The 57,671-nt window shown below is 31.7% G+C and carries 54 protein-coding genes (2 of these 54 cut by a window edge); 31 read left to right on the top strand and 23 right to left on the bottom strand.

Translation table 11 applies throughout. The features are described from left to right. Window positions 1–125, bottom strand: the 5' portion of a protein-coding gene (locus ACUUYC_RS18970; RefSeq protein ID WP_474268329.1) for a hypothetical protein. The gene continues 118 nt to the left of window position 1, outside the view; 125 of the gene's 243 nt are visible here — the first part of the coding sequence; its start codon is at window positions 123–125; the stop codon falls past the left edge of the window. A 156-nt stretch (window positions 126–281) separates the two neighbouring features. Between ACUUYC_RS18970 and ACUUYC_RS18965 the strand changes: the two genes are divergently transcribed. From ACUUYC_RS18965 to ACUUYC_RS18955, 3 genes are all read left to right on the top strand, one after another. Beyond that, window positions 282–665, top strand: coding sequence for a BlaI/MecI/CopY family transcriptional regulator (locus tag ACUUYC_RS18965; protein WP_474268327.1), 384 nt, complete (start codon window positions 282–284; stop codon window positions 663–665). Next, entirely contained in the window at window positions 658–1,989 is a 1,332-nt protein-coding gene (locus ACUUYC_RS18960; protein ID WP_474268325.1) for a peptidoglycan DD-metalloendopeptidase family protein, read from the top strand. Before ACUUYC_RS18965 ends, ACUUYC_RS18960 begins: the two co-directional genes overlap by 8 nt. Window positions 1,990–2,087: 98 nt before the next feature. Then, entirely contained in the window at window positions 2,088–3,026 is a 939-nt protein-coding gene (locus tag ACUUYC_RS18955) for a peptidoglycan DD-metalloendopeptidase family protein (protein ID WP_474268323.1), read from the top strand. Between the two features lie 26 nt (window positions 3,027–3,052). Here the strand turns inward: ACUUYC_RS18955 and ACUUYC_RS18950 are convergent, their stop codons facing one another. Then, window positions 3,053–4,210 (bottom strand): endonuclease/exonuclease/phosphatase family protein, encoded by a 1,158-nt coding sequence (locus tag ACUUYC_RS18950; RefSeq protein ID WP_474268321.1) that lies wholly within the window; start codon window positions 4,208–4,210, stop codon window positions 3,053–3,055. A gap of 179 nt (window positions 4,211–4,389) precedes the next feature. On the opposite strand from ACUUYC_RS18950, the gene ACUUYC_RS18945 reads away from it, so the two are divergent. Then, window positions 4,390–5,256, top strand: a complete 867-nt coding sequence (locus ACUUYC_RS18945; protein ID WP_474268319.1) for a LytR/AlgR family response regulator transcription factor — start codon at window positions 4,390–4,392, stop codon at window positions 5,254–5,256. 221 nt (window positions 5,257–5,477) lie between these two features. Next, window positions 5,478–6,587, top strand: coding sequence for an acyltransferase family protein (locus ACUUYC_RS18940; RefSeq protein WP_474268317.1), 1,110 nt, complete (start codon window positions 5,478–5,480; stop codon window positions 6,585–6,587). A 68-nt stretch (window positions 6,588–6,655) separates the two neighbouring features. On the opposite strand, the gene ACUUYC_RS18935 is transcribed toward ACUUYC_RS18940, so the two are convergent. The 4 genes from ACUUYC_RS18935 to ACUUYC_RS18920 all read right to left on the bottom strand — a co-directional run bounded on the left by ACUUYC_RS18935 (window position 6,656) and on the right by ACUUYC_RS18920 (window position 11,110). Next, window positions 6,656–7,318, bottom strand: a complete 663-nt coding sequence (locus ACUUYC_RS18935; RefSeq protein WP_474268315.1) for a DUF4386 domain-containing protein — start codon at window positions 7,316–7,318, stop codon at window positions 6,656–6,658. Between the two features lie 70 nt (window positions 7,319–7,388). Beyond that, complete coding sequence (locus tag ACUUYC_RS18930) at window positions 7,389–9,464, bottom strand: DUF2306 domain-containing protein (RefSeq protein WP_474268314.1); 2,076 nt, start codon at window positions 9,462–9,464, stop codon at window positions 7,389–7,391. A 146-nt stretch (window positions 9,465–9,610) separates the two neighbouring features. Continuing rightward, the gene (locus ACUUYC_RS18925; RefSeq protein ID WP_474268312.1) at window positions 9,611–10,351 is read right to left on the bottom strand and encodes a LytTR family transcriptional regulator DNA-binding domain-containing protein; all 741 of its coding nucleotides are present in this window, start codon (window positions 10,349–10,351) and stop codon (window positions 9,611–9,613) included. Between the two features lie 123 nt (window positions 10,352–10,474). Further along, a complete protein-coding gene (locus tag ACUUYC_RS18920) occupies window positions 10,475–11,110 on the bottom strand; it encodes a peroxiredoxin-like family protein (RefSeq protein ID WP_474268310.1) in 636 nt (211 codons plus the stop codon). 239 nt (window positions 11,111–11,349) lie between these two features. Between ACUUYC_RS18920 and ACUUYC_RS18915 the strand changes: the two genes are divergently transcribed. Beyond that, a complete protein-coding gene (locus tag ACUUYC_RS18915) occupies window positions 11,350–13,854 on the top strand; it encodes a T9SS type A sorting domain-containing protein (protein WP_474268309.1) in 2,505 nt (834 codons plus the stop codon). A 26-nt stretch (window positions 13,855–13,880) separates the two neighbouring features. Beyond that, window positions 13,881–14,261 carry a hypothetical protein gene (locus ACUUYC_RS18910; RefSeq protein WP_474268306.1) on the top strand — a complete coding sequence of 127 codons (381 nt, stop codon included), beginning with the start codon at window positions 13,881–13,883 and terminating at the stop codon, window positions 14,259–14,261. A gap of 71 nt (window positions 14,262–14,332) precedes the next feature. Here the strand turns inward: ACUUYC_RS18910 and ACUUYC_RS18905 are convergent, their stop codons facing one another. Then, window positions 14,333–15,649, bottom strand: coding sequence for an alpha/beta fold hydrolase (locus ACUUYC_RS18905; RefSeq protein ID WP_474268304.1), 1,317 nt, complete (start codon window positions 15,647–15,649; stop codon window positions 14,333–14,335). Window positions 15,650–15,729: 80 nt separating this feature from the next. Then, entirely contained in the window at window positions 15,730–17,706 is a 1,977-nt protein-coding gene (locus tag ACUUYC_RS18900; RefSeq protein WP_474268520.1) for an alpha-ketoacid dehydrogenase subunit alpha/beta, read from the bottom strand. A 346-nt stretch (window positions 17,707–18,052) separates the two neighbouring features. On the opposite strand from ACUUYC_RS18900, the gene ACUUYC_RS18895 reads away from it, so the two are divergent. The 8 genes from ACUUYC_RS18895 (at window position 18,053) to ACUUYC_RS18860 (ending at window position 24,210) form a co-directional block, all read left to right on the top strand. Continuing rightward, window positions 18,053–19,003, top strand: a complete 951-nt coding sequence (locus ACUUYC_RS18895) for an isopenicillin N synthase family dioxygenase (RefSeq protein WP_474268302.1) — start codon at window positions 18,053–18,055, stop codon at window positions 19,001–19,003. A 181-nt stretch (window positions 19,004–19,184) separates the two neighbouring features. Then, window positions 19,185–19,535: a translation initiation factor gene (locus tag ACUUYC_RS18890; protein WP_474268300.1), complete on the top strand. Its 351-nt coding sequence runs from the start codon at window positions 19,185–19,187 to the stop codon at window positions 19,533–19,535. Continuing rightward, window positions 19,536–20,465, top strand: a complete 930-nt coding sequence (locus ACUUYC_RS18885; RefSeq protein ID WP_474268297.1) for a DUF1835 domain-containing protein — start codon at window positions 19,536–19,538, stop codon at window positions 20,463–20,465. Beyond that, complete coding sequence (locus tag ACUUYC_RS18880) at window positions 20,458–21,327, top strand: nucleoside phosphorylase (RefSeq protein ID WP_474268295.1); 870 nt, start codon at window positions 20,458–20,460, stop codon at window positions 21,325–21,327. Before ACUUYC_RS18885 ends, ACUUYC_RS18880 begins: the two co-directional genes overlap by 8 nt. Window positions 21,328–21,341: 14 nt before the next feature. Next, the gene (locus ACUUYC_RS18875) at window positions 21,342–22,196 is read left to right on the top strand and encodes a substrate-binding domain-containing protein (protein WP_474268294.1); all 855 of its coding nucleotides are present in this window, start codon (window positions 21,342–21,344) and stop codon (window positions 22,194–22,196) included. A gap of 341 nt (window positions 22,197–22,537) precedes the next feature. Beyond that, window positions 22,538–22,696, top strand: coding sequence for a hypothetical protein (locus ACUUYC_RS18870; RefSeq protein WP_298420947.1), 159 nt, complete (start codon window positions 22,538–22,540; stop codon window positions 22,694–22,696). A 288-nt stretch (window positions 22,697–22,984) separates the two neighbouring features. Next, a complete protein-coding gene (locus tag ACUUYC_RS18865; RefSeq protein ID WP_474268293.1) occupies window positions 22,985–23,542 on the top strand; it encodes a hypothetical protein in 558 nt (185 codons plus the stop codon). A gap of 257 nt (window positions 23,543–23,799) precedes the next feature. Beyond that, window positions 23,800–24,210 (top strand): hypothetical protein, encoded by a 411-nt coding sequence (locus ACUUYC_RS18860; RefSeq protein ID WP_474268291.1) that lies wholly within the window; start codon window positions 23,800–23,802, stop codon window positions 24,208–24,210. A 94-nt stretch (window positions 24,211–24,304) separates the two neighbouring features. On the opposite strand, the gene ACUUYC_RS18855 is transcribed toward ACUUYC_RS18860, so the two are convergent. After that, a complete protein-coding gene (locus ACUUYC_RS18855; protein ID WP_474268289.1) occupies window positions 24,305–24,970 on the bottom strand; it encodes a uracil-DNA glycosylase in 666 nt (221 codons plus the stop codon). A 124-nt stretch (window positions 24,971–25,094) separates the two neighbouring features. Here ACUUYC_RS18855 and ACUUYC_RS18850 point away from each other — a divergent pair, with 124 nt between their 5' ends. The 6 genes from ACUUYC_RS18850 (at window position 25,095) to ACUUYC_RS18825 (ending at window position 31,162) form a co-directional block, all read left to right on the top strand. Then, window positions 25,095–27,266, top strand: coding sequence for an endonuclease MutS2 (locus tag ACUUYC_RS18850; RefSeq protein WP_474268287.1), 2,172 nt, complete (start codon window positions 25,095–25,097; stop codon window positions 27,264–27,266). Window positions 27,267–27,423: 157 nt separating this feature from the next. Then, a complete protein-coding gene (locus tag ACUUYC_RS18845) occupies window positions 27,424–27,840 on the top strand; it encodes a thiol-disulfide oxidoreductase DCC family protein (RefSeq protein WP_474268285.1) in 417 nt (138 codons plus the stop codon). A 163-nt stretch (window positions 27,841–28,003) separates the two neighbouring features. Then, on the top strand, window positions 28,004–28,867 hold the full coding sequence (locus tag ACUUYC_RS18840) for a GIN domain-containing protein (protein WP_474268283.1): 864 nt from the start codon (window positions 28,004–28,006) through the stop codon (window positions 28,865–28,867). 108 nt (window positions 28,868–28,975) lie between these two features. Then, the gene (locus ACUUYC_RS18835) at window positions 28,976–29,755 is read left to right on the top strand and encodes a hypothetical protein (RefSeq protein ID WP_474268281.1); all 780 of its coding nucleotides are present in this window, start codon (window positions 28,976–28,978) and stop codon (window positions 29,753–29,755) included. Between the two features lie 82 nt (window positions 29,756–29,837). Beyond that, window positions 29,838–30,284: a hypothetical protein gene (locus ACUUYC_RS18830; RefSeq protein ID WP_474268279.1), complete on the top strand. Its 447-nt coding sequence runs from the start codon at window positions 29,838–29,840 to the stop codon at window positions 30,282–30,284. Between the two features lie 5 nt (window positions 30,285–30,289). Beyond that, window positions 30,290–31,162, top strand: a complete 873-nt coding sequence (locus ACUUYC_RS18825) for a hypothetical protein (protein ID WP_474268277.1) — start codon at window positions 30,290–30,292, stop codon at window positions 31,160–31,162. Window positions 31,163–31,235: 73 nt separating this feature from the next. Here ACUUYC_RS18825 and ACUUYC_RS18820 read toward each other — a convergent pair whose 3' ends face one another. After that, window positions 31,236–31,397 (bottom strand): hypothetical protein, encoded by a 162-nt coding sequence (locus tag ACUUYC_RS18820; protein ID WP_474268275.1) that lies wholly within the window; start codon window positions 31,395–31,397, stop codon window positions 31,236–31,238. A gap of 269 nt (window positions 31,398–31,666) precedes the next feature. Between ACUUYC_RS18820 and ACUUYC_RS18815 the strand changes: the two genes are divergently transcribed. Continuing rightward, complete coding sequence (locus ACUUYC_RS18815) at window positions 31,667–32,545, top strand: hypothetical protein (protein WP_474268273.1); 879 nt, start codon at window positions 31,667–31,669, stop codon at window positions 32,543–32,545. A gap of 70 nt (window positions 32,546–32,615) precedes the next feature. Here ACUUYC_RS18815 and ACUUYC_RS18810 read toward each other — a convergent pair whose 3' ends face one another. The 7 genes from ACUUYC_RS18810 to ACUUYC_RS18780 form a co-directional block, all read right to left on the bottom strand. Then, window positions 32,616–35,240, bottom strand: a complete 2,625-nt coding sequence (locus tag ACUUYC_RS18810) for a DNA gyrase/topoisomerase IV subunit A (protein WP_474268272.1) — start codon at window positions 35,238–35,240, stop codon at window positions 32,616–32,618. Next, complete coding sequence (locus tag ACUUYC_RS18805) at window positions 35,240–35,716, bottom strand: hypothetical protein (RefSeq protein ID WP_474268270.1); 477 nt, start codon at window positions 35,714–35,716, stop codon at window positions 35,240–35,242. Before ACUUYC_RS18805 ends, ACUUYC_RS18810 begins: the two co-directional genes overlap by 1 nt. Before the next feature lie 8 nt (window positions 35,717–35,724). Further along, window positions 35,725–37,581, bottom strand: a complete 1,857-nt coding sequence (locus tag ACUUYC_RS18800; protein WP_474268268.1) for a DNA topoisomerase IV subunit B — start codon at window positions 37,579–37,581, stop codon at window positions 35,725–35,727. A gap of 142 nt (window positions 37,582–37,723) precedes the next feature. Beyond that, window positions 37,724–38,524 (bottom strand): hypothetical protein, encoded by an 801-nt coding sequence (locus ACUUYC_RS18795; protein ID WP_474268266.1) that lies wholly within the window; start codon window positions 38,522–38,524, stop codon window positions 37,724–37,726. 149 nt (window positions 38,525–38,673) lie between these two features. Further along, window positions 38,674–39,576, bottom strand: coding sequence for a DMT family transporter (locus ACUUYC_RS18790; RefSeq protein WP_474268265.1), 903 nt, complete (start codon window positions 39,574–39,576; stop codon window positions 38,674–38,676). 152 nt (window positions 39,577–39,728) lie between these two features. Beyond that, a complete protein-coding gene (gene ychF, locus ACUUYC_RS18785; RefSeq protein WP_474268263.1) occupies window positions 39,729–40,820 on the bottom strand; it encodes a redox-regulated ATPase YchF in 1,092 nt (363 codons plus the stop codon). A gap of 125 nt (window positions 40,821–40,945) precedes the next feature. Next, window positions 40,946–41,611 (bottom strand): helix-turn-helix domain-containing protein, encoded by a 666-nt coding sequence (locus ACUUYC_RS18780; RefSeq protein WP_474268260.1) that lies wholly within the window; start codon window positions 41,609–41,611, stop codon window positions 40,946–40,948. Window positions 41,612–41,893: 282 nt separating this feature from the next. On the opposite strand from ACUUYC_RS18780, the gene ACUUYC_RS18775 reads away from it, so the two are divergent. Continuing rightward, a complete protein-coding gene (locus tag ACUUYC_RS18775) occupies window positions 41,894–44,419 on the top strand; it encodes a M14 family metallopeptidase (RefSeq protein WP_474268258.1) in 2,526 nt (841 codons plus the stop codon). Here the strand turns inward: ACUUYC_RS18775 and ACUUYC_RS18770 are convergent. Both ACUUYC_RS18770 and ACUUYC_RS18765 read right to left on the bottom strand, forming a co-directional pair. Continuing rightward, a complete protein-coding gene (locus ACUUYC_RS18770; protein WP_474268256.1) occupies window positions 44,384–45,271 on the bottom strand; it encodes an alpha/beta fold hydrolase in 888 nt (295 codons plus the stop codon). The genes ACUUYC_RS18775 and ACUUYC_RS18770 overlap by 36 nt on opposite strands. A 2-nt stretch (window positions 45,272–45,273) precedes the next feature. Continuing rightward, entirely contained in the window at window positions 45,274–45,609 is a 336-nt protein-coding gene (locus tag ACUUYC_RS18765; RefSeq protein WP_474268254.1) for a tRNA-binding protein, read from the bottom strand. A gap of 44 nt (window positions 45,610–45,653) precedes the next feature. On the opposite strand from ACUUYC_RS18765, the gene ACUUYC_RS18760 reads away from it, so the two are divergent. Continuing rightward, window positions 45,654–46,211: a thioredoxin family protein gene (locus tag ACUUYC_RS18760; RefSeq protein ID WP_474268253.1), complete on the top strand. Its 558-nt coding sequence runs from the start codon at window positions 45,654–45,656 to the stop codon at window positions 46,209–46,211. 61 nt (window positions 46,212–46,272) lie between these two features. Here the strand turns inward: ACUUYC_RS18760 and ACUUYC_RS18755 are convergent, their stop codons facing one another. Continuing rightward, window positions 46,273–46,809, bottom strand: a complete 537-nt coding sequence (locus tag ACUUYC_RS18755) for a YfiT family bacillithiol transferase (RefSeq protein ID WP_474268251.1) — start codon at window positions 46,807–46,809, stop codon at window positions 46,273–46,275. Between the two features lie 55 nt (window positions 46,810–46,864). Next, window positions 46,865–47,797 carry a peptidylprolyl isomerase gene (locus tag ACUUYC_RS18750; protein WP_474268250.1) on the bottom strand — a complete coding sequence of 311 codons (933 nt, stop codon included), beginning with the start codon at window positions 47,795–47,797 and terminating at the stop codon, window positions 46,865–46,867. 458 nt (window positions 47,798–48,255) lie between these two features. Between ACUUYC_RS18750 and ACUUYC_RS18745 the strand changes: the two genes are divergently transcribed. The 3 genes from ACUUYC_RS18745 to ACUUYC_RS18735 all read left to right on the top strand — a co-directional run bounded on the left by ACUUYC_RS18745 (window position 48,256) and on the right by ACUUYC_RS18735 (window position 51,217). Next, window positions 48,256–48,423 carry a hypothetical protein gene (locus tag ACUUYC_RS18745; RefSeq protein ID WP_474268248.1) on the top strand — a complete coding sequence of 56 codons (168 nt, stop codon included), beginning with the start codon at window positions 48,256–48,258 and terminating at the stop codon, window positions 48,421–48,423. Between the two features lie 95 nt (window positions 48,424–48,518). Continuing rightward, a complete protein-coding gene (locus tag ACUUYC_RS18740) occupies window positions 48,519–50,522 on the top strand; it encodes an ATP-binding protein (RefSeq protein ID WP_474268246.1) in 2,004 nt (667 codons plus the stop codon). A gap of 20 nt (window positions 50,523–50,542) precedes the next feature. After that, a complete protein-coding gene (locus ACUUYC_RS18735; RefSeq protein ID WP_474268245.1) occupies window positions 50,543–51,217 on the top strand; it encodes a response regulator in 675 nt (224 codons plus the stop codon). Window positions 51,218–51,296: 79 nt separating this feature from the next. On the opposite strand, the gene ACUUYC_RS18730 is transcribed toward ACUUYC_RS18735, so the two are convergent. Next, complete coding sequence (locus ACUUYC_RS18730) at window positions 51,297–53,504, bottom strand: RecQ family ATP-dependent DNA helicase (protein ID WP_474268243.1); 2,208 nt, start codon at window positions 53,502–53,504, stop codon at window positions 51,297–51,299. A gap of 86 nt (window positions 53,505–53,590) precedes the next feature. Here ACUUYC_RS18730 and ACUUYC_RS18725 point away from each other — a divergent pair, with 86 nt between their 5' ends. From ACUUYC_RS18725 to lptB, 4 genes are all read left to right on the top strand, one after another. Beyond that, entirely contained in the window at window positions 53,591–54,559 is a 969-nt protein-coding gene (locus ACUUYC_RS18725; protein WP_474268241.1) for a KpsF/GutQ family sugar-phosphate isomerase, read from the top strand. Then, on the top strand, window positions 54,559–55,377 hold the full coding sequence (gene tatC / locus ACUUYC_RS18720; RefSeq protein ID WP_474268239.1) for a twin-arginine translocase subunit TatC: 819 nt from the start codon (window positions 54,559–54,561) through the stop codon (window positions 55,375–55,377). The genes ACUUYC_RS18725 and tatC overlap by 1 nt, the downstream gene beginning before the upstream one ends. Continuing rightward, window positions 55,370–55,717, top strand: a complete 348-nt coding sequence (locus ACUUYC_RS18715; RefSeq protein WP_474268237.1) for a carboxymuconolactone decarboxylase family protein — start codon at window positions 55,370–55,372, stop codon at window positions 55,715–55,717. Before tatC ends, ACUUYC_RS18715 begins: the two co-directional genes overlap by 8 nt. A 138-nt stretch (window positions 55,718–55,855) precedes the next feature. Continuing rightward, on the top strand, window positions 55,856–56,596 hold the full coding sequence (gene lptB / locus ACUUYC_RS18710; protein WP_474268235.1) for an LPS export ABC transporter ATP-binding protein: 741 nt from the start codon (window positions 55,856–55,858) through the stop codon (window positions 56,594–56,596). An 86-nt stretch (window positions 56,597–56,682) separates the two neighbouring features. On the opposite strand, the gene ACUUYC_RS18705 is transcribed toward lptB, so the two are convergent. Continuing rightward, window positions 56,683–57,671: the end of a right-handed parallel beta-helix repeat-containing protein gene (locus tag ACUUYC_RS18705; RefSeq protein WP_474268233.1), read on the bottom strand. Its footprint extends 1,333 nt past the window's final position; only the last 989 of its 2,322 coding nucleotides appear in the window; its start codon lies beyond the right edge, outside the window; the stop codon is at window positions 56,683–56,685.

The raw sequence follows: 57,671 nt of genomic DNA, 5'->3' as shown, positions 1-57,671 counted from the left end.
GTACAAATAGGAGATGCAATACCTCTTTCATCTGCTTTTACACTAACTCCCATACTTTTTTCAAGTTGATCTAAGTCTAAAGCTTCAATTTCTGCATTTACTGTTTCAAAATTTAATTCTTTCATGATTTTGTTTTTACGATTAATAACTGTCTTAAAATTAGATAATTACAGATCTATAAAACATACCCAATTCTAGGTATTTTTATACATTATGACTATAATTATAGTTTTACGACTATTTTTATAGTCATAATTAAAATATTCTTCTATATTTGCAGCATGAATGAGTTAACTAAAGCTGAAGAACAAATTATGCAATACGTCTGGAAACTCGATAAAGCGTTTCTAAAAGATATTGTAGAGCAGTTTCCTGAACCAAAACCTGCATATACTACTATTTCAACAGTTGTACGTGTGTTGGTGAAGAAAGAATTTTTGAATTTTGAAACCTATGGAAAGATTCGTCAATATTCAGCTTCCATTTCAAAAGAGCGCTATTTTGCACAACATATGAAGCAAGTTATTGGTAACTTTTTTAATGGTTCCAACAGTAAGTTTGCTTCTTTCTTTGCAAAAAGTGACACCTTAAACTTGACCGAATTGGAGCAAATGAAAGCTATGCTTGAAGATAAAATTGAAACTTTAAAATCGAACAATGAATAGTTTTCTTTTATATCTTTTTCAAGTTAGCTTGATATTTGGAAGCTTCTATTTGCTATTTAAGTGTTTGTTTAGTCGATTTACATTCCATACAGTCAACAGAGGTTTATTATTAGTAATTATTCCATTGTCAATGTTATTGCCATTTAGCGGTTTGTTGTTTCCAGAAGTACAACAGTTGACGTTCGATCTTCCTTTGATTGAAGATTTTACAGTATTTACTAGTTCTGAATATTTTACATCTGCATCAAATGTTTCTAACAATCAACCTATTGATTTTAACTTTTGGATATTGAGTATATATACAATTGGAGTTGTGTGTTGTTTAACTCGATTTGTGCTAACAACCTATTCACTATTCAAACTAAAAAGCAATGCTCAGAAAATTGAATCAAATGGTGTAACACTTTGTATTACTGATGTTTCTGAAGTATTTTCATATTTTAATTGGGTTTTTATTCCAAAATCAGAAGCAACTTCTTTTGATGAATTAATCATCACACATGAAAAGGCACATATTCAAAAATTACATTCGTTAGATGTACTTTTAGCAGAATTGTTTATTGCATTTTGCTGGTTTCATCCACTCGCCTATTTGTATAGAAAATCATTAAAATCGATTCACGAATTCCAGGCAGATGCTTTTGTGTTACATCAATCTGTAAAGAAATCAACGTATTTAGAACTACTCTTGATGAGTTTAGAACCAAAAAACTCAAACCCAGTTTATAATTATTTTTCGCATCCATCACTCAAAAAACGAATAGAAATGATCACAAAATCACAATCAAAAAATAAGTTTAAGCTTACCTATGTATTGCTAATTCCTGCTATAGCCTTAGTCTTTATGGCATTTAGAAGCGCAGATACTTCATTAATTCCGAATGAATTTTTACCATTGGAAATTGATGTTAATGTACATTCAACTCCTTCTCTATTTCCCGTTCAGAATGGAAATAGTAAAGCTATATCTTCAAAATTTGGAGTTGTTAGAAAACATCCAAAATTAAAAAGTAAAGAAGCGCATGGCGGAATTGATATTAGAGCAACACGCGGAACTCCAGTTATTGCAACAGCTGACGGAGTAATCATGAAAGCTAAAAAAGAAGGAAATTGGGGAAATTTAATCGTTATTTCTCATGGAAATGGTTTTGAAACTTGGTATGCACATTTAAAAGGTTTTAACACTAAACAACTCACAAAAGTGAATAAAGGCGACATTATTGGATATGTAGGAAGCACAGGATTATCTACGGCTCCACATTTACATTATGAAGTTCGTCAACATGGAAAACGTTTAGATCCAATGAATTACATCTCAGAATAATTCTTTAAAAATCATATTACAATTAATTGCCTAGGAATGCGTTATACATGCAGATCCCTAAAAATCTATTTCGTAAAACTAAATTGAATACTACCACAATGAAATCATTTTATTTGATCATTTTTACGCTCTGCTTTAGCATTTGCGTACACAGTCAAACACAAGATAGTTTAACTGTTTCTAAAGCATCAAAAGTTACTTTTGAAACCTCTTTCCCTGTTGTTTCACTTACATTAATGGCATTAGAACAGTCAAAAATTACAAGCGACAGCATTCCGCAAAAAGATTGGATTGCTGAAAATTGGAACACAAAAGTGTTTAATCCTTATAAAAGAATTAAAAAGCAATATCCATTACACATTACGTTTGAAGATAGTACATATGCTTCTCCAATTCCACGAAAAAAAGTAGTGACTTCACGTTATGGTTGGAGAAATCGTAGAGCGCATAACGGAATTGATATTGATTTGATTACTGGCGATAGAGTTAAATCGATGTTTGCTGGTGTTGTACGTTATGTAAATAGACATTCTGGACATGGAAAAACTGTTGTTGTCCGTCATTTTAATGGTTTAGAAACGGTTTATGCACATTTGTCCAAGCAATTGGTAAAAGTCAACGATACCGTACGGAAAGGACAAATAATTGGCGCTGGTGGAACTACAGGAAACGCTCGTGGAAGTCATTTGCATTTAGAAGTATTGTTTCAAGGAACTCCAATTCATCCAGAATATTTGTTCGATTTTTCTAATGAAGATAATATCGTTAGAGCAAAAGATATTTGGGTAAATAGTAAGTGGACAACAGCATACAGACACAATTCTAAACGAAAATCTAGAGTAGATGTTTGTACTACAGAAGATGAAGCTTTGCAAAGTAAAGCAGACGAAAAGAAGGTGTACACAGTAAGACGTGGCGATACATTATCGAGAATTTCCAATAAATACAATGTATCTATTGCTACGCTATGCAAAGAGAATTCTATTCGTAGAACAAGCACACTTAAAATTGGTCAAAAGTTGGTTGTTACGCAGTAGTTTATACTGAAATTTGTAAACTAATTTTAAAGTTTTGCTAGTTTACTCTTTAAAAAACTAGCACTACTATCTGTTTCTATTTCTAGCCAAACTGGTAAGTGGTCACTAACTTGATTGACTTTCCAATATCTATTAAAATACTTTTTAAACGCCTCATCATCATCTAATGTATCTGGATTTCCTTTATGTTCTAGCATTAATGTATGGTATTTAGCTATTTCTTCAGGTGTATTTATATATACATAATCAAACAAGTTAAAAACGTCGCCGTTTTCTTTATCGTTGCTATCTTTTACTAGTTTGAAATATTTGCTTACTCTAAGAAAAATACGATCATAAATTTGACTTAGACTGGTATTTGTGAATTTTCCGATAAGACCATCGCATTCAGTAAACCCCTGATCAGTAAACAGTTCTACAATATCATCATCATTTTTATATAGGTTTGTGTCACCTAAAATAATCATATTTCTATTTTCATCAGTTGTTGCATCTTCTACTCTATCTTTTATGATTTCCATTAAAAGCCTTACTTCTTCTTTTCGAATTTCTTCATCCGTTGGCTTACCAGGATCATTACTATCATCGCCAGGATGTAGATGTACGCTTATAATTGAAAACTTTTTCCAACCACTTTCAAAACCAGTAAATGATGGCGTTCTTTTAAGTTGTTTGATGATAGGTTGATTGGATATTAATTCAGGTGGAATTACAATTTCTCCAGATAATCCAGAATGTGTAACGCGTCTTGAATCGTATATAAAGCCAAATCGTTCATCGTTACCCGAACTTCCTTCAGTTACATCACTCAGTGTATATTTCCAATCACTTCCGAGTAATCGCATCACCGTTTTGAAATGTGAAAGATCACCGTTAATTTCTTGTAGTGAAATAATATCAAATGCGCTTATAATTTCAGCGATATAGTATAATGATTCGGATGTTCTGTCGTGTAGCCTTCCAAAATTTTTAATATTCCAAGAAGCCAATAGTAAATTTTGATCAACTTTTTTATTTGGTATTTTTTCTTTGATTCCTGTTTTGAGTCTTTCAATATTCTGAATAACTCTTTTCTTATCTTCATTATCCATCAAGCGACTATAATTATCATCTTGATCAAGCATGATCAATGCATATCGATCATTATTCAATTCGCTATCAGGTCTTAAGTCATTATACCACATAATAATATTGTTTATTTACCTAATTTACAGATATTTAATTAAAAAACCATGAGATGTGTAAATTATTTTATTAGGTAGAGTATTACAATAGTTAGTTAAAAATCCTATAGTAAATACTGTTTTTAGTATGTGATGTTTTTAATATATAGCTTAAATTGCAATACTTTAAACCGAAACTTTTGCTTCCAAAAATTATACAATACCTTAAGGAACCGTATCCTTTTTTATATAGAAATCATAAACGATTGCTTGCACTTCTGTTTACTATAGGAATATTAAGTTTTCTGTTTTCGTATAGTTTTGATCCGTTTGTTGTAAATGTTGATGAACACAAAATAGATTATTTGTGGATACTATTGATTCATGCTTTTTTCCCGTTATCAATAGCATATGTGTATTTTATGGTCTTAAATTATGCTGTAAAAGATGATTCTCGTTGGACATTGGGAAAGGAATTATTTTTCTTGTGTTTGATTCTTATTATTACCGGAATCGGAAATTTTCTAATTCGAGATTTAATTTACGATAATCCAAATAATTGGTCAGTTCAGTATTTTGTAGAAGAAATTCGAAACTCCATATTAGTTGGTGGTTTATTATTAGTTATTGTGCTTCCATTGAATTTAGAACGCTTGATATATAAACACAGTAAATCACTCGAAAATTTACAGCTCAAAACGTCAACTACAGAAATAACTAAGCAACTTATTCAGATTTCTTCTGGAAATGAAAAGCATCAATTAGATATTCGACAATTTCTATTTGCAAAAGTAGAAAGCAATTATACTGAAATTTATATTTATGATGGTTCTGAGGTTAAAAAAGGCCTGTTTCGTATTACGCTAAAAGAGTTAGAAAACCATCTTCAAGAATTTCCTCATATTTATAAAACACATCGCTCCTACTTAATCAATCTCAATAAAATAACTGCTTGCGTTGGAAATGCACAAGGATATCAATTGTCTTTAAAAAATTACTCTAAAACCGTGCCTGTATCTCGTTCTAAGTTAAACGAGTTTAATGAATACTTTTCTAAAATAGCATAAAATAATAATCTCAATGTGATTGTTTTTACTTCAACTTGTCATTCCGTATTTATTACGGAATCCATTTTACTTATTTGAATAGATTCCTGTCTGCACAGGAATGACATCAACTTGAGCTTGTCGAAGTATGTATTTCGTCACATTTCCTTGTAAACAGTCACTTTCAAGAGCATTGCTTTAAATTACTTTATACGTTTGTCATATCAAAAAAACGAACAATTATGACAACAAAAACACGCAGGTACGATTTAGATTGGTTACGAGTCATCGCTATAATAGCTGTATATCTTCATCACATTGGAATGCCTTTTAATGGTGATAATTTTGATATTATGAACGCTGAATCGAGTAAAGTATTAGATGATATTATGGTTTTCTTTGAGCAATTTCGATTGCAATTATTATTCTTAATTTCTGGAACAGGAACCATTTTTGCTTTTTCAAAAAGAACTTGGTTACAGTTTGTAAAAGAACGCTCTATTCGTTTGCTAATTCCTTTATTTTTTGGTGTGCTCGTTATTGTTCCGCCACAAATATATTTTGGAAATATAGATTCTTTTACTTCATATGCTGATGTGTATACAAATGGACATTTTGACTTCAATCATCTTTGGTTTATATATAATCTATTTTGGATGTCAATGATGTTAATTCCGTTCATTTTATTCTTAAAATCATCAAAATCGAATCGATTAATAGCTTTATTAGAAAGAATTACTTCAAAAAAGTTAGGATTGTTTTTAGGGGTTATTCCACTAATATTAATCTTAATTATATCCAAAAAATATTTTCCAAGCGACAGTAAAAGTCTTTTCAATCTATCTTCTACGTTATATTTTGGATTTTTCTTAGTGTTTGGAATGTTGTTCGCTTCCGCAGAAAACACTTGGGATCATTTGAAACAATATCGAAAACTGAATGCTATTTTATTTCTAGCGAGTTCCATTATTTTCTACACGTATTACTTGATGCCACACGATTGGCTTTTACCATATTTTACTACAAATACACTTTGGGATATTTGGTATGTAGTCTGTTGTTTAGTCGGTTGGACATTTGTGATTTCGCTATTAGGTTATGCACAAATTTGGTTGAATACAAAGAGTACACTTGTGCAAAAACTCAATGAAGCTATTTATCCGTTTTACATATTGCATCAAACGGTGATTGTGGTTTTTGGGTATTATATCATTCAACTCAATGTGAATATTCCAGTAAAAATCATTCTATTACTTACTACTTCTTTTCCAACAATTATATTGATATACAAGCTGTTAATTTATCCGTTTACAGTTACACGAGTATTATTTGGAATGAAGAAACGAAAGTAAAATACGTTTATAAAAAAAGCTCAATAAAATTTATTGAGCTTTTTAGTTTATATAATTTTTGAAGTTATTTATTCTTCAGATAATTTAAACCCTTTGACTAATAACCAAATCGGAAGAATTAATTGCACTAATGCCATTGGAAGCATCATATTCATACTAATACCATGTCCAAAAATAGTACTTCCCATCTCTATAAACATCAATAGTGCTGCTAGTATTCCAACTATTGAAATTACTTTTGGAATTAACTTAGAAACATACATTGTATAGTATAATATAAAAACTGGGAAACACGATACTAACAATGCTAAATAATGTGTCCATGCGTGTCTTTCATAAAGCAGCGTTCCCATAAGTTTAAATGATTCCGTATCTACACTTCCGTTTTCTACAAATGCTATACTCACGTCTAAAAGAGACAATACGCTGACATTATCCACAAACAACGCCATAAAATATAGTATGCAGAAAGCTAAATATGTAAAGGCTAAACGAATACTGTATTTTTTAAAAATTGGTAATAATAGTACAGCAATTACAACAGTTAATGTTCCACTAATAATACCTAACAAGGTGGAAATTATAATCTCATTTGAGCTTGTAGCAGTAGCTGTTAAAAAATCATCTGCAAAAAGTGGGCTTTGCAAAAATTGGTACATGGTAACGCCAATGGCGAAAATTAGCAAGAATAATACACCGATTATTCTTGCCGTTTTTTGGTTTGAATTCATTTTATTGTTTTTTGATTGATGAACAGTGTGACGCGTTAACATCCAAAACGTTACAATAAAATGAGTTATATTATTTCTTTTTCAGTTTTGAGATTTCTTTTTTCGCAACTTCATTCCATTCGTTCAATGCTAAGGCTTTTTCAAATAGTTGCAGCGCTTCCTTTTTTCTATTTAAATTCAATAAACAATCGCCATAATAATTATAGGTTCGATGTGTATAATAGCCTTCAGGATACAATTCTAAATTTAATTTGTAAAATTGTATTGCTTCTTCATACTTGCCTTTCTCTGCAAGTAATTGCCCGTATTCATTAATTAAACGTTCCGAAATTGCATATTCAGAATCTTTGGTATGTTCTGTTTTTATAAATGCTAGGACATCATTTGTTGTTTTACCAGCAGCATACGTTTCTATAGATTTCCCATCGAGCATTAAATTTCTTAAAATCCATAAATAGCGCCAATATGGAGTTGATGATCTATCTGTAAAACCTAATAATGTTGCTAAATCTATTGTAGTTTTATGTACGATTACAACATCTCGCTTCGGAATTACAGTAATATATTGTCCAAAAGCACCTCTGGCCGAGTATGCGCCTTCAAAATCTGGATTGTCATAAAACCGATCATACAACCACCACATATATCCATACGATGAATGCACAGGATTTGAAGCATCTCTGTTGTATCGTTTTGCAATTGTATCTTTTGGAGTTACCGTTGTAATTGTCTTTTTTAGCCAACCTTTATCAATCAGTTGTTTTCCGTTCCAGTTTCCTTCTTGCAACATTAACTGTCCAATTTTTGCCATATCTCTGGTAGAAAGATGCATATGATAGGCCGAATAACGAGAGTTATCTTCATTTGTCGTTCTAAATTGATTTTTAATATTCCAATCTTGAAAACCTAATGGAATTGCAAGTTGTGTTTCTAATTCTTCATAAACTGTATTTCCAGTTTTCTCTTCAAAAATGTGCCCAGCAACATTGTAATCCCAATTATTATATAAAAAATAGGCACCAGGAGCTACACTTCCTCTTTCCTTTACATTAGCTGTATCATAACCACCATTTGCAGGCAAATGAAACACGCCAGATCGTGCAGTAATGATATGATCAACAGTTGGCGTCTTTTCAATTGGTAATAATCCATCGTCTTCGTCAATTCCGATGTCTCCAATAGTTTGATTTAGGTCAATAGTTCCGTTAATTACATATTTACCGTATAACATGGAAAGTATACTTTTTCGAACAGATGCATTGTAACTAATCTCAGAAATATCTCCATATTCATAGACAATTTTGCCATGTTCTAATACAACGAAACTTGTTGTATTTGATTCTTCTTTAAGATACGTTTCTATTTCACTCAATTTTTCTTTAGTAAAGCTAGAATTTGCTAAAGATGTTGTTTTTTCAAAGGCAACTCCTTCATGCGAAGCACTTTTGTACAACCATGTTTGTGGACTCATATAAGAAACTAGAAAGGTTGTTCCTGCTAAAATCATAATTCCTATTATAACTTTTTTAATTCTATATTTTTTATAAATGATTTTAAGAGCTTCTCTTTTATGAATAATTAAATATGCTACAAGAACATTAGGCATCCAGCTTAGCCAGACAGCGATTCCATATGCAATTTTAAAACTCATAAAGGCCATTAACATTGGTAACCAAAGTCGTAACGTAACAGCTGCAAAAGTACCTGCATAACTATACATCATATACTCTTTATGTTTCGCTACATTTCCTTTTCTAATAGCGCTATAACCCATATATGTGAATAGAATCCAAATTAATGCGCCAAGTGTAAATCCTATTTGAGTTAGAATTCCTCCAAACACAAAAAAACCAATATAGAAGGCAAAAGGGCCACTTATAAAAATGGAAATCACATAAATTTTACCGATTGTCCGATGTAATTTCAGGTATTTTTCTCTTAATTTTTTACTGAATTGCATCCAACCGATCAACAATGCGATTCCGCCAAAAATAATATGTATATAAAAAGAACTCATATACATGTAACTATCCGTAGGTTTTGAATTTAATAACCCAATTGGTCCGTCTGCCAAAAAGTATTTTACAGGTTGAAAGCTAAATAACAAACAACAGCTTACAAAAATAAGCCAAGCTAATTTTTTCATTTTGATTAATTTTTAAGATTGATGAATTCCAAAAATAATCTCAAAAGAGTATTCTTATATATGATTTACTAGTGAAGGTATAAAGCCTGAGTTTTTAGGTGAAAACGTAGTATTTTGGTATAAAACACCGCTTTTTGGGTACAAAATTAAAGAGCTAAAACGCGCTCTTTGTAGTTTTTTGATACGGGAAGTTCCATTTGTGTAAGTGAAATCGTAGTCGAATCTTTCCAAGATTTAAAATGTTCTGGATTGATTAAATGTGAACGATGCGTTTGAATTAAAAACTCAAAACTGGTTTGAATATTTTTCAACGAACTACGAATTAATTTAGATGTAAGTTCACCGTTTTCGAGGTAGAAAATCTCCACATAATTTTGCGAATTTGATACAGCAATTAACTCTGACTTCTTAATTTTTAAAATGTCTAATTTATTATCTCCTTTAATGGTAAGAGCATCACTTGTTGTTGGAATTAATTTTATAGAATACTTCCGAACTAAAATTAATATAGGTGTTAGAATTAAAGATGCTATTAATATGATTTCTGTGAAAAATCTAAAAAAACCATAAACTCCTTTTATAATTGAACTTTTATAATAAAAATAGGTACCCAAAGTATATAAAACATAAAAAAAGACAAGAATTAGTATTTCTAGTCCTATACTCCATTTTGATATTTTTTGATATATAATCTTTTGAAGAATACTAATCAATCCATAACATAAAAATGCTGTCAAACTAAAGCCTATACTTACTTTAATCCATACTTGTAAATCCATTCTCCCATGTTCAAATGGGCGTATAAAAAAAGCAAATAAGAAAATCCAAACACTCATAAATACGCCTATGAGTAAATGATGTTTTATAGATGGATTTAGCTTTTTCATGCAACAAAAATAACAATGTTCTCAAAATAGACATTCATTTTTTTAATTTGTTACACTTATTAAACAACTATAAAATACAAAAGACCGTAAAAACGGTCTTTTGTTAGCTAATTATAATAATTTTTAAAGCACATTAAGAATCTCTTCTGGATCAGCTCTAAGTTTATAGTCTTCTTCTAAAAAGTGATACGAAATCGTTCCATCTTGTTCCACCACATAAGTTGCAGCTATTGGTAACTCTTGATTTTCATTCCCTTGATTCGTATCTAAATCAATTCCGAATTTTTTATATAATTCTTGTAATGCTATTGGCAACTGATATACTAAATTCAAGCTACGTGCAACAATCATATCAATATCAGATAACACTTCAAAAGTTAATTCGTTTTTTCCCTTTGTTGTTAATGAATTATCTGGCGTTTCAGGCCCAATAACTACAAGTTTTGCTCCTTTTGCTTCAAACTGTGGAACGGCTTGTTGCAATGCCCGTAATTGAATATTACAATATGGACACCAATTTCCACGATAAAACGCAATAATTACTTTATGCTCTTTTAAAATATCATGGATGTTTACTTCATTACCTAAAGCATTTCCCAAGATAACTTCAGGAAGTTTATCTCCTGTTTTAAAAGCGTTTTTAATCATTTCTGTTGCAACCAAATCATCAATAGCCTTTTTCATGGTTTCTTGTGCAATCCCTGGATGACGCTTTACGCTTGCGTCTGCAAATTCTTTTAATCGTGCTGTTAAACTCATAATCTATTTTATGTAGGTTTTAGACAGAAATAGTTCAGAAACATTACAAAAAAATAGAAATATTTTAAAATCAGCATGCTAGTAAATCTATAAGCATCAAAACTATGGTATAGAATTCTCTATAAAAGTCACAATAAATTACAGATTCAATTAAATTTCAAGAAATAAAGTAGGGTTTTTTGAAAATAAGCTGTTTAACTCCTAAGAAATTGCTAAAACTAAAAAACTAAAACATTCACATGAAAAGAAAACTATGTTTAACGCTAACGGGTATCTTAGCATTAGGATTTTCTTCGCTAGTACAAGGACAAAATTGGCGAACTTCTACACTTGATGAAAACAGTAACTATTTTGAAATTGTTGAAGCAGAAAATCAAGCACTAGCTCCTATTAGAAATAATACAGACAGAGAAAGTAGAAAAAAAGTAAAACAATTTGAACGTTGGGCAGCTTTTTGGAGAGATCGTATATTACCAAATGGTAAGTTTATGTCTGCTTCACACAATGTTGATGTTTGGCAAAGAGAACAACAACGACAAGGTGATCGTCCTGAAACAGTAGCTGATGTAGCTTGGTCACTTTTAGGACCAATAACGCCACCAGTTTCAAATATTGGATTTTACCCAGGAATGGGACGTATTAATGCAGTCGCTTTCGCAGGAAATGATACGAATACAATGTATATTGGAGCGCCAGCCGGAGGAATTTGGAAAACTACAAATGGTGGAGCCAACTGGACAGCACAAGGAGATGAATTTCCAAATATGGGAATCTCTGATATTGTAATCAACCCAACAAACACAAACATTTTATATGCTGCAACTGGAGATGCTGATGGTGTACAAAATAGATCTGTTGGAGTTTTAAAAACTACTGATGGTGGAACTAACTGGGCAATTACTGGTTTATCTTTTACATTAGGACAAAATGATATCATTTCAAAATTATTAATCGACCCAAATAATGTAAATACTGTTTTTGCTACTACGCGAAACAATATAAAACGTACTACTGATGGAGGAACAACTTGGGCAGATGTATATACTGAAAACGGAGCACTATTTAATGATATAGGTTATAAAGAAGGAAGTAATACTATCTTATATGCAACTTCTAGAAGCGGACGCTTTTATATTTCTATTAATAATGGAACTACTTGGGCAGAAGCTTCAAGACCAGCTTTTAGCAGATTAGATTTTGCTACAACTACTGCAAATACTGATTTAATTTTATCAATCGATACTGGCGGAAGAATTCGTAGATCTACAGATCAAGGAAGTACTTGGACACAAATTGGAAATATTGGAGGATTTAGCTCTCAAGGTGGATATAACGTAACCTTAGCAATTTCGCCATTAAATGAAAACTTAGTTTTAGCTGGTGGAGTTGACGGATGGCGTTCTACTGATGGTGGCGCTACTTGGGAAAAATATTTAGATGGATATTGGACAGCAGGAAATCCTTATTTCTATGTGCATTCAGATCATCATGATATGAAATTCGTTCCTGGAACTAACACGGCTATCTCAGTAAATGATGGAGGAATCTTTATGGGGAATGCTCAGTTTGATGCTCCTTGGGCAGATGTATCTTCAGGAATTGCTATTACACAATACTATAATATTTCTGGAACACCACAAAATGCAAACTTATTAATTGCGGGAGCGCAAGACAACGATATAGGACAATACGATGGAGCTAATTGGATAGGAAGAAATCCAGGTAGTGACGGAGTTGAAGGTTTATGGGATTATTCTAATAGTGATATCGCGTGGACATGTAGTCAGGCAGGAAGAATGTTTAGAACTACAAACGGATTTACTTCTTCACAATTTATTGCTACACCAAATGGAGCTCCTTTTGTATGGGAATTAGAAATTCATCCAACTGTTCCAACAACAATTTATGGAGGTTTTGGAGATATTTATAGATCAACAAATCAAGGTAATAGCTGGACAAACCTAAACTCTGGAGTTGGTTCAATAGAGTTTATGTCAATTTCACCTTCAAATCCAAATGTAATTTATGTATCTGGACAAGGTGGAACTGTGAAAAGAACGGACAATGGAGGCGCTAATTGGGTAACACTTAATTTACCACAAGGAGGAAATGTAAAAAGTATAGAAGTACATCCTACAAACCCTGGAGAAGTATATATTGCATATTCTGGGTATCAGGCAGGAAAAGTATATAGATCTACAAATAGTGGATTCTCTTGGACTAATATTACTGGCTCATTACCAAATATCCCGACACATAAAATCTTATATAAAACAGGAACTATGGATGGAGAACTATTCTTAGCTACAGACTTAGGTGTGTACTACAGAACTGATTCTCAGGGAGACTGGGTTAAACTTGGACAAGGATTACCAAATGTAATAGTAAATGACATTGAAATCCATTACGGAACTAATATGTTACGTGCTGCAACTTTTGGTAGAGGCGTTTGGGAAGTTGCCGTTGATGAAGCTTCTTTATCAGTTGGAGAAAATCAATTGCCACAAAACTCAGTACAAGTATATCCAAATCCTACAGTAGATAAAAACTTTACTATTTCATTGAATAATCTATCTGGAAATAAAAACATTATAATTTATAATCTAATAGGTTCAGTTGTAACAGAAATCAACACTACTGCTAACGAAGAGAAAGTAAATTTAAATGGTTTCGCTAAAGGTTTATACTTAGTAAAAATCATTAATGAAGGAAAAAGTATTACAAAGAAAATTGTTGTTAATTAATGAAGCGGTTTTTAATATTATGCGTATTGACACTCAATATAATGGCGTGTGATGAAGGGATAAAGCTAATTTCTTCTAAAAAGCAAACCATTGTACAAGGCATACATACAGCTAAACCGTACACTAACTATCTTTTTGAGATAACACTGTTAAACGCTGTCGACCTTCGTGTCGATAGCGTTTTTATTTATGATAATGCGAAACGTTATAAAGTAAATCATTTGCTTACTAAAAGTAAAAATGATAAGAATTACAAGCTTAGTGCTTCCTTAAATGATGAAAACTATACAGTTACAGAAGATAACGCAATTACTGATGAAAAAGCGGTTATATACTATAAAGCAAACGAAAAGAATGCTGAATTAACGATTACAACATTTAAAGAAGAAACTGTGACACGGAGATGATTTACTACTAGTTATACTACTTTGTGAAACCCTGGCGTTAAGGGCGATGTCAGGGGTTTTTGTTTCTATTTTCAATATCGCTTTGGCTTTTTAAATTTTTTTTGTAAAAAATCAAAGACAGTAGTATTGAACAGTTTTGAGTTCGCTTCAGGAAGCCAATGCGTTTCACCTGGTAATATGGCAAGGTTTGCTTTAGGAATGGCCTGAAATATTTTTACTGTGTGTATGTCCTGTATCAAATCATGATCACCAGCCATAATCAATGTTGGTGAAGTAATACTTTTGAGGTCATCAAATTCTAACTGTGGGTAATTTACAAGTTGTTTCAAGAGTTTATAATCAAAAGTATTTTTAATTTCCGTATCCATTTCAAGTTTTTCTATTCTTTTTAAATGAACTTTCAATCGTTCAGGCAATAAACCATTTGGATGAATATTTGCTGCCATAGCTACTAGTTTATCAACTTTTTCAGGATACTTCATTGCTACAATTAATCCTATAATTCCCCCATCACTCCAACCAATAATAGATACAGCATCTAACTTTAATTTATCTAAAAAGTCGTTTACATCTTTTGCTTGATTTACATATGTTAGCTCATCATCATTGTCTGTTGAACGACCTCTACCTCTACTATCAAGCGCTATTACTTTATAATGTTTAGAAAAGAAATCTATTTGACTCTGAAATGCACTTATAGACTGTCCTGCTCCATGCAGTAACAACAGCGGTTTTCCTTCTCCATAAATTTCATAATAAAGACTTACTCCATTTATATTAATAAAATCACCTTTGTCATCATTTTGTCCATAAATACCTTTTCCTTCAACAACAAGACAATAGTTACCATTACTTGGATTTTCGTTTGTTATAGTTGCTGTAAAGTTCTTATTAAGTAGATAAGCTTTATTTTCCCATATTGGTTCTTTATTTTTATAACCTTCTTCAAAATCAGGGTTTTTAAGTGGTAGCTGTTCCCAACTTTCATCTTCATTTTGAACTTCTAATTTAAAATTGTCAAAGAAAAATTTCCCATTATTCATGCACATGAAACCGAATGCAAAAATTTTCGCATTCGGTTTCACCTTACCTTCTATCATAAATATTTTCCAATCTTCACTAATGAGTTGCTTGTGAGTAGTTTTATATTGCAACATTCCATCTTCCTTGGAAGTATCGGTTAAATTCATAAATAAATATGCCTTTTCATTTCCGTTGAAAACTTCCTTTCTTATGCTAGCAGATAATTTATAAGTTTTATTTTCATGAGCTGAAACATCCGCAACTTGAGTAATATAAGTGAAGTATTCAGATTTTAATTCTTGAGCATTTACACAAGAAGAAACAAAGCAGAATAATATGATGAGTTTGGTAAAAATATGTTGCATTTTATTATTTTTAATTTGATTGATCAATCAGAATTTCGATAAATTAAAGCGAGTCTAAAAAACCTAAAAAAGTACCCTGTCTAATACGCCAACACTTCTTTCAATACATCTTCAAACTCGTTTTTAGCTAAATATTGCTGTTCTAAGCCTTGATCAAACGGAATTGGTGTTTCCATACTTGCCAAACGCTTTACAGGTGCATCAAGGTATTCAAAACAGTTTTCCATAATCATTGCCGAAATATCACTTGAAATACTTCCAAACAATGAATCTTCTTGTAAAATAATCGCTTTTCCAGTTTTCTTTACTGAATTGTAAATAGCTTCTGTGTCTAACGGTTGTAATGAACGCAAATCGATCAAATCAGCCGAAATATCAGGATTATTACCTAATGTGTCCAATGCCCAATGTACAGCAGCTCCATAGGCAATAATAGTAATGTCAGTTCCTTCTTTTAATAAGGAAGCTTTTCCTAAAGGCAATGTGTAATAATCTGTTGGTACATCTTGACGTACACTTCTATACAATGCTTTGTGTTCAAAGAATAGTACAGGATTTGGATCATTTATCGCAGCAGCTAACAAACCTTTTGCATCTTTTGGAAATGCAGGATATATCACTTTTAAACCTGGTGTTTTCGTAAACCAAGCTTCATTGGTTTGTGAATGGAAAGGTCCTGCGCCAACACCTGCTCCACAAGGCATTCGTACTACAACATCAGCATTTTGATTCCAGCGATAATGTGATTTTGCTAATAAATTTACAATCGGATTGAATCCACTTGAAACAAAATCAGCAAATTGCATTTCCATTACAGATTTCATTCCATTTACAGAAATACCATATGCCATTGAAACAATAGCAGATTCACAAATTGGTGTATTGCGCACACGCTCTCTTCCAAATTGATCTACAAACTTATCCGTAATTTTAAAAACACCTCCATATTCTGCAATATCTTGTCCCATGATAATTAAATCATCATGGCGCTCCATAGATTGTTTTAACCCTTGCGAAATTGCATCTACAAGTCGAATGTTTTCAGATGATTCATTTTCCGCAACTTCCTCAAATACTGCATCTTGAAATACATCACTTAATTCTTTACTTTTAGTTGAAGATATTTTCTCTTCATCAAAAGCTAGCTTTAAATTTTCATTGATTTCTGCTGTAATTTCGGTTCTAAATGCTTCATCTTGTTCAGCAGTTAAAATACCTTCTGAAGTTAAAAAGTTACGATAATTATCAATTGGATCTTTCGCTGCCCATTCTTCCATTAATTCCTTCGGAACATATTTTGTACCACTCGCCTCTTCATGTCCACGCATTCTAAAGGTTTTAAACTCTAGCAAAATTGGTCTTGGGTTTTGTCTGATGCTTTCTGCTAATTCAGATAGCTTTGTATACACTTCTAAAATATTATTTCCATCAATAATATGCGATTCCATTCCGTAACCTTTCGCTCTATCAGCTAAATGCTCGCAATTATACTGCTCAGAAGTTGGCGTAGAAAGTCCGTAACCGTTATTTTCTATACAGAATAATACTGGTAAACTCCATACAGAAGCTACATTTAACGCTTCATGGAAATCTCCTTCACTAGTTCCTCCTTCTCCAGTAAAAACTGCACATGCGTGTTTATTATCCTTTAATTTATTTGCTAATGCGATTCCACTTGCAACACCCATTTGCGGACCTAAATGTGAAATCATACCAACAATATTAAATTCTTGTGTACCAAAGTGAAAACTACGATCACGTCCTTTTGTAAACCCATTTGCTTTTCCTTGCCATTGTGAAAACAAGCGAAACAAAGGAATTTCACGTGTTGTAAAAACACCCAAATTACGGTGCATTGGCAATATATACTCGTCTTTGGTAAGTGATGAAGTAACACCAACAGCAATCGCCTCTTGGCCAATTCCGCCAAACCATTTAGAGATTTTCCCTTGACGAAGAAGAATTAACATCTTCTCTTCTATCATTCGTGGTTTGAGCATTTTTTTATATAGTGAAATCAACGTATTGTTGGTCAAACTTCCTTTATTGTATAACATGAATTTGTGTCTGGTTGGCTTTTTATGATCGCCATTAATTAGATATTCAAAAATCACCAAAAAAAACGGTTCATCAAAATACATTTTAAGAATTTTTGAAATTGTTAATAACTCTCTTTTTTGGACAGTATATTTTTAGCTACATTTGTAACAACAAGTGCTTAAACGCTATAAAGTTATTAACAATTGGTTTTATTGGAATCTCTATACAAGATCAATAGACCATATGTTTTGTAAAAATTAAACCTGAATTGCATGAAACGAGCATACTTAAAACGTTATCATCTTAGGAAATAATTAATAGCAAATAGCATGTGACCATTAAAAAAATAACATATACAAACACATGAAAAATATTCCAAGTGTAAATCTTCAAGATTTTTTATCTGATGATCCTACTAGAAAACAAAAATTTATTGACGAAATAGGAAAAGCCTATGAAGACATTGGCTTTGTTGCTTTAAAAGGACATTTTTTAAGTGACAAATTGGTGGATGATTTGTATGGAGAAATCAAAAATTTCTTCTCATTACCAGTAGAAACAAAAAGCAGTTACGAAATTGAAGGTATTGGCGGACAACGTGGATATGTATCATTTGGAAAAGAAAGTGCCAAAGGTCGTAAAGTTGGAGACTTAAAAGAATTCTGGCATTTTGGACAATATGTTGAAGACAATGATGCTTTAAAAGAAGAATATCCAGATAATGTAACGGTTAAAGAATTACCCGAATTTAATAAAGTTGGTAAAGAAACATATCAAATGCTTGAAAAAACAGGTATTTATGTATTAAGAGCTTTAGCGCTATATTTAGGTTTAGATGAGTTTTACTTTGATAATTTCATCAAAAATGGAAACAGTATTTTACGCCCAATTCACTATCCACCAATTACTAGCGAACCAAAAGATGCCGTTCGTGCAGCAGCACATGGAGATATCAACCTGATTACCTTATTAATGGGATCTCATGGAAAAGGATTGCAAGTACAACGTCATGATGGTGAATGGTTAGACGCAATTGCTGAGCCAGACGAATTGGTTATTAATGTTGGAGATATGTTATCGCGTCATAGTAATAACAAATTAAAATCTACAATTCACAGAGTTGTAAATCCACCAAGAGAACTTTGGGGAAGTTCACGCTACTCTATTCCTTTCTTTATGCATCCAATTAGTGAAATGCCGTTAGATTGCTTAGATAATTGTATTGATGAAAACAATCCTAAGAAGTTTGATGATATTACTGCCGGACAATTTTTAAATGAACGATTGATCGAATTAGGATTGGTCAAGAAATAAGAAAAAAAGGAATCATAAGTAAACATTCCAAAAATATACACAACACTAATGGCTATTGCTGTTAGTGTTCTTTTTTTGAAAAAGATTACTTTTAATTGAGAAAGCATGCACTTTGACACTTCTCATCGCATAAAATGTGTATCTTTAATTTAAAGGAATTAATTACAAGTATTAGCATACAATGGCAAAGAAAAAACTAAGTAGTTTAGAAGATTTAGGAGGATTTGTATTCTCTACAAATGATGATTTTGAACTTGAAAATAATAGTGTAGACGAAACACTTTCCAAAAAAGAACAAAACTTAGAAGCGCACTTTAGTAACAAAGGTCGTGGTGGAAAAATTGTAACTGTTGTGAAAGGTTTTGTAGGATTGGAAGAAGATTTAAAAGCACTTGCCAAACTTCTCAAAGTAAAATGTGGTGTTGGTGGAAGCACTAAAGACAATGAAATCATTATTCAAGGGAATTATAGAGATAAGATTATTCAAATTCTAGAAAAAGAAGGATACAATGTAAAACGTGTTGGTGGATAAATGGCTCAGAAAAATTTACATATAATAAATGGTGATAGTTTAGTATCACGATTGCACGATATTGGAATTAAAGAAGATCAATTAGTTTGGCGTGAAATGCTATGTGAAGGAAATACAGTGTTTGATTTGGCTTCAGATGATTTCAAAACGGCACGTGTCTCCTATTTAGCACAGTTTGACGCTACTGAAAGCACATATACAGAATCATTTCTTAAACCTTTACTAGAAACCAATTACGCAGCATATACTTCTATTACATTATGGTTTGAATATGATTTATTTTGTCATATAAATATGATTGCTGCATTAAGCTATTTAAAAACAAAAAAACTTAACATACCAATACATTTAGTATGCAGCGGCTGGATTGAAAACGAAACTCTTTTAAAAGGATTAGGAGAACTAACTGACAAACAGCTACTAGAACACTATAATAATAAAATTGAACTCACAAAAGATGATATCATATTTGCTAACGAATTATGGCGAATATATAATACGGACAATCATATTGTATTTAAAAACTACGTCAAAGAATCATCTTCCTTTCCATACATATCAAACTGTATATCAGCACATTTAAAGCGTTTTCCAGATGTAACAAATGGATTAAACATTTTAGAAACAAACATTCTGAAAATAATTCAAAAAGAAAATATAAAAAGCACACATCATCTCACAGGATATGTCTTGCAATATCAAGGATATTATGGCTTTGGTGATTTACAAATAAAAAATATAATTCATAAATTAGCATCCTTTTTTGATGTAGGAAAAAAGGAATTAGTCCTTAATAGACAAGGACATTTAGCGCTTGATCATATCAAAAGTTTTTACGATCAAGTAACAGATGATACCATTTTTGGTAATTGCAAAAAGTATGAATATTGCTATCATCCTACACAACAAATACTAACAAAGCATGAGTAAAATAGCCGAATCGGAATTGATTCTAAATCCAGATGGAAGTATATATCATTTAAATATTCTTCCCGAAGATATAGCTTCAACCATTATAACTGTTGGTGATCCCGACAGAGTTTCTTCAGTAAGTAAATACTTTGATACGATTGAAGTTGAAAAAGGAAAACGTGAATTTGTCACACATACCGGAACCTACAAAGGAAAACGAATTACAGTAATTTCTACAGGAATTGGAACTGATAATATTGATATAGTTTTCAATGAGTTGGATGCGCTAGTGAACGTAGATTTCAACACACGACAAGTAAAAGATGCACATCAACAACTAGACATTATTCGTATTGGAACTTCAGGTTCTATTCAAGAAAATATTCCTGTTGATGCCTTTTTAATCAGTGATTATGCTGTAGGATTTGATAGTTTATTACATTTCTATGAAAGTGAACATGTGCAAAATACTGCGATTGCAGAAGCATTTGTAAAACACGCGGATTGGTTTGCAAAAAAATCAATGCCATATGTAGTGAAAGCAAATAAAGAATTAGTCGACCAACTAGCGTCTGAAAAAACTGTGCTAGGTTTTACGGCGACAAATGTTGGGTTTTATGGTCCACAAAGTCGTAAAATACGCTTAAATGTTCAAGATGATGATTTAAATGATAAATTGGCTTCTTTCAATTACGAAGGAAAACAACTTACAAATTTAGAAATGGAAACTGCTGGAATATACGGTTTGGCAAGTTTACTTGGTCATAGAGCAATTTCTATGAACGCAATCATTGCAAACAGACCTTTAGGTCAATTTAGTAAAACACCTAAAGAAACCGTAGATAAATTGATTCAATATACGTTGGGTAAATTAGTATAATACAAGAGCCTCAAATGAAGAAAATAAATATTGGTGGAGTTCCTGAGCACTTCAATCTTGCTTGGTATCTAACACTTAAAGAACGTGCATACGAGAAAGAAGGAATCAATCTTCGCTGGAAAGATTATCCTGGCGGAACTGGTGCTATGTGTAAGGCACTTCGAAATGAAAAAATTGATATTGCTGTGATCCTTACGGAAGGAATCATTAAAGATATCATTGCAGGAAATCCTTCAAAAATTGTACAAACGTTTGTGCAATCACCTTTAATTTGGGGAATTCATGTAGCTGCAGATTCTAACTATGAAACAATTGATGACTTAGAAGGCACTAAAGCAGCTATCAGTCGTTATGGATCTGGTTCACACTTAATGGCATATATAAATGCGGAAAACAATAGTTGGGATACTGAAAAATTAGGTTTTGAAATTATAAATAATTTAGAAGGCGCAATTAATGGTTTAAATAAAGGAAAAGGCGACTATTTTATGTGGGAACATTTTACGACTAAACCTTTGGTAGATCAAGGGATTTTTAGACGTGTTGCTGATTGTCCAACACCTTGGCCGTGTTTTGTAATTGCAGTTCGAAATGAATTATTAGAAGAAGATGAAGAAACTGTTAAAACAATATTACGTATCATCAATGAAATGACAACCGATTTCAAACAAATTCCAAATATTGATGAAACAATAGCTTCTCGATACGAACAACAGTTGAACGATGTTCAAAAATGGTTATCGTTGACCGAATGGAGTCAAGAACTAATCGATGAAGAAACCATTAATAAAGTACAAGATAAGCTACTTAGCTTAGATATTATACCTGAAAAATGGGATTATAAAGATCTAACTCACAAGATATTATAAATTAAAAGCGAGCAATTTTGTTCGCTTTTTTCATGGTATAATATTAATAAATTACACTTCACATTGTAACAGTCTACGTACAAATACCTGTTTTCTTAGGGGCTTTTTCCCCTTTTTAAAAGGGGGAAAGTGTCGACGAATGGTTCTTTTACCTCTGCGAATCGACAAAAAAGAGCGTTTTTGTGTAACTTAACGATAATTTAAACGGGTAAACGATTAAATGTCTCGATTAATGGTCGACGCTATACATTTGTTTTCAGAAAGTAATAAGGGCAAAACATTACTTTCAGGCTTAAACAAACCAAATTTATCAGATTATTAACATTACAACTACTATCATTATGAAAAAATCATTATTATTAATCGCAGCAGCAGGGTTATTATTAGCATCTTGTGGATCTAACTGTATGGGAAAAGGTGTTAACTTTGCAGATACAGATGACGCTAAAGAAAACTACATCATGACAGCTGAAGACGCTTCTTGTGTAGAAGTTTACTAAGAAAAACTATCCAAATATATATACTTTTAGGTTGTAGCATTTAATGTTGCAACCTTTTTTGTTTCATACTATTTCTACAACTAATTTGTAATTAGAAATGCTTTTATAAGCTAGACAATCCTGCAATAAAAGTCAAATTACCGAATACTTACACTACACATACTCTAATTTAATACTCAATCTCACTCAAATACAACATTCACTCACACAAAAAGCTAGCTCACTAGTTTTGCTTTTTCCAGAAAATCATTAAAAGTTACTTTCGTTTCATGTAAGTCGAGAATAATCATGAAAACAAATAAAAAATGGTTTTTTATTAATTTAATAATAATTTGCATCTATTCATGTAGTGTAAAAAAACCAACTTATTACTCACAAAACACTACAAGGAAAAGCATTGTTATCGTAAATGATTCAATATTAAGATACAACGAGTTTAGAGGTTGTTTTGGAAACTCAAACACAATCAGTTACACACAAAAAGATAGTTTACTAAAAACAGCTAAGAAAACAGACATATCCAAAAAAGGTCTTTTTAGCCTTGCTACTGATTTATATGATTCAGAAGTAAAAATAAATTTAGATAGTATAGTTCTGCTAAAAACGGGAGAAGTTTTTTACGAAGCAAAATACCTAGAATCAAATAATAAACGAGAAAAGCTAAAGTTTTATATAATCTTAGATGGAAAGAAGAAAAAGATTACTAAATACAATGCAAATCGGGTTTTACAAAAAATTGATTATAAAAAGTATACAGTTATTGGTATGGATAAAGATATAGCTAACAAAAAATACGGAATTGATAAAAAATATATAACAATTGAATATGTACTAAAGCAATTCTAATAAAATTTGAAACATCATTTCGTGTAAACTTCTACAACAAATCAACTTCAAGAGATCCTTAGAAATCTAAAAAATAGTATTCAATAACTTAAATATTAGCTATTTAACACTATATTTACTTTAATTTGGATACTCAATCTCATTCAAATACAACGTTCACTCAGTCAAAAAGTTAGTTTACTAACTTTAGATTGCTCTAAAAACTATAAAAACAGTATATTAGAGGCGGAATAACCGAACCATGTAAACCACAAAATATGAAAAAATTACTCATAGTGTTACTAGTACTTTGCTCCTGCTCTACAAATGAAGAAACTGACACTTCAATTGATAGAGATTTTAATTTCCAAATAGGGAAAAGAATTACCATTGAAGGAGAAGCTGCTAATACAAAATTAGGAGCGCTTGTAATTATTAAAGATGATATTTCTGTATGGATAGATGGATTAGACAGTTGGCCACCAGAATATTATACAGATGAAAATGATGGAGAAATTGTAAGAGTTACAGGTACAATTATTGAAAGATATGATTTACCAGTATATATAGGCAAGTCAAGTGAACCTCAAAAGGGAGGAATGCCTGTATCTGCAGGAACTGATACAAATGAATCTAGTCATCGATATTTGATTCAAAATGCTACTTGGGAACTCGCTTCAGATGATTAACTATTAGAAATTAGTTATTAGCTCTAGTTTTAACTTATGATAAGAAGTGAGCGTTGAATAAAAGTTTGTATATAAATTTCATTTGAAATTAATATTACCAACGAATACCTTCAATACGCTTGCTTACTAAATAATCATTGCAACGACTAAAATGCTTATTATCAAACCAAAAACCTCTATTTGCGCTTAATGGTGATGGATGACCTGAGGTCAAGACATTATGCTTAGTTTTATCAACCTTTGCTCCTTTCTTCTTCGCATATCCGCCCCAAAGCAAAAAGACCACATTTTCTTTTTTATCAGAAATCGCTTTAATAACTGCATCTGTAAATGTTTCCCAACCTTTCTTTTGGTGACTTCCAGCTTCATGTGCTCTAACGGTCAGTGTAGCATTTAACAATAGAACTCCTTGTTTTGCCCAGCGTTCTAAGTTTCCGCTAATTGGTGGCGCAATTCCAATATCACGTTTAATCTCTTTAAATATATTTTGCAATGATGGAGGATGCGAAACGTTATCATTTACAGAAAAACACAAACCATTTGCCTGTCCAGCTCCATGATAAGGATCTTGACCAATAATCACAACTTTCAATCGATGAAACGGACAATGATCAAACGCAGCTAGAATGTCATTCCCTTTCGGAAAACATTGATTCTGTGCATATTCAGATTTTACAAAATTGATTAAATCCTTAAAATAAGGCTTTTCAAATTCATCATTCAAATGAAATTTCCAGCTTTCTTCAATTTTTATATTCATCAAATTTTATATTAAGAAGTACATATTACTATAGTCAATTTCAAAATAAACATATAAATAAGTACCTTTGCATTCGGCTAAAAATCTGTGCTGTTATGCAGGTTAAAATTAGCTCAAATTTACAATGATTAAAATACATTCCAAAACATTAGACGATTTAGAGTTTGAAACGGTTTTACAACAGGTTTCAGAACATGCAGTGACCACATACGGGAAACAAAAAATTAGTAACACACAACCTTTTCATGATAAAGAATTGCTGCTTATCAATCTGGCGTATGTAAATGAATATTTAGCGTCTTTTGAAAACGAAAACGTGATCCCAAACCATGGTTTTGACGGAATATCATTAGAAATCAAATTACTAGCGATTGAAAACAGTTTCCTGGAAATAACTGGTTTTCGTAAAATATCGGCAATTTCAAATGCCTCAAACTTACTAATTAAATTTTTCAAAAAATTTCAAGAATACTATCCAACGTTACAATCACGTGCAGAACAAATTGAATTCACAAAAGAGTTAATTACTGCAATTGATAATGTAATCAATCGTTTTGGAGAAGTAAAAGATTCAGCTTCACCGGCATTGTCTAGTATTCGGAGTGGAATTTTAAGCATTCGCGGGAAAATTAATCAGAGTTTTACTTCTGCATTGAGTAGATACAATCAAGCAGATTATTTAGATGAAATACGTGAAACAGTTGTTGACAATCGTAGAGTTTTAGCGGTAAAGGCCATGTACCGACGTAAAGTCAAAGGTGCAATCATGGGAAATTCTAAAACTGGAAGTATTGTATATATAGAACCTGAAATTACGTTACAGTATTCACGTGAGTTAACAAATTTAGAATACGAAGAAAAAGAAGAAGTTACACGTATTCTAAAAGAATTGACAAACTTTGTGCGTCCATTTGCACCACTTTTAGAAAACTATCAAGACTTTTTAAGTGATTTAGATGTAAGTTATGCAAAAGCAAAATATGCTGCTTCTATGAACGCTATTTTGCCTGAAATTAGTGAAAAACGTGAACTATTACTAAGAGATGCGTATCATCCACTACTCTATTTAACGAATAAAGAACGAAACGAGAAAACATATCCACAAACAATAGAACTTGCAAGTGATAACAGAATCATAGTTATTTCTGGACCAAATGCTGGTGGAAAAAGTATCACATTAAAAACCATTGGTTTACTACAGTTAATGTTACAAAGCGGAATGTTAGTTCCTGTACATGAACGTAGTAAAATGTGTTTGTTTGAACGAATTCTAACAGATATTGGTGACGGACAATCAATTGAAAATCATTTAAGTACGTATAGTTATCGTTTAAAACAGATGAATTATTTCTTGAAGAAGTGTAATAATAAAACACTCTTTTTGATTGATGAATTTGGTACAGGAAGTGATCCAGAATTAGGTGGCGCGTTGGCGGAAACATTCTTAGAAGTTTTCTACGAACGTGAAGCATTTGGAATCATTACAACACATTATTCAAATTTAAAATTATTAGCAAACGAATTGCCGCATGCTACCAATGCAAATATGATGTTTGACAATAAAACGTTGCAACCAGTATATCGATTAGCGTTAGGACAAGCTGGAAGTTCATTTACGTTTGAAGTTGCACAAAAAAATGGTATTCCATATAGTTTGATCAACAAAGCAAAGAAGAAAATTGAACGTGGAAAAGTGCGTTTTGATGCTACTATTGCAAAACTTCAGAAAGAACGAAGCGCAATGGAAAAAACGTCTAAACTTCTGAAGGAAGAAGAAATAAAAGCGCGTGAAGAAAACGATCGTTTAGAATTGTTGAATACAAAAACGAAATCAAAATTAGAGAGTTACCAGCAATTGTATGATCATGATAAACGTATGATTCATTTGGGAAACAAAATCAATGAGATTGCTGATCGTTATTTTGATAACAAAAAGAAACGTCCGTTGATATCTGAGTTTTTGCGTATTGTTGAAACAGAAAATTCAAAACGTAAAAAGCAAACTCCTAAAGAAAAGAAAGAACATAAAGTCAAACAAAAAGAAGCAAAAAAAGAAGTCATTCAAAAAGTAGCTGTCATTCGTGAAGAAAAGAAAGTTGAGAAAAAGAGAGCAGCCAAAAAAGAAGCTTCAAAGCCAAAACCAATCTTAAAAGTTGGTGATCGTGTTCGTATGTTAGATGGAAAAGCCGTTGGAACAATTGATAATTTAGAAAAAGGAAAAGCTACTGTGAATTATGGATTGTTTACCACTACGATCTCTGTAGATCAATTGGAATTGGTGCAAGCTAAAAAGTAGTATTCAGTTGTCAGCTCGAGCGCAGTCGAGAACCTTTTGTTATTGGTATGTTAGCTTTTGGGACTTGCAGAAAATTACTTTTTTATTTAAAATTTACCATTTTACATTTATCATTTCATTATCGTATCTTTGTACAACTGTCTTAATGCAGTAAAAAATGATTGATTCCTTACCAAAAGATAAAAAAATAGTACTGTTTGATGGCGTTTGTAATTTATGTAATAGCTTTATAAACAAGATTATTGCGCGTGATAAAAACAACGTGTTTCTTTTTGCTTCGTTACAGTCTGAAGCTGGAATTGCAATTCAAAAACACTTACAACTTGACACAACAAAACTAGATTCTGTAATTCTCTACGAACCTGGAAAAGCCTATTATCATAAATCTACAGCGGCATTGCGAATTATGAAAGAATTTGGCGGCGCTTGGTCATTAATGCAAGTTTTCATGATCTTACCAAAATTTATCCGTGATTTCGGATACAATATTGTTGCTAAATACCGCTACAAATGGTTTGGTCAAAAAGATAGCTGCATGATTCCAACTCCTGAATTGAAGGCGAAGTTTTTGTGATTATTTTCAAGTTACAATCGAGCTTCTACTCTACTTTAAAACTATATTTCTACTCATTTCATCCAAAAAAAATGCACTTGGTACACTTTTCGCTAAAAAGTAAGCAACGACTTGCATGTAGCAAACTCGAAATACTATTTTTACATTATTAAACCGAAAGAACATGAAATATTATATAAGTATTACACTATTTTTAGTAGCAACACTTACTACATTCGCACAGAAGAAAGAAAAGATAAAAGGAAATCGTGAAGTAACAACCGTTATTTATGAGCTTGATCCGTTTACAACTTTAGAAGTAAACGAAGGACTTGAAATTACCTTGCTTAGTGGAACTATATCACAAGTTGAAATAATTGCAGACGAAAATCTTCATGAAGTATTCAATATTGATGTTGTAGATGGAACGCTTAGTATTTCTACAACGAAACAAATTAGAAAGCGTAAAAAGCTAGAGATTTTTGTGACAGTTTCTGAAAACCTAAAACGAATTCATGTAGAAAATGATGCAGAATTAAAATCGTTAACGACATTAAATATTACTAAAGCAGAAATCAACGTGATGGGAAATGCAGAATTAGATTTAAAGATAAAATCTGATTCGTTAGCTATTAATAGTTATGGAAAATCAGAAGGTCGTTATGAGATTAACACAAACGAATTGATTCTTACTGCTTTTGAAGATTCAAGAGTAAAAGCAACTGTAAATGCTACTAAAGTTACGTCGCAAGTAGAGTTTGCTAATGCTAAGCTAGAAGGACAAACTGATAGTTTATTTTTGGAAGTGAAAGAAAAAGGAGAATTTATCGCGCCATTATTCAAGGCAAAAGAAATCAGTGTAACTACTACCGAACAAGCTAAAGTTGTTTTGAATGCTACAGAAAAGATTCAAATTGATGCGCATGACAACTCAGAAATTGACCTGTTAGGAAGTCCAACTTCAATTATTATGTATAAATTTGAAGAAGAAGCTGTTTTACGTAAAGTTGACGAAAACAGACAAGGATTTTTAAAGCGAATTTTCTAAATAACATCAACTTGCGTCAAACGTATTGAAGCCATATACTTTTTTTGTATTTTTGGATTCCTGTCTACACAGGAATGACAATAAGTTTACATTTCAACTCATAATTTGATGGGCACATTTTTTATCGTTTTTCTAATTTTCGGAATTTTAATTGTTGGAGGTTTTATTGTGTTGATTGCTTTTGTGATTAAAAAAACAACAGAGCCGAAAACTACCGAATTTATTGCGAATGAAAAGAAAGAGATGCATGCTAGTGTGTTGAAAAAACAAAAAGAATTAAGCCCACATAAAGGGAAATTGTATTCGCAAGTAACGGATGCTATGGTGTTTAACTATAAAAAAGCAGTTACTTATTATAAGCTTTCTGGAACTATTTTTAATGAAAATCGAAAACCCATTGTTGCTTTTGAACGTATTGAACGTGGTGGACACACAAAAGGACATATGTATGCAATGACCAAAAAAGCAGTACTCTATTTCGATTTTACAGGGTTGGAAGCTATGTTTTATTACAATGATGAATTTTTAGGGCGATTTGATAAATCTGGGACAATCTATAATAAAGATAGTCAGTCAATTGGTAAGGCAAAACATCCTATAAAAGTTTCTTTTCAAATAGATTTTTTCAAAAGATCAAACCATCGTGTTGGTGAAGGATTGTTTCCATTGATTTTAAACGGAAGACAATTGGCTACTATTAATGTAGCGCCAAACTATGATGATATTGCCTATAACCCTTCCGTGAGTAGTGTTTTTGATGACTTAGGGTTTGGAACACCAATCATTACACTTTCAGAAAATGAACAACCAACTCCTGAAGAAGAAAAATGGTTGCTTGCATTTGCTATTTATGAAACCGCTTTTCATGGACATTGGTTAATTCCCTAATTGAAGAACCTAGTTTACTCATTCATAATTTTAATACAATTGTATTTGTTGTAGTTTGGACACAATAAATTGATACTATTTTATGAAAAAACATCTTTACATATGCTGTATATTTTTTCTAGTTTCTTTATACACAAAGGCACAAGAGAAAACAGCGTCTAACACATCAACTGCTCATAAAAGTACGTATGTAACCATTTTTGAACATTTACAAGATGAAGAACTGTTTCGTATAGACTTTACTTCTTCTGGCTGTTTTCATAGTGTAAAAGAAATAATGGTTATTAAAAAAGCAAAGGACATATATTATGTTGTATTTGAAGATTTCATAAAAATACTTACTACTCATGATATAAAAGCAATTCAGAAGTTTGAAAAAGGATTGACAAGAGCACATGACCATGGTTGTACTACAGTTGATACATATTTAATTACGCATAACGAAAAACAACAAATGATTTCTGATGGTAGCTGTCGTTGGAATGGATATTACGATTTAAAAAAAGCATTAGGTTTTAACGAACAATGATTATCATGAGAAAAATAATTCTTTTATGTAGCTGTATATTATTTCAATTTGTACAAAGTCAAGAAACCAACTTTGGCAAAGCAGAAATTTCATCTAATATTGCTGACTTTACTGCAGATGATAAGTATAACCGATTTGACAATGGTTATTATAATTATGAAAATTTAAAAAAGTTTAGTGCAGAAAAGAAAGGTGATATAATCATTTTTAGATATTTGCATAGTAGTGGTTTTTCAGGTTTTAGTATTGAAATTCATATTGATCAAAATTTAACGATTACCAAAGCTACGTATGCGGCTAGTGGTTGCACCTATCGTCATAACACAAAAGCCACAAAAATTACTTTGCAATTAAACCAAAATCCTTTTGAAAAATTACAAGGAATACAAGGTCAGTTTGAATTGAAATTTAAGAAAAAGCGATTTATAACTGTAAACGAAAATGCAAATTTACAGAGATATGTCTTTCATGGAAAATTCAAATTATTTAATACCGAAGACTCTTTTGACATAAACGCACAAAAGCAGAATGCTGTTGTTTTAGACATGCGAAAAGGAAATACTAATACTTATTCTTTTACTTCTATAGATAACGTATATATCTACCCAAATCATAAACCTGTTATAAATAATAAAACGACTTTAATTAACGCTATCAAAAAACTGAATATCAAATTACCAAAGTCCATATTTTGCAGGTTGCAATTAAATAAAGATGGTTCTATAAAAAAAATCTCAGCAAGTCATTATAAAATGTCTAGAGAAGATCAAGTAGTATTAAATAAGTTTTTGTCAAATTTCAAATTAGACTACACTAGTGCTCGGAATAATGGTAAACTGGTTTCTTACAACGGTACTATTTTTCTAGATCTTCAATAAAATAAAACGCCAACTAAATAATTAATTGACGTTTTATGATAGTTTCCCTAAAACTATTTGTTGTTTTTAAGTTTTAATAGTGATCAGGACAACAAAAACCTCCACTACTACAAGCCCAGTTTGGAGGGCAATCTGAATCTCTATCACAATGAATCATGATTCCTCCATTAATTTTTGATTGCTTGTCTTTACTAAGTGTTTCTGCGTTTTCTACGTTTACGATTTTTTTTAACATGATGTTTATTTTTTGATGACCCCTACTCTATTGAGGCTTTTCAGGTAGCGCCTATTTTGTTTTTTAAATGTAGGTAGAAACATCGTTCAAATTGTCAATCCCTATAAGTGTTGACAGATTGCTTGTTTAAATTTATAAAAATGAAAGATTGCTATCTATTGATTATTATGTCAAATAAAAAAAGTAGCATAGAAGCTAGTTTTACAGAATTTATGATTTTCTTAAAATAAAATGACATCTATAACTTTATCTTTCAGGAAAATACACAGATGAAAAAAATAATATTCATATATCTAATCATATTTGCACAATGTTTATATAGTCAGGAAAAAAATGTAAGAACTGTAGAAATCTTACCCGATGCGCTAGCAGAATTCACGTCAGATGATGTATACAACCGATTTGATAATGGATATTATAATTTGGGAAATCTTAAAAAATTTGAGGTTGAAAAAACAGCAACGGAAATTATTTTAAAATGTGTTAACTCTGGTGGATCGTATGGGTATTCAATTAAAATTCATCTTGCTAAAGATTTAACTATTACAAAAGCTATTTTCAATGAAAGTGGTTGTTTATTCCAGAATTCAACAGAAATTACTAATGTTAATTTGGTATTAAATCAAAACCCTTTTGAAAGTATAGAAGGTTTACAAGGACAGTTTGAATTGAATTTTGATAAATCATCTATTAAAATTATAAATAGTGAACATGGAACAAAAAGACATTTGTTTCATGGGAAATTTAAAAGGTTTAGTAATGAAGAGGTATTTGATATTCACGATAAAAACCAATCTAAAATAAGAAAAAAAACATATCTAAGTAATACAGATTCTTATCAATTTACTGCTATAGATGGTATTTATTTGAACCCAGAAAAAGAACCTGTTCTTAAGAATTTACCAAAGTTAGAAAAAGAAATTACTGCATTAAACGTTACAGTTACTAGATCACTAGTGTTTTACTTCAGATTAGATAAAGATGGAGCTATTAATGAATTTCATATTCCTTGGACTACTATAAGAAGTAAAGAAGAGCGAGAAAAAGTTGCAAAGTTACTAGCGGATTTTAAGTTTGAATATACATACGCGTATAATGAAGGGAAAACTGTTCCATATCAAGGAATGATCCGTTTAAAAGTAAAATAATATAAAAAAAGGATTCTGGTTTTAGCAGAATCCTTTTTTCTATTTGTTATAAATGGTATAATAGATTTCTTTAAAATAATCCTATTTGTCCATCATCAGACGGTTTGTCTTCGCCTTCAGCACCTTTTACCGTTTCTTCATCTACCACTTCTATTTCTTCTGCAGGAACCTCTTTTTCTTCTTCATAAGGCAATGACTCTAAGGTATTAACTTGTCTAATTTTATCAGTAGTTAATTGATTTCCAAGAGCTTTTACACCTTTTACAGAAATAAACTCTTCTAAATTTACTTCTAAATTTGGCCTTTGATCTTTTCCACGTTGTTTGTAGAAAACAATTTCTGCCATTGGTCGCCAATCGGTCATTACTATTTCTAGTTGCGATTTTGGATGATCGGTAATGAAATGCTCTACTTTAGATGTGCTTTCAACCAAGAAACGTTTTACGTAGTAACGTTCTTTTTCTCCATCAAAATAAATAGCTGAAATTGGTTTTTTAGGATTCCATTTTTCCAATACAATCATATCATTCCCAAAATGTGCAGTCAATTCTGGTAAAATAGTTTTCATTTCACCTTTTTGATTGATTATTAGTAAGCGATCTTCACCTCTAAACTCACCTATTAATTCTCCTCTCTCATCAACATTTAAACGCTGAACAGTATCATCAAACCATATTTTACGTGGTTTTAAAGTAGAAACTCCTTTTTCTTTAAGTTCAATACGTTTGATAGAATATTTCGTAACAATATTTCCTTTTACGCCTCTACCTTTAATAGATAAATCAGCAAAATCAATATCCCATTTTAACTTTTTAATGCTTCCTGCTTGACGTAACAAGATGGTAACAATTTCTGCTTCTCCATTTGGATTTGCAGAGAAATACGTTGCCATAGAACCTTTCGTTCCTCGCGTTAAATCGTATTCCTTGTCACGCGTAATACTTGTAATGGCAAAACGTTTTATATAACTTGGACCACTTTTTCCATCACGATAAATCATGTTGTAAATGGTACGTTTATCTTTTTTCTTGAAGATAGCAACATGAATGATATTTTTACCAATAAATGTTTTTGAATCAACACGTGTGACTTGCATTTTTCCTTCACGCGTAAATACAATAATATCATCAATATCAGCACAATCAGTTACATATTCATCTTTACGAAGTGAAGTTCCAATGAAACCTTCTTCCCTATTTACATAGAGTTTTGTATTACGAATGACAACTTTTCGCGCATCAACATCATCAAATATTCTGATTTCAGTTTTACGTTCTTTACCTTCACCGTATTGCTTTTTTAATCGTGTAAAATAATCAATTGCATACGTGATCAAATTTTCTAAATGATGTCTTACTTGTGCTATAGATTCTTCTAAAGCATCAATTTTTTGCTGTGCTTTATCGATGTCAAATTTAGAAATACGCTTGATTCGGATTTCTGTCAAACGTGTAATATCTTCTACTGTAACAACACGTTTTAGATGTTTTATATGTGGTTTTAATCCTTCATCAATTGCATTGATTACACCTTCCCAAGTCTCTTCTTCTTCAATTTCACGATAGATTCTGTTTTCTATGAAAATTCGCTCTAAGGAAGCAAAGTGCCATTGTTCTTGCAATTCTCCTAATTGAATTTCTAATTCTGCTTTTAACAATTCAACTGAATGATCCGTTGAACGACGCAACATTTCTGAAACTCCTATAAATAAAGGCTTATTATCATAAATAATACAACCTAGTGGCGATATAGAACTTTCACAATTTGTAAAAGCATACAACGCATCAATTGTTTTATCTGGAGAGATATTGTTTGGCAAATGCACTAAAATTTCAACATCTGCTGCTGTATTATCTTCAATTTTCTTAATCTTGATTTTCCCTTTGTCATTTGCCTTTAGAATTGATTCTATTAAAGACGTTGTATTTGTTCCAAAAGGAATTTCAGTAATGACTAAGGTGTTTTTTTCTAAATGAGAAATCTTTGCTCTCACACGTACTTTTCCACCACGCAAACCATCATTATAGTTAGTTGCGTCCATGATTCCTGAAGTTGGAAAATCAGGCAGAATAACGAACTTTTTCCCTTGTAAATGTTTTATGGAAGCGTCTATTAACTCTAAAAAGTTGTGCGGTAATATTTTGGTAGATAAACCTACAGCAATTCCTTCAGCTCCTTGTGCTAGTAGCATTGGAAACTTTACCGGAAGATTGACTGGTTCATTTTTACGACCATCATACGATTGTTGCCAATCTGTAATTTTTGGACTGAATACAACATCCAATGCAAATTTTGATAAACGCGCTTCAATATAACGTGAAGCTGCTGCTCTATCACCTGTGAGAATGTTTCCCCAGTTTCCTTGCATATCAATCAGTAAATCCTTTTGACCAATTTGGACCATTGCATCTGCAATACTTGCGTCACCATGTGGATGATACTGCATGGTATGACCAACAATATTCGCTACTTTATTGTAACGCCCATCATCTAAATCCTTCATCGAATGCATGATACGACGTTGCACAGGCTTAAATCCATCTTCAATTGCGGGAACTGCTCTTTCTAAAATTACATAAGAGGCATAGTCCAAAAACCAATCCTTGTACATGCCTGTAACTTTGGTAATAGTATCTTGAGGATTGTTTTCTTCTTGCTGATTTTCAGCATGTAATTCGTTATTTTCTTCTTCCATTAAGAAATTGCGTTATTATGCTTTAAGACTTTGTCTAATGATTGCTTTAATGCTTTCTTTTTTCTACTACTCAATAATGAAATATTGAACTGTAATCGTTTTACTCCTTTATTTTTTGATTTAATATAGATGTAAAGTTTACAGGAAAATATATAATTCTGTATGCGATACCGTTTTAGTTTTTCTTTTGGAAATTCAGCTCGTTGTTCTCTATAATTGATAAAGTTTGAGATAAATAATCCTTTATTAATAAACGTTAATACATTTCCATCACTATCAAATTCAAAATATTTTGCGCTACTGTAAACATTTCCAAGAATAAATATTAATAGTATAGGAATTACATACCATAATTTTACTTGATTAAATTCATCCTGAAAAAACATAAAGAACAGTACCATTACAATACTTCCCAATCCTAAAAAAAAGTATAGAAAAGGAATCCATTTTTTTGATTTTGCGTTACTAAACCGCATATACCCGACTATTTTTCTTCTACAAGGTCTAACTCTACCTTTAGATTATTAATAATAAATTCTTGTCTGTTAGGGGTATTTTTTCCCATGTAGAATTTTAATAATTCTTCAATGGATGTTTCACGATCTAGCATGATTGGGTCTAAGCGAATGTCATCTCCTATGAAATGTTTGAATTCATCAGGTGAGATTTCACCCAATCCTTTAAATCGTGTGATTTCTGGTTTCCCAGATAATTTTAATATGGCGGTCTGTTTTTCTTCTTGACTATAACAGTAAAATGTTTCTTTTTTGTTTCGAACTCTAAATAATGGTGTTTGCAAAATGTACAAATGTCCTTCTTTTATTAATTCTGGAAAGAACTGTAAAAAGAAAGTGATTAAAAGTAATCGAATGTGCATTCCATCTACATCGGCATCAGTTGCAATTACAATATTATTGTAACGCAAATCCTCCATAGATTCTTCAATGTTTAAAGCTGCTTGCAATAGATTGAATTCTTCATTTTCATATACAATCTTTTTAGACATTGCATAGCAATTCAACGGTTTTCCACGCAAACTGAATACCGCTTGCGTATTTACATCTCTGGATTTTGTGATAGAACCCGAAGCTGAATCTCCCTCGGTAATAAACAACGTAGATTCTAAACGTCTATCTTTTTTAATATCGCCTAAATGCACTCTACAATCACGAAGCTTTTTATTGTGCAAATTTGATTTTTTAGCACGTTCTTTTGCTAACTTTCTAATTCCAGATAATTCTTTACGTTCACGTTCTGCTTGCAGAATTTTACGTTGTAATTTATCAGCTGTATCTGGGTTTTTATGTAAATAGTTGTCTAAGTATTTACCAACGAAATCATTAATATAACTACGAACCGTTGGTAACTTTCCACCCATTTCGGTAGAACCTAATTTTGTTTTTGTTTGCGATTCAAAAATTGGTTCCATTACTTTTATACTAACGGCAGAAATAATTGATTTACGCACATCAGATGCTTCAAAGCTTTTTCCGTAGAAATCACGGATTGTTTTTACAATTGCTTCTCTAAATGCAGCTTGATGCGTTCCACCTTGAGTGGTATGTTGTCCATTAACAAACGAATGATATTCTTCGCTATATTGGGTTTTACTATGTGTTATTGCTACTTCAATGTCATCACCTTCTAAGTGAATAATTGGATATAGCATATCATCTTTATTGTTGTTGTCTTCTAAAAGATCTTTTAAACCATTTTCAGAAAAGAATTTTTCACCATTAAAAATAATCGTTAATCCTCTATTTAGATAGACATAATTACGAAGCATTTTTGCAACATATTCAGTTCTAAATTTATAATTCTTAAAGATAACTTCATCAGGAATAAACGTAACTTTGGTTCCGCGTCTTCTAGAAGTTTCATCTAAAAACTCTTGATCCGTTAAATTCCCTTGGGCAAATTCGGCTGCACTCGATTTTCCATCACGAGACGATTCAACTCTAAAGTAAGAAGATAATGCATTTACTGCTTTTGTACCAACTCCATTTAATCCTACAGATTTTTTAAAAGCTTTAGAATCGTACTTTCCTCCTGTGTTCATTTTGGAAACTACATCTACAACTTTTCCTAATGGAATTCCACGACCATAATCTCGAACAATTACCTTGGTTCCTTGGATAGAAACTTCTATCGTTCTCCCTGCTCCCATTACATATTCATCGATAGAGTTATCAAGTACCTCTTTTACAAGAATATAGATACCATCGTCAGCAGACGAACCATCACCCAATTTCCCGATATACATTCCAGGACGCATACGGATATGCTCTTTCCAGTCAAGTGAACGTATATTATCTTCGGTATATTGTGTGTTTTCTGCCATCGAATGAGGTGCTATTAGGGTTTGACGCTAATATACTATTTAGATTCAAAAAATAAAACCTGAACGCCTGAAAATAATCAACAAAAAGCACACTATTTTTGTGAATAGTGCGCTTTTTTAAAGGTATTATGAAGTATTTGTATTATTCTGACCAATAACTAAGTGTTACGACAATGAATCCATCGTTTCCAACTAAGCTTGGATCTAGTGTTATTGTAACACTTGAAGCACCGTCAAAATAACCATCATAGGCATCAAAACGATACGTTCCTGCTGGTAAGTTTCTAAAGATGTTAAAGTCGTAGTAATCTGGATAAATAGTTACTCCAGTACCTTGATTTGTAGCTGCATATCCAGGCAATGTTGTTGCTGGAACTGATGCTCCTGTGCGCTCATCAACTAATTCAATACGAACATTGTAAACCGTTGCTACAGCTTTTAAATCAGTTGCTTCCGTTTTAATTTCTTTCGCTAAGTTAATTTGATTGTTTAGTAAACTTCTGATTTCACGGATTAATTGACGTGCTGTGTTTCTGTCATTTTGCTGAATGGCAGTTTGTAAAGCAGCACTTTTGTTACGCACAAAATCTTCGTTTCCTTCAATGGTAGAAGCTTTACTTTGGATACTTGTAGGATCAATGTTGTTGTTTCCTTGTGCAGCTTGGCCAATATAATAGTTTACTTCATCACTGAATTCTTCTACAACTTCCATGCTTCCATCCATAATTTGAAGATAGGTAGCAACATCTGCATTGACATTGTTGTTTACTAAATAATCAACTGTTAAAGTTTTTAAAGCAGCTTTTACCCTTTTTGCTTCAATTCGGATCACTTCTGCTGAATCGAATGTTTCATCCAAATCATCGATTACAGATTGTTGTGCTTGCGTATTCATAACGAATAGCATGAGCATTGCACTGAGTGCAAACGTAATTTTTTTCATGATTAAATAATTTATTTGGTTACCATGCTAAATTACGACTGAAATGTATCTAAATCATTACTGTTATATTATAAAAATCTTAATGTTTTATCATACTTTTTAAGGTTATTTTGTCTGAATTGTGCTGTTAATTTAAAACAATATTAATTTTAAAGTTTCTTTTTCTTTAGATTGATCAATACAATTCCCGAAATAACTATTAGTGCTCCAAAATATTGTAGAAGACTCAATTTTTCATTTAAAAATATAACTGCAAGAATTATTGTAGAAATTGGTCCTATTGCAGCAATAATAGCAAAATTTGAAGAGCTGATATGTTTTATAGATTCTGAAACTAAAAATGAAGGAATAACAGTAGCAAACAGTGCGATGAAGAATCCTAATAGATATACTTCCCACGGAAAATTGAATAGATCAAAACTTCCCGCTATTCCGTAATGAATAAATACACATATACAAGATACCAACATGACATATGTTGTAAACTTTATAACTCCAAATTTTGGAATCAACCAGCCACTTCCTACTAGGTAAGACGCGTATGTGAATGCACTTAACAAGATAAATGCGCCTCCAATGTATGTGTCGGCACCTGAAAATTGAACTTCTTGCCCAAACGCAATGATGATTCCTATATAGGTAACACTAATTGCTAATAACTGCTTTGATGATATTTTTGTTTTTAGAAAAAATCGATTTAAGAGTAATACAATTGTGGGATATAAAAATAAAATAATTCGCTCAAGACTAGCTTTTATATAGGTAAGCCCAATAAAATCAAACAAACTTGCTAGATAATAGCCTACAAAACCAAACACAATTATCCATAAATAATCTTTCGTTGTTGTAGATATTGGATTTTCTTTGTTTCTGTATAGATATGCTATAATCAGGTATATCGGAAAAGAAAAAAGCATTCTTAGTAATAAAGCATCTAAAAAATCGACCTCATAGTTATAAATTAATTTAACCATTACAGCTTTTGAAGAAAACAGTATAATTCCTAAAATACCTATACTTACTCCATATATAAAGGTTCTATTAGATTTCATTCGACAAAAGTATTATAAGTTTATATAACTCAATTGTTAACTAAATTCATATTACAATACTCAAACATATAAATGGGTAATAAAAGCAAAAAACCTTCAAATTCAATTTGAAGGTTTTAAGATACTATTTTGTTAATCTATATTTTACAATATTAAACATTGAATAAGAAGTGCATTACGTCTCCATCATTCACAACATACGTTTTTCCTTCTACAGAAAGCTTTCCAGCTTCTTTTACTTTAGGCTCACTTCCGTATGTTACATAATCATCATATTTGATAACTTCTGCACGGATGAATCCTTTTTCAAAGTCTGTATGAATAACTCCAGCTGCTTGTGGCGCTGTAGCTCCAATAGGAATTGTCCAAGCGCGAACTTCTTTCACTCCTGCTGTAAAGTATGTTTGTAGATTTAATAGTTTATATGCTGAACGAATTAAACGAGAAACTCCTGCTTCTTCCAATCCGATATCTTCTAAGAATAGTTGACGTTCTTCATAGTCTTCTAATTCTGCAATATCTGCTTCAGTTCCAACTGCTAATACAATAATTTCAGCATCTTCATCTTTTATAGCTTTGCGTACAGAATCAACATATGCATTTCCAGATTTGGCCGAAGCTTCATCTACATTACATACATATAAAATTGGTTTTGCTGTCAATAATTGAAAACCTTTCATTAATTCTTGCTCATCTTCAGTAACTTTTACAGCTCTTGCAGATATTCCTTGTTCTAAAGCTTCTTTGAATTTACCAAGTGTTGCTTCTTCTTTTTGTGCTTCTTTATTTCCTGTCCTTGCAGCTCTTTTTACCTTTTCTAAACGTTTTTCAACAGTTTCAAGATCTTTTAGTTGCAATTCGATATCAATCGTTTCTTTGTCTCTGATTGGATCAACAGTTTCATCAACATGAATGATATTATTATCATCAAAACAACGTAAAACATGCATAATTGCATTACACTCACGAATGTTTCCAAGAAATTGATTTCCTAGACCTTCACCTTTACTTGCTCCACGAACTAAACCAGCAATATCAACGATTTCAACCGTTGCAGGCATAACACGTTCTGGGTTTACCAATTCTTCTAACTTTTCAATTCGTGCATCAGGTACATTTACAACGCCTAAGTTTGGTTCAATTGTACAAAATGGAAAGTTTGCGCTTTGTGCTTTTGCATTCGACAAACAGTTAAATAAGGTTGATTTTCCAACATTTGGCAATCCTACAATTCCAGCTTTCATGTGTTATTTTTTGATAAAAATTTTCGTGCTGCAAATATACTATTTATGTGTAGATATTATAATTTATTTTTAGACAACTTAGATGTTTGAGATTGTTGGGTGCTGAGTGAGATTAAAGTTTATATTTAAAAACTAAACGCACGCTCGTGTCTTTTTATTTTTGTATCAATACCGACTCCTATTCCAATTAACAATATAGCTGCTATAGCTACAATGAATTTCGTAGCTAACGGAATTCCTCCTTGAATTACAAATGCGATAGTAAATGAAATGGCAAAACTAACGGCAAACGTTGTGTAATAGTTATTTGGCACAAATTTCAATTCTTTTTTTAGGAACTTGATGAAACTTGTTAATTTTTGCTTGAATATTTCATTGCTAAATGATGGTATTTTTTCAAGTTCTAAATACGTAATATAACTTTCTATTTTCGACAATTGCTCTTGACTCAATTCTTTTTCTTTTAGATTACTTAGAATAGAAATGAACTTTTCAAATGTTTTAATTTCTGGTTTGTCTTTTGTTTTGGAAAGTTGTTTTTTTAGGAAAATAATAGTTCCTTTCAAATTACTTGTCTCTTCAATCATATTGACGCCTACCAATTCACTCATTTCAATATCTAATGCAACAGAAATTCGTTTAATTGTTTCTCCTGTTGGAACAGATTCTTTATTTTCAATTCTTTGAATGGTTCGTAAACTTACTCTTGATTCCTCTGCTAAATATTCTTGAGACATTCCTCTAAGCGCTCTTACTTCTTTTAGTTTTTTTGCTAAATTAGTTGTGTTCATTATAATTATATTTTTGTTCTTAACAAAAGTAGATCGTATCCGTTCTATATGATTACGTCAAGTTTACGACATTTTTACGTCGCTGGTTTATTGTCATAAAAACACATGAATTTTTCTCTATAACCAAGAGTTATTCGTTTCTCAATTAAAACCACTCTTATATCCAAAAATAAACAACTATAATTTAAAAATTCATGCGCTTTTTTGTTAAATACGGTATTCACGTTTTGAATTCGATTACAAATAGTTCATTTTTGTGTTTCAAACCAATCAACTTTATACATGTCTCAATTTTCAAAATTGCTATTCTCGCTGCTTTTTCTAAGTGTTTATATGATGAATGCACAAGAAAAAGTATCGCTTTCGTATTATTTACCACAAGATGTTACGTATGATAAAACCATTCCAACACCAAAAAGTGTTATTGGTCATGAAGTTGGGAAATGGCACGTAACACATGATAAGTTAGTTATGTATATGAAAGCTTTAGCGAATAGTTCAGATAGAATTACGCTAGAAGATCGTGGAAAAACATTTGAAGATCGCCCATTATTGTTATTGACAATTACGTCTCCTAAAAATCATCAAAATATAGAATCGATTCGCAAAAATCATGTTGAATTAACAGAAAATAGCGGACGAAACAAAGATGTTTCAAATATGCCAATTGTGGTGTATCAAGGTTTTTCTATTCATGGAAATGAAGCTAGTGGTAGTAATGCTGCATTGCTTCTCGCCTATCATCTGGCAGCAGCCGAAGGAACAGCAATTGATAATTTATTAGACAATACAGTTATTTTATTAGATCCTTGCTATAATCCTGATGGATTACAACGTTTTGCTGGTTGGGTAAATATGCATAAGAGTGAACATTTAATTACAGATCCGCAAGATCGTGAGTATGATGAAGCTTGGCCACGCGGACGTACAAATCACTATTGGTTTGATATGAATAGAGATTGGTTGCCAACACAATTGCCTGAATCAAAAGCACGTATAAAATCATTTCATAGTTGGATGCCAAATATTTTGACAGATCATCATGAAATGGGTTCAAATTCAACATTCTTTTTTCAACCTGGAATTCCGTCACGAACACATCCATTAACACCACAAATGAATCAAGATTTAACCAAAGAAATTGCGACGTATCATGCAAAAGCTTTTGATAAAATTGGTTCTTTATATTATTCAGAAGAGAGTTTTGATGATTTTTATTATGGAAAAGGTTCTACATTTCCAGATATTAATGGAAGTATTGGAATTTTGTTTGAACAAGGAAGTTCACGCGGTCATGCACAAGAAACAGAAAATGGCTTGCTTACGTTTCCATTCGCAATTAGAAATCAATTTACAGCAGCATTATCTACGCTAGAAGCTTCAAAAAAGATGCGCGTTTCTATTTTAAAGTATCAACAAAAATTTTATAGAGATGCTGGAATATTTAAATCCACACAACTTGGAAAAGCAATTGTTTTTGGTGATGAAAAAGATGCTACAAAGACATTTCATTTCGCAGAAATGCTACAAAGACATAATATTACATTTCATGAAGTAAAAAACGATTTTACACATAATGGAAAAAAGTATAAAAAAGGTGCAAGTTTCATTGTGCCAACTGATCAACGTCAAGGTCGCTTGATTACTGCAATGTTTGAAAAGCGTACACAGTTTCAGGATAGTTTATTTTATGATGTTTCCGCTTGGACATTGCCTCTAGCCTTTAACCTACAGTATGACGGATTGAGTTCTACTGCTAATGCAGGAAATGTTGTTACAGATTTAAAAGCACCAAAAGGTACTGTTATTGGAAATGGTAATTACGCGTATGTTTTTGAATGGAACGAATATTATTCTCCAAAAGCATTGGCAAAAATTAAAGCAAAAGGATTGCGTGCAAAAGTTGCTATGAAACCATTTACATTAGAAGGTAATCGTTATGATTATGGAACAATTATGATTCCTGTACAAAATCAAGTATTGAATGCACAAGAACTAAAGCAATTTTTAAACAACGTCGCAAGCGAAAGTCACTTGAATATTACAACGGTACGTTCTGGCTTGACCGAAGGAATCGATTTAGGAAGTAATAACTTTAACGCAATTAAAGATATTAAAGTTGCAATGCTAGTTGGTGGAAGCGTTACTTCTTATGATGCTGGAGAGATTTGGCATTTGTTTGATCAGCGCTATGAAATTCCATTAACGAAGTTAGATGTTGCTAATTTTAATAGAATGAATTTATCAAAATACACACATATTATTCTACCAAACACCTATTCATTATCTAGCAATATAACTAGCAAATTGAAAACTTGGGTTCAACATGGTGGAACTATTATTGGATACAGAAACGCTAGTCGTTTTTTAAGTGATAAGAAGTTTATTTCATTAGATTTCAAAAAGACAGATATTGAAGCAAAAAATGTCACGTTTGAACAAAGAGGAGATCATCGTGGCGCACAAGTAATTGGTGGTGCAATTTTCAATACAAAGATTGATCGTTCGCATCCTATTAATTTTGGATACTTACAAGATGAATTGCCAATGTTTAGAAATACTACTTTATTTATCAATCCAAATGAAAAAAGTTATAGCAATCCAATTCAGTATACAAATAGTCCTTTGTTAAGTGGTTATATTTCAGAAGAAAACTTAGATCATTTAAAGAATAGTGTTCCTTTTCAAACATCTAGATTGGGAAGTGGACGTGTGATTGTTTTTACAGACAATACAAACTTTAGAGCCTTTTGGTACGGAACAAATAAGTTATTAATGAATGCTATTTTCTTTTCGGGAATGATGTAATCTAAATTGAAGATAAATTTTTAAAACTTCATCAGAAGCTTCTGTTTGTGGATAATGTCCTATTTCCTCTAAAATATGCACATTCGCTTCTGGAATGATTTCTTGATAAAAAATTGCCATATGCTTTCCAGAAATTGGATCAGCACCGCCGTTTATTAGTATTTTAGGAATATGATGCGTTTTTTGAATAGCTTCTCTCCAACGAATTTTGTGCGTATCTCTGTCATGTAAATAGGTGATAATTGCTGGAATTACATCTTTACCATTATTATATGCAATTGTTGCCCAAAAATCGTCAATTTGATCTGAACTCGGTTGTGTATTTTTTCCAAAAATCTTTCGAAAGTTCTTTGCTAATGTTGCTTTTCCCATGAAATACTTCAAATACTTACCTAAAGGTGTTAGTAATAGTTTTTGAGTAATTGTTGGAAAATTAGTTTCAGGAAACATACCACCATTTAAAAAACAAACAGATTGTATCGCAAACTCATAATTTGCATTTCGTGAACGTGCCAGTAATTCTTGCGTAACAGTATCACCATAATCATGTGCAAGAATGTGAAATTTATTTATGCCTTTTGATTTCAGAAATGCTTCAAACAAGTCAGTTTGATCAAAAATAGAATATGAGTATTTCTTTGGCTTATCTGAAAAACCAAAACCTATCATATCTAATGTAATCACATGAAATTTTTCCGCTAGTGGCTGCCACATTTTATGCCAATCCCAAGAAGACGTTGGAAAACCATGGATAAGAACTAAAACTTCTCCTGCTCCACATTCTCTAGTAAATATTTCATGATTTTTATACGAAAAATAGATTCCTTCTGCCTTCCATGATTCTTGATTCATTCTTAAGAAATTTTTAATCCATTTTCTATTCTAACACTTGGGTTCATCAAAATAACATCATCACTATCAACTGCGCCCATAACAAGGCATTCCGAGAAGAAGTTTGCAATTTGTTTCTTTGGAAAATTGACAACTGCCATAATTTGCATGTTTACTAGCTCTTCCTTCGTGTAACGTTTGGTTATTTGTGCAGAAGATTTACGAATTCCGATTTTCTCACCAAAGTCAATTGTGAGTTGATATGCTGGTTTTCTAGCTTTTGGAAAATCATTTACTTCGATAATTGTTCCAATGCGCATATCTACTTTTTCAAAATCGTTCCAAGTTAAGTCTCCCATTGTATTTTTTTGAGTAAATTTAAACTTTAAAAACGATATATCAAATGGCACTTACTCCTTCAAACATGCTTTCGTTAGGTACAAAAGCTCCTGATTTTTCATTAATTGATACAATCTCAGATACCGTTATTTCTTTAAATGATCAAAAAGGAACGCACGGAACTGTGATTATGTTTATCTGTAATCATTGCCCGTTTGTTATTCATGTAAATGAAGGAATTGTAAAATTGGCTAACGATTATAAAGCTAAAGGAATTGGTTTTATTGCAATTTCTAGTAATGATGTTGAGAATTATCCAGCAGATGCACCACATTTGATGAAATTAAATGCTGAGAAACAAAGCTTTCCATTTCCATATTTATACGATAAAACACAGGAAGTTGCCAAAGCGTATGATGCAGCATGCACGCCTGATTTTTATATTTTTGATGAAAGTTTAAAACTTGTCTACAGAGGACAATTGGATGAGTCTCGTCCAAATAATGGAATTCCAGTTACAGGAAACGATATGCGAGAAGGATTGGATACGTTATTAAAAGGAGAACTAATAGCTGAAAACCAAAAACCTAGTATTGGTTGTGGAATTAAGTGGATTCCTTAGTTATGTTGAAAATGGCAAACTTTTTCATTTAAAATTTATCATTTTACATTTATAATTAGAATTATTTCCAGCCTTTACGAATCATCAATTGTTCAATATGTGCATAATGATGATTGCAATGCCACGCGTAAATTCCTATATTTTCTTTTAGCGTTACTTTTTCATTTCCATCTGGATGAATGAAAATTTCATCTAAATCATTAGCATTTAATCCTTTCAAAAAATATGTCCATTTTGCATGAAGCGCTTTTATACTATCTAGCGAAAGTTGAATTGGTGCAGATTTACTATCAAACAATTCTGCCCAACGATCTTCATAATATGCCTTAATCATTGGCTGATCTTCTGTTAATGTCCATTTGAATCGTGTGTAACTATTATGATGACTATCTGCAAGATGATGAATTACTTGTCGGATTGTCCAACCTCCTGGACGATATGGAGTTTCTAATTGTTCTTGTGAAAGATTTTTAACTAGTGATTTTAATTTAACTGGAAATGTTTCTAAAATAACAATCCAACCAGAAATATCTTCACTAGTTATAGGTAAAGGAATTTTCAGTTTCCCGATAGGATATTTTAATTTTTCTAAGTCCATAATATATAAGTATAAAAAAAACGCTCTGAGATTTTCAGAGCGTTTTGTATTGTTTTTATTTTACATCCATTAATTCGACATCGAACATCAGTGTAGCATTTGGTGGAATAACACCGCCAGCACCTCTTTCGCCGTATGCTAAATGTGGAGGAATTACAAAACGAGCCTTATCTCCTATTTTCAATAAAGCGATTCCTTCATCCCATCCTGGAATTACATTTCCTTGTCCTAATGGAAAATCAATTGGTGCATTTCTTTTATATGAAGAATCGAAAACGCCACCATCAGGAAACATTCCTTTATAATGTACAGAAACTGTTTTTCCTTTTTCTGCTTGAGCGCCATCTCCTTTTTGAATAATTTTGTAACGTAAACCACTTTCAGTTTTATCAAAACCAGTTGCGATCTCTTCTAGTTCTTTTTCAGCTTTTTCCTTTTCAGCTTTTTCTCTTTCAGCTTTAGCTCCATCAAACAATCTAAATGCTTCTATAGCGTTAAACGCTTCTGCTTCTGCCCCTACACGTACAATTTCAATTTTTTCAACTGTATCACCTTGTGCTATAGTATCAACAACTTCTTGTCCGTGAGCTACATTTCCAAAAACGGTATGTTTCCCGTCTAACCAAGGCGTTGGAACATGTGTAATGAAGAATTGACTACCATTTGTACCTGGACCAGCATTTGCCATTGAAAGTACACCTGGCTCACTATGTGTTAATTCTGGGTGAATTTCATCATCAAAAGTATAACCTGGACTTCCAGTTCCTGTTCCTTGTGGGCAACCACCTTGAATCATAAAGTCTGGAATTACTCTGTGAAATTTTAATCCATCATAATAAGGAGTTCCTTGTGCTTTAGCATTATTTTCAAGTTGTCCTTCTGCTAATGCTACAAAATTCCCAACAGTTCCGGGAGTTTTCTTAAAAGTTAGGCTCAATAGAATTTCACCTTTACTAGTATGCATTTTTGCGTATAATCCTTCTTCCATTTTTATGTCTTTAATTTAAAATGCGAAGATACGCAACCTTGAACAATTACAAAATAGCTTATTCAAAATATTAATGAGTTAAAAAGTATTGTTATCCCTTAGTTTTTTTACTGAAAAACCGTATCAAAATCAAAGATTTTGATTTTAACTTGATTTCATAAATCAAGTTAAAAATCTTTTAAATTTGTATTACTGATTATCAGATAGTTAGCGAGATTTATTTCAAAAAAAGTATTGAAATTGTGTTAAATTATTGCAAGAGACTCATTGTCATCTGCGTTTTGAAAAGCACAAATGTATGATAAGTTTTAAGTAAGTTATAACATAAAATCAGAAGATTAGTACGGTATTAACTTACAAATCAGACAGAAACATACTTTTTTGAATGGAAAATGGAAAAAATGAGTAACAAAATAGAAGAAAAATAACTAGTAAATAACTTATTAAAATTAAACAAAATGAAAAAAGTATTCGGATTATTCGCCTTATTATTAGTAGTGAACTTAGGATTTATAGCATGTGAACCAAACAGCACTTCTGATGCAGGAGACGATAACGTATTTGAAAATGTAACTGGAACAGGAGATGAAGAAGAAGTTGAAGATGATGAAAATCCAAATGGTTAAATTTGATTTTTAACAATATAAAAGTCTTAGGCACTGTCTAAGACTTTTTTTTATTGAATATTTAAGATAAATTTGTATTTCTCAAAACATCAAAATTGATTTTACTAAATAAATGTAGCCTAATTATAATTATCTTTTTTACTCAAGTTTGCATTTCTCAAAATACAAATGACAGTGAAATACAACTTCTTATTAAAAAGTCTAGAAATAAGAATATCAATATTAAAGAAAGAAAAGAAGCTATTCAAAATGCCTATATATTAACTCTAAATAAAAGTAATGATTCATTAAAGAGTAAATATTTGCATAGTATTTCTAAAACATATCTTAGTTTAAGAGATTCAAAAAAATTTAAAAAAACTTATAAACTAGGCCTATCAGTTGCCGAAAAAGTTAATGACTCTTTTTCTATTGCCAATCATCATTGGAATCTTGGAATTTATTATAACAGGAATGATCAAAAAGATAGTGCATATTTCTTTTATAATTCATCAAAGAAGATATTTGAAAAAATCACACCAAATGGTCTTAATGTTGGTTTACTTCTAAATAGTATGGCTCGCATTCAAAAGGATGTGAAAAATTATACTGGAAGTGAAGTTACAACGACAAAAGCCATAGAGATTTTTAAACCTTTAAAGAATTACAATCAATTATATAATTGCTACAATAATTTAGGGATTATTTATAACAATTTAGAAGGTTTTGATAGAGCTATAGACTATCATAACGATGCACTTGAAAATTTAAGAAAATCTTCAAAAAAAAGTATTAAAGAAGCTATATCTCTTAATAATCTTGGAATTGTATACAGAAATAAAAAAGATCATACAAAAGCAATAGAATACTATAATGATGCTTTACTTTTTGATAGTTTGTATTATAAAAACCCTAAGCTATTTGCTACTTTAACAGATAATTTGGCTTACTCAAAATTTAATTTAAATGATTTTTCAGAATTACCAAACTTATTTTATAAATCACTAACTATTAGAGATAGTTTAAATATAACCGCAGGAATAGTAATCAATAAAATTCATTTAGCTGAATATTATTTATCTCAAAAGGATACAGTAGAAAGTTTAAAATTCTCTGTTGAGGCTATGAAGCTTGCAAAAAAAATAAAACAATATGATCATTTATTAGATGCCTACAAATTACTTGCAAAAATAGAACCTCATAAAAGTTCATTATACTTAAATGCGCACATAAATCTAAATGATAGCTTAGTAAAATATGAACGAACTATCCGTAATAAATTTGCGCGTATCGAATTTGAAACAGATGTTGTTCAAGATGAAAATGATAGGTTAAGCACGCAAAATTCTTGGATTTTAGCAATTTCATCAGCCATTATCTTCTTTAGTTTCCTTATTTATGTGATTACGCAACAGCGTACTCGTAATAAAGAATTGGAAATGGAACGACAACAACAACGTGCCAATGAAGAGATTTATAATTTGATGATTGATCAGCAAGATAAGATTGAAGAAGGCCGAAAACGCGAAAAAGAACGAATATCCTTAGAGTTACACGACGGAATTCTAGGAAGATTGTTTGGAACACGACTTAGCTTGGGAAGTTTAAACGCAAAAGATGATTCAAATTCCAAAAAGACTCGTGAACAGTATATCAATGAGCTTCAGAGTATTGAGGAAGAAGTAAGAAATATATCTCACGAATTAGGGCTAGATAATTTTGACACAACGACGAGTTATAGTACAATGATTACAAATCTTTTGGAAGAACAGTCTAAAATAACTAACTTTAAATACCAGATTGAAGATGACAATCGTATTATTTGGACCGATATTGCTGGTCATATAAAGATCAATATTTACCGAATTATACAAGAGTCTGTTCAGAATATTAATAAATACGCGCAAGCGCAGAACGTAATACTAGATTTTAAAAAGAACGATGATCATATTATACTAATCATAAAAGATGATGGCATTGGCTTTAATCAAGAAAAAAGAAGCAGTGGTATTGGGCTTAAAAATATGAAATCGAGAGTAACTTTACTTCACGGGCAATTTACCATAAACTCGGTTCCAGGTAAAGGAACATCTATTAGTGTTGACGTTCCAATGACATAGAGAAGACTTAACCTAAGCATATGAATAATACAGATATTAAAGTACTTATTGTCGATGATCATCCAATGATTATTGAAGGATATAAAAATGCATTACTCGGAATTAATTCCGAGGAAATGACCTTGCGGATTGATACAGCTGACAGTTGTGATGGCGCATATGCAAAAATCAAAAATGCATCAACAGGAACAGCTTATGATGTTGTTTTTTTAGATATAAAATTACCTCCATCCGCTGATGGGAAAATTATTTCAGGAGAAGATTTAGGAATTAAAGTAAAAGAACTACTTCCAGACACAAAAGTTGTGATCTTGACGATGTTTAATAATAACTTTAGAATTCATAATATTTTAAAGAATATTAACCCTGATGGCTTTTTAGTTAAAAGTGATGTAACTTCAGATGAGTTAATGCGCGCTTTTCAAGTTGTATTAACAGATCCACCATATTATAGTCATACCGTAACCAAGTTATTGCGCACACGAATTATTAATGAAGTTGTGTTAGATGATATTGATCGAAATATATTATTTCATCTATCTAAAGGAATTAAAACGAAAAACTTAACTGAACATATTCCATTGTCACTCGCAGCAATTGAAAAACGTAAACGACATTTGAAAGAAGTATTTGATGTTGAAAAGAAAGGTGATGAATCTTTATTGGAACAAGCTAGGAATACTGGCTTCTTATAGAGACATCCATTTAATCATATAAAAAAAAGCTGTTTGAGAAATCTCAAACAGCTTTTTTATTTCTAAAAATTTGTATTATTTAATTCGCTACATCACTAATAAATTTGATGCGATACAAACGTAATTCTTCATCATCGTAATCACCATCAAACTCTTCCATAGCAGCAGCAATCTTATCATTTTCAGAATCTATAAAGTATTCATGAATTTCTTCTTGTTGGTCTTCATCTAATACTTCATCAATCCAATAGGTAATATTCAATTTTGTTCCACTATATACGATCTGTTCCATTTCTTTAATGAAATCAGTCATAGAAAGTCCTTTTGCAGCCGCAATATCATCTAGCGGAAGCTTTCTATCTACATTTTGAATTATATATAGCTTTAAAGCAGAATTTACTCCTGTGCTTTTTACAACTAAATCATCTGGTCTAGTAATATCGTTTTCATCTACATATTTTTTGATGAAATCGATAAAGTCTTTTCCATACTTTTTAGCTTTTCCATCTCCTACACCATGAATATTTTTCATTTCTTCAACAGAAATAGGATATTTCAAGGCCATATCTTCTAAAGAAGGATCTTGAAAGACAACAAAAGGAGGAACTCCTATACGTTTGGAAACTTTTTTTCGTAAATCCTTTAGCATGTTCATTAACTTCTGATCTGCTACTGCACCACTTCCTTTTGAAGCTGTAATAATACTGTCATTACTAGCGTCATCAAAAATATGATCTTCAGTCATCATAAATGATTCAGGTGTATCAATAAACGACAATCCTAACTCAGTTAACTTCACAACACCATACGTTTCTATATCTTTTCGTAGGTAGCCTGCAACTAATACTTGACGAATTAATGCCATCCAGTATTTATCATCATGTGCTTTCCCTAAACCAAAAAATGGTTGTAAATGTGTTTTATGTGATTTAATCAAAGCATTTTCATGTCCGATTAGCACATTTACCACATTACGTGATTTATACGTTTGTTTTGTATTTTGAATCGTTTTTAACAACTCAACTACTTGTGCTTGTGCTTCTACTTTCTTTTTTGGATTACGAATATTATCGTCCATGTCAGCACCATCGCCATCATCTGGGAATTCTTCTCCAAAATAGTGTAGAATAAATTTCCTTCTAGAAATAGATGTTTCTGCATAACCGACAACTTCTTGTAATAACGCATGACCAATTTCTTGCTCGGCTACTGGCTTTCCAGACATGAATTTTTCTAGCTTTTCGATATCTTTATACGCATAAAAAGCCAAACAGTGTCCTTCTCCTCCATCTCGTCCTGCACGTCCAGTTTCTTGATAATAACTTTCAATACTTTTTGGAATATCATGATGAATTACAAAACGAACATCTGGTTTATCGATTCCCATACCGAATGCAATAGTTGCAACAACTACATCACATTCTTCCATCAAAAACATATCTTGATGTCTGGCTCGTTTTTTTGGATCTAAACCTGCATGATACGGAACCGCATTAATTCCGTTTACTTGTAAAACTTGCGCGAGTTCTTCCACACGTTTACGACTCAAACAATATACAATACCACTTTTTCCTTGGTTTTGTTTTATGAATCGTGTAATATCTGCATCTACATTTTTTCCTTTTGGACGTACCTCATAATACAAGTTAGGTCTATTAAAGGAAGCTTTGAATGTTTTTGCATCTGACATTCCTAGATTTTTAAGAATATCTTCTTGTACTTTTGGAGTTGCCGTGGCAGTTAATCCGATAATTGGGATTTCCTCATCAACATTTTCAATCTTCTTAATAATGTTTTTTAGATTTCTGTATTCAGGACGAAAATCGTGTCCCCATTCTGAAATACAATGGGCTTCATCAACTGCCATAAAAGAAATTGTAACAGTTCGTAAAAACGCTACATTTTCTTCTTTAGTCAATGATTCAGGTGCTACATACAGTAATTTGGTAACACCATTCGTAATGTCTTCTTTTACTTGTTTTATCTCTGCTTTTGTAAGCGAAGAATTTAAAACATGGGCAATGCCATTCTCCGAGGATATTCCTCGCAACGCATCTACTTGGTTCTTCATTAAGGCAATTAGGGGAGAAACAACAATAGCAGTACCTTCTTTCATTAATGCTGGTAATTGGTAACATAATGACTTACCACCACCTGTAGGCATAACTACGAAGGTATTTTTATTATTGATAATGCTTTTAATAACTTCTTCCTGTAGTCCCTTGAATTGACCGAACCCGAAGTGCTTCTTTAGTTCCTTGTGTAAGTCAATTTCCAATAAACTCATTCTATCTTTTTACTATTTTACATACATTTGCAATACACTAAAGATACTATTTTCTTTAGTAACAGCAATTTTTAAATTTATTCATTTTGAAATATAAAGATAATATTATTAGTGTTGCCAAGCAAACCATTGAAACAGAATGTGATGCAATAAAAAATTTAATCTCTTTAATTGATGATGAGTTTGCAGAAGCAGTCTCATATATTTACAATTCTAACGGAAGAGTTGTTGTAACTGGAATTGGAAAGAGCGCCAATATTGCTACAAAAATCGTTGCAACACTAAATTCTACAGGAACTCCTGCAATTTTTATGCATGCGGCAGATGCAATTCATGGAGATTTAGGAATTGTGCAAGAACATGATACCGTAATCTGTATTTCTAAAAGTGGAAATACGCCAGAAATTAAAGTATTGGTTCCACTTATTAAGAATAGTGACAACAAATTAATAGCAATTACATCTAATAGAGAATCATTTTTAGGAATACAAGCTGATTATGTATTACATGCATATGCAGAAAAAGAAGCATGTCCAAATGGTTTGGCGCCAACAACGAGTACAACTGCACAATTAGTACTTGGTGATGCATTGGCGGTTTGTTTGTTAGAATTACGAGGATTTTCAAGTAAAGATTTTGCAAAATATCATCCTGGTGGCGCTTTAGGTAAAAAATTATATTTACGTGTAAACGATTTATCTTCTGTAAATCAAAAACCAAAAGTACACGCAAATAGTTCTGTAAAAGATGTTATTGTTGAAATTTCTAAAGGAATGCTAGGTGCAACTGCTGTTGTAGATGATACTGATGTGATTATTGGTGTAATTACTGATGGAGATATCCGACGTATGTTATCTAATAATGATTTTATTGGAAATTTAAATGCAACTGATATTATGTCGTCTAATCCGAAACAAATTGCAACAGACGCAATGGCTGTAGAAGCTTTGGAAATAATGGAAGACAACGGAATTTCACAATTAATGGTAGAAGAAGGTGGAAAGTATGCAGGAATCGTACATTTGCATAATCTAGTTAAAGAAGGAATACTATAATGGGGAAAAATAAAAATGAAATGTCATTCTTAGATCATTTAGAAGAACTAAGATGGCACCTTATCAGAAGTTTTGCAGCTATATTTATCATTGCATGTGTTGTATTTATATATATAAAACCTATTTATGACAATTTATTGATTGTACATTTAGATGGAACTTTTGTTACCTATCAATTTTTCTGTGATTCATTTAAATTAATTGGGATAGAAAGCAACTTTTGCTCATTGACATTTGATGATAAATTAGTCAATATTGATGTTACAGGGCAATTCACAATGGCAATTTGGACGGCTTTGATTCTCGGACTAATTTTTGCCTTTCCATATATTATATATGAATTATGGCGATTTATTGCACCAGGATTAAGCCCAAAAGAACGCGGAAAATCAAGGTGGTTTATTTTACTAGCTTCACTCCTATTTTTTATTGGAATATTATTTAGTTACTATGTAATTATGCCAATGTCATCGTATTTTTTCTATAATTTCAAAATTACAGATCAAATTAAAAATACAATTATAGCACAATCGCACATAAGCCTGTTAACAAACACATTATTAGGAGTTTCACTAGTATTTGAATTACCACTTGTTATCTATTTCCTATCAAAATTAGGATTAATTACACCTGCATTCTTACGTAAGTATAGAAAACACGCGTTAGTTGTCGTATTAGTTTTAGCAGCAATTATAACACCTCCAGATGTTGCGAGTCAGGTTGTTGTTGCAATCCCAATATTAATCCTATATGAATTAGGAATTGTCATATCAAAAAGAGTAGAGAAAAATTTAAAAAAGAAATTAAAGAATGGCTAATCAAGTAGAAGAATTTAATGCCTATAGAGCTAAAATGAATGATAAAATTTTAGCAGATAATAATAAAGTAATCAAACGAATTTTCAATTTAGATACAAATGCTTTCTCAGAAGGCGCTTTAGATGTAAAAACCAAAGAATTACTAGGTTTAGTAGCTTCTACAGTATTGCGTTGTGATGATTGTGTAAAATATCATTTAGAATCTTGCTACAAAGAAGGTTTAAGCAAAGAGCAAGTTATGGAAACCTTAAGTATTGCTACGTTAATTGGCGGAACAATTGTAATTCCACATTTGCGCAAAGCATACGAATATTGGGAAGCATTAGAAGAGCAATCTTAGTATAGGTTTTAAACCGCTTTGCTGTTATATATTGACTGTATACATTCAATTCATTACCAAGCGAAGTTAATTTCGTATTAAAAAAAGCGTACGTTATACTGAAATTAGTATTTTTACGCTGCATAATGACCAAAGTATATGATTTTAAAAGCCGATAGTATCATGAAGTCCTACAAAGGACGAAAAGTAGTAAAAGGAATTTCTCTTGAAGTAAATCAAGGTGAAATTGTTGGTTTACTAGGTCCAAATGGAGCTGGAAAAACAACTTCTTTTTATATGATTGTAGGATTGATAAAACCTAATGGAGGAAAAATCTATTTGGATAATATGGAAATTACTAATTTCCCAATGTACAAGCGTGCTCAAAACGGAATTGGATATTTAGCACAAGAAGCTTCTGTATTTCGTAAATTGAGTATTGAAGATAACATTTTGAGTGTATTGCAATTGACCAAGTTGTCTAAAAAAGAACAACTCATGAAAATGGAATCGTTAATTGAAGAATTTGGATTGGGTCATATTCGTAAAAACCGTGGAGATTTACTCTCTGGAGGAGAACGAAGACGTACCGAAATTGCACGCGCATTGGCAACAGATCCAAGTTTTGTATTGTTAGATGAGCCTTTTGCTGGTGTCGATCCGGTTGCGGTAGAAGACATTCAGCGAATCATTGCGCATTTAAAAAATAAAAATATTGGAATCTTAATTACAGATCACAACGTACAGGAAACCTTAGCTATTACTGATAGAACCTATTTAATGTTTGAAGGAAATATTCTAAAAGCAGGAAAACCAAGAGAATTGGCGGAAGATGAAATGGTTAGAAAAGTATACTTAGGTCAGAATTTTGAACTACGCGAAAAGAAGTTAGATTTTTAACTCGATAATCGAGATTTAACTTATCAAAAAAACATATAAGAAAAGAGGCGAAATATTCACCTCTTTTTTTGTTCTATATTGCTTTTTTATAAAGCTTCCCAACGTAGACATACAACCTCTTTAGTATTTATTACTACTGGTGGTGTTCCCGTATATCCATTAATCGCAAGTGTAGTAGAACTGTAGGAAGCTGCTACATCTATAGGTAAAGCCGGTGTAAATTTTATTTCTCCAACATCAAACGTATTAGTGCCTATAGCAGGAGCTACAACAACACTAACTACTTTGGCCCAATGAATAAAATAGTCATCTGTCATAATACCTATAACATCATCTACCAATATTGTCGCAAAATCATTATTCTCTACTAATTTATTCACATAACTACTTGATGAATTTAGTGTATTGACTCTTACGGTATCAGAACCTAGTGGTGACAATGATACTAATTTCATTTCTACACGATTTACAACTTGCCATTCATTAGTTGCTAATGTTGAACTAGAGTTTAAATTGTTTCTCAATCTAGTTCCTAAAGGATAATCTCCCTTTGTAGGCGCTGATGCTCCCGTGAACGTATTCAATATTTGTGAAGCTTTTACATTGACATAATCATTCCCCCAAAGCATTCCCGAAGTATGATTGTATCCTACTTTTACATTATGAGGAACTAAATTTCCTCCGTTTTTTACAACAACCCCATATTGTTGTGTTGGAGAACCTGGAGTATTATATTTTTTTCCTTCACCAGCTAAACTATTTACATACGATCTTTTTACTCCTGAATTTGCGTAAGAATAATTTCCATCTACAAATACACCTATACTACTTCTTTCTACTCGAATACCACCATATGGAGTATTTGGGTAGATTCCATCTCTTCTTAATTCATTATCACTACAAATATTTCCTGTAACATTGATATGTGTAGAGTCAAAAACTGAAATTCCACATGAATTATTCCTATCTGCTGTATTATTATTTACAACTCCAAAATGACAACGTTCTATGGCAAATCCCAAATCGCCTGAATTTTTTGATGTATTTCCATAGCATTTCAATCTCAGAATATCTT

Source organism: Kordia sp. E, from assembly GCF_056033805.1.
The sequence above is the reverse complement of the archived record's forward strand: the minus strand, read 5'-3'. Positions and strand labels throughout refer to the sequence as shown.

Coding starts and splice junctions, on each gene's coding strand:
- ACUUYC_RS18965 (WP_474268327.1), top strand. CDS start 282: ATGAATGAGTTAACTAAAGCTGAAGAACAAATTATGCAATACGTCTGG.
- ACUUYC_RS18960 (WP_474268325.1), top strand. CDS start 658: ATGAATAGTTTTCTTTTATATCTTTTTCAAGTTAGCTTGATATTTGGA.
- ACUUYC_RS18955 (WP_474268323.1), top strand. CDS start 2,088: ATGAAATCATTTTATTTGATCATTTTTACGCTCTGCTTTAGCATTTGC.
- ACUUYC_RS18950 (WP_474268321.1), bottom strand. CDS start 4,210: ATGTGGTATAATGACTTAAGACCTGATAGCGAATTGAATAATGATCGA.
- ACUUYC_RS18940 (WP_474268317.1), top strand. CDS start 5,478: ATGACAACAAAAACACGCAGGTACGATTTAGATTGGTTACGAGTCATC.
- ACUUYC_RS18935 (WP_474268315.1), bottom strand. CDS start 7,318: ATGAATTCAAACCAAAAAACGGCAAGAATAATCGGTGTATTATTCTTG.
- ACUUYC_RS18930 (WP_474268314.1), bottom strand. CDS start 9,464: ATGAAAAAATTAGCTTGGCTTATTTTTGTAAGCTGTTGTTTGTTATTT.
- ACUUYC_RS18925 (WP_474268312.1), bottom strand. CDS start 10,351: ATGAAAAAGCTAAATCCATCTATAAAACATCATTTACTCATAGGCGTA.
- ACUUYC_RS18920 (WP_474268310.1), bottom strand. CDS start 11,110: ATGAGTTTAACAGCACGATTAAAAGAATTTGCAGACGCAAGCGTAAAG.
- ACUUYC_RS18915 (WP_474268309.1), top strand. CDS start 11,350: ATGAAAAGAAAACTATGTTTAACGCTAACGGGTATCTTAGCATTAGGA.
- ACUUYC_RS18905 (WP_474268304.1), bottom strand. CDS start 15,649: ATGCAACATATTTTTACCAAACTCATCATATTATTCTGCTTTGTTTCT.
- ACUUYC_RS18900 (WP_474268520.1), bottom strand. CDS start 17,706: ATGTTATACAATAAAGGAAGTTTGACCAACAATACGTTGATTTCACTA.
- ACUUYC_RS18895 (WP_474268302.1), top strand. CDS start 18,053: ATGAAAAATATTCCAAGTGTAAATCTTCAAGATTTTTTATCTGATGAT.
- ACUUYC_RS18890 (WP_474268300.1), top strand. CDS start 19,185: ATGGCAAAGAAAAAACTAAGTAGTTTAGAAGATTTAGGAGGATTTGTA.
- ACUUYC_RS18885 (WP_474268297.1), top strand. CDS start 19,536: ATGGCTCAGAAAAATTTACATATAATAAATGGTGATAGTTTAGTATCA.
- ACUUYC_RS18880 (WP_474268295.1), top strand. CDS start 20,458: ATGAGTAAAATAGCCGAATCGGAATTGATTCTAAATCCAGATGGAAGT.
- ACUUYC_RS18875 (WP_474268294.1), top strand. CDS start 21,342: ATGAAGAAAATAAATATTGGTGGAGTTCCTGAGCACTTCAATCTTGCT.
- ACUUYC_RS18870 (WP_298420947.1), top strand. CDS start 22,538: ATGAAAAAATCATTATTATTAATCGCAGCAGCAGGGTTATTATTAGCA.
- ACUUYC_RS18865 (WP_474268293.1), top strand. CDS start 22,985: ATGAAAACAAATAAAAAATGGTTTTTTATTAATTTAATAATAATTTGC.
- ACUUYC_RS18860 (WP_474268291.1), top strand. CDS start 23,800: ATGAAAAAATTACTCATAGTGTTACTAGTACTTTGCTCCTGCTCTACA.
- ACUUYC_RS18855 (WP_474268289.1), bottom strand. CDS start 24,970: ATGAATATAAAAATTGAAGAAAGCTGGAAATTTCATTTGAATGATGAA.
- ACUUYC_RS18850 (WP_474268287.1), top strand. CDS start 25,095: ATGATTAAAATACATTCCAAAACATTAGACGATTTAGAGTTTGAAACG.
- ACUUYC_RS18845 (WP_474268285.1), top strand. CDS start 27,424: ATGATTGATTCCTTACCAAAAGATAAAAAAATAGTACTGTTTGATGGC.
- ACUUYC_RS18840 (WP_474268283.1), top strand. CDS start 28,004: ATGAAATATTATATAAGTATTACACTATTTTTAGTAGCAACACTTACT.
- ACUUYC_RS18835 (WP_474268281.1), top strand. CDS start 28,976: ATGGGCACATTTTTTATCGTTTTTCTAATTTTCGGAATTTTAATTGTT.
- ACUUYC_RS18830 (WP_474268279.1), top strand. CDS start 29,838: ATGAAAAAACATCTTTACATATGCTGTATATTTTTTCTAGTTTCTTTA.
- ACUUYC_RS18825 (WP_474268277.1), top strand. CDS start 30,290: ATGAGAAAAATAATTCTTTTATGTAGCTGTATATTATTTCAATTTGTA.
- ACUUYC_RS18820 (WP_474268275.1), bottom strand. CDS start 31,397: ATGTTAAAAAAAATCGTAAACGTAGAAAACGCAGAAACACTTAGTAAA.
- ACUUYC_RS18815 (WP_474268273.1), top strand. CDS start 31,667: ATGAAAAAAATAATATTCATATATCTAATCATATTTGCACAATGTTTA.
- ACUUYC_RS18810 (WP_474268272.1), bottom strand. CDS start 35,240: ATGGAAGAAGAAAATAACGAATTACATGCTGAAAATCAGCAAGAAGAA.
- ACUUYC_RS18805 (WP_474268270.1), bottom strand. CDS start 35,716: ATGCGGTTTAGTAACGCAAAATCAAAAAAATGGATTCCTTTTCTATAC.
- ACUUYC_RS18800 (WP_474268268.1), bottom strand. CDS start 37,581: ATGGCAGAAAACACACAATATACCGAAGATAATATACGTTCACTTGAC.
- ACUUYC_RS18795 (WP_474268266.1), bottom strand. CDS start 38,524: ATGAAAAAAATTACGTTTGCACTCAGTGCAATGCTCATGCTATTCGTT.
- ACUUYC_RS18790 (WP_474268265.1), bottom strand. CDS start 39,576: ATGAAATCTAATAGAACCTTTATATATGGAGTAAGTATAGGTATTTTA.
- ychF (WP_474268263.1), bottom strand. CDS start 40,820: ATGAAAGCTGGAATTGTAGGATTGCCAAATGTTGGAAAATCAACCTTA.
- ACUUYC_RS18780 (WP_474268260.1), bottom strand. CDS start 41,611: ATGAACACAACTAATTTAGCAAAAAAACTAAAAGAAGTAAGAGCGCTT.
- ACUUYC_RS18775 (WP_474268258.1), top strand. CDS start 41,894: ATGTCTCAATTTTCAAAATTGCTATTCTCGCTGCTTTTTCTAAGTGTT.
- ACUUYC_RS18770 (WP_474268256.1), bottom strand. CDS start 45,271: ATGAATCAAGAATCATGGAAGGCAGAAGGAATCTATTTTTCGTATAAA.
- ACUUYC_RS18765 (WP_474268254.1), bottom strand. CDS start 45,609: ATGGGAGACTTAACTTGGAACGATTTTGAAAAAGTAGATATGCGCATT.
- ACUUYC_RS18760 (WP_474268253.1), top strand. CDS start 45,654: ATGGCACTTACTCCTTCAAACATGCTTTCGTTAGGTACAAAAGCTCCT.
- ACUUYC_RS18755 (WP_474268251.1), bottom strand. CDS start 46,809: ATGGACTTAGAAAAATTAAAATATCCTATCGGGAAACTGAAAATTCCT.
- ACUUYC_RS18750 (WP_474268250.1), bottom strand. CDS start 47,797: ATGGAAGAAGGATTATACGCAAAAATGCATACTAGTAAAGGTGAAATT.
- ACUUYC_RS18745 (WP_474268248.1), top strand. CDS start 48,256: ATGAAAAAAGTATTCGGATTATTCGCCTTATTATTAGTAGTGAACTTA.
- ACUUYC_RS18735 (WP_474268245.1), top strand. CDS start 50,543: ATGAATAATACAGATATTAAAGTACTTATTGTCGATGATCATCCAATG.
- ACUUYC_RS18730 (WP_474268243.1), bottom strand. CDS start 53,504: ATGAGTTTATTGGAAATTGACTTACACAAGGAACTAAAGAAGCACTTC.
- tatC (WP_474268239.1), top strand. CDS start 54,559: ATGGGGAAAAATAAAAATGAAATGTCATTCTTAGATCATTTAGAAGAA.
- ACUUYC_RS18715 (WP_474268237.1), top strand. CDS start 55,370: ATGGCTAATCAAGTAGAAGAATTTAATGCCTATAGAGCTAAAATGAAT.
- lptB (WP_474268235.1), top strand. CDS start 55,856: ATGATTTTAAAAGCCGATAGTATCATGAAGTCCTACAAAGGACGAAAA.